This window comes from Enterobacter sp. K16B (genome assembly GCF_020216105.1).
Taxonomy (GTDB): Bacteria; Pseudomonadota; Gammaproteobacteria; order Enterobacterales; family Enterobacteriaceae; genus Enterobacter; species Enterobacter sichuanensis.
In genome coordinates this window covers 1-55,933 of record NZ_JAIWJZ010000052.1, presented here as the reverse complement: position 1 = coordinate 55,933, position 55,933 = coordinate 1, and the positions used below count along the sequence as shown (strand labels likewise).

Here is a 55,933-nt window from a genome sequence, read left to right as displayed (position 1 = left end):
CCGGCACCTGCCGCTGCACCGGCTCAGGCTGCTAAACCTGCCGCTGCCCCTGCTGCTAAAGCTGAAAAATCTGAGTTCGCTGAAAATGATGCTTACGTCCACGCGACCCCGCTGATTCGTCGCCTGGCGCGCGAGTTCGGTGTGAACCTGGCGAAAGTGAAAGGGACCGGCCGTAAAGGTCGTATCCTGCGTGAAGACGTTCAGGCCTACGTGAAAGACGCGGTGAAACGCGCCGAAGCTGCACCTGCTGCAGCCGCTGGCGGCGGTATCCCGGGCATGCTGCCATGGCCGAAAGTGGACTTCAGCAAGTTCGGTGAAATCGAAGAAGTGGAACTGGGCCGTATCCAGAAAATCTCTGGTGCGAACCTGAGCCGTAACTGGGTGATGATCCCGCACGTTACGCACTTCGACAAAACCGATATCACCGATCTGGAAGCGTTCCGTAAACAGCAGAACGCTGAAGCTGAGAAGCGTAAACTGGACGTGAAATTCACCCCAGTGGTCTTCATCATGAAAGCCGTTGCCGCTGCCCTTGAGCAGATGCCACGCTTCAACAGCTCTCTGTCCGAAGACGGCCAGAAGCTGACGCTGAAGAAATACATCAACATCGGTGTTGCGGTTGATACGCCAAATGGTCTGGTTGTTCCGGTCTTCAAAGACGTGAACAAGAAGAGCATTACTGAGCTGTCCCGTGAACTGACCACCATCTCCAAAAAAGCGCGTGATGGTAAGCTGACTGCCGGCGAAATGCAGGGCGGCTGCTTCACTATCTCCAGCATCGGCGGCCTGGGTACGACCCACTTCGCACCGATTGTTAACGCGCCGGAAGTGGCGATCCTCGGTGTGTCCAAGTCCGCGATGGAGCCGGTGTGGAATGGCAAAGAGTTCGTGCCGCGTCTGATGATGCCAATCTCTCTGTCCTTCGACCACCGCGTGATCGACGGTGCTGATGGTGCGCGTTTCATCACCATCATCAACAACATGCTGAGCGACATTCGCCGCCTGGTGATGTAATCGAAAAGCCGGCCGGTCGGCCGGCTTTTTTCTGATAATCTCATGGGGTTTATGAGGTTATTGGTGTAAGCGATAATTCGTGAGCCGTTTGTTGTTTCAAAATTGTTAACAATTTTGTAAAATACGGGCGGATAGAACGACCCGGTGGACGACGGGTATAAATTAAGAGGTCATGATGAGCACAGAAATCAAAACTCAGGTCGTAGTACTTGGGGCAGGCCCAGCAGGTTACTCCGCAGCATTCCGCGCAGCGGATTTAGGTCTGGAAACCGTCATCGTAGAACGTTACAGCACCCTCGGCGGTGTTTGTCTGAACGTCGGCTGTATCCCTTCTAAAGCGCTGCTGCACGTAGCGAAAGTTATCGAAGAAGCCAAAGCACTGGCTGAACACGGTATCGTCTTCGGCGAGCCGAAAACCGATATCGACAAGATTCGTACCTGGAAAGAGAAAGTTATCACTCAGCTGACCGGCGGTCTGGCGGGTATGGCCAAAGGCCGTAAAGTGAAAGTGGTTAACGGTCTGGGTAAATTCACCGGTGCGAACACCCTGGAAGTTGAAGGCGAAAACGGCAAAACCGTGATCAACTTCGACAACGCGATCATCGCGGCAGGCTCTCGCCCAATCGAACTGCCATTCATTCCACATGAAGATCCACGCGTGTGGGATTCCACCGATGCACTGGAACTGAAAACCGTTCCAAAACGCCTGCTGGTTATGGGCGGCGGTATCATCGGTCTGGAAATGGGTACCGTATACCATGCGCTGGGTTCAGAGATCGACGTGGTTGAAATGTTCGACCAGGTTATCCCGGCTGCAGACAAAGACATCGTTAAAGTCTTCACCAAACGCATCAGCAAGAAATTCAACCTGATGCTGGAAACCAAAGTGACTGCCGTTGAAGCGAAAGAAGACGGTATTTACGTTTCCATGGAAGGCAAAAAAGCCCCTTCCGAACCACAGCGTTACGACGCCGTGCTGGTGGCTATCGGCCGTGTGCCGAACGGTAAAAACCTCGACGCGGGCAAAGCTGGCGTGGAAGTGGACGACCGTGGCTTCATCCGCGTTGACAAACAGCTGCGCACTAACGTGCCGCACATCTTTGCTATCGGCGATATCGTCGGTCAGCCAATGCTGGCGCACAAAGGTGTTCACGAAGGTCACGTTGCCGCTGAAGTTATCGCAGGCATGAAACACTACTTCGATCCGAAAGTGATCCCATCTATCGCTTACACCGAGCCAGAAGTTGCATGGGTTGGTCTGACTGAGAAAGAAGCGAAAGAGAAAGGCATCAGCTACGAAACGGCTACCTTCCCGTGGGCAGCTTCTGGCCGTGCTATCGCGTCCGACTGCGCAGACGGTATGACCAAACTGATCTTCGACAAAGAGACTCACCGCGTTATCGGTGGTGCGATTGTCGGTACCAACGGCGGCGAGCTGCTGGGTGAAATCGGTCTGGCTATTGAAATGGGCTGTGACGCGGAAGACATCGCGCTGACCATCCACGCTCACCCGACTCTGCACGAGTCCGTTGGCCTGGCGGCAGAAGTGTTCGAAGGCAGCATTACCGACCTGCCAAACGCAAAAGCGAAGAAGAAGTAAGTTTCTTCCGTGATTGCCTGACGCCTCCTCTGGAGGCGTTTTTTTTGCCTGAAAACTACCCGTTATGGTAGGTAACTTATTGTTATTTCCCCTAAAAATTTGCGTCTGTCTGCCGATACTTTTTTCACCATTGTGTAGCTACTGGCCGCACGGTTAACGATCTGGATTTTTGATTACACGCAAAAAGGAAATAACATGTCTTTGAAGAAAGTGATGGGGATTGGCTTATTAGCGGCAGTGATGACGCTGACCGGGTGCGGCGCGATGACGACGGCGGTGAAGAAGCGCAACCTGGAAGTAAAAACGCAGATGAGTGAAACCATCTGGCTTGAGCCATCCAGTGAGAAGACGGTCTACATTCAGGTCAAAAATACCTCTGATAAAGACATGAGCAACCTGCAGACGCTGCTGGCAAACGATCTGAGCGCCAAAGGGTACAAAGTCACGTCCTCGCCTGACAGCGCCTACTACTGGGTGCAGGCTAACGTCCTTAAAGCGGACAAAATGGACCTGCGCGAAGCCCAGGGCTATTTGAAAACCGGTTATGAAGGTGCCGCCGTTGGCGCTGCACTGGGTGCCGGTATCACTGCCTATAACAGTAATTCTTCGGGGGCGGCGCTGGGCGTAGGCCTGGCGGCTGGTCTGATCGGCATGGCTGCCGATGCGATGGTGGAAGATGTGAACTACACCATGGTAACCGACCTGCAGATCTCTGAGCGTAGCAAAGCGAAAGTTACTACCGATAACATCGCGGCGCTGCGTCAGGGGACGTCTGGCGTGAAACTGCAAACCAGCAGCGAGCAGGGCGATCGCGCGAAGTATCAGACCCGCGTGGTATCGAACGCTAACAAAGTCAATCTGAAGTTCGAGGAAGCGAAACCGGTTCTCGAAGCGCAGCTGGCGAAATCGGTCGCCAATATTCTGTAAGTTAAAAAGCCGGGTGGCAGCGCTGCCATACCCGGCTTATAACACTCAGCCCGTTGGCGGCATTCAGGGCGCGACGGGCTGCCAGGTTTTATCCGGGTTATATGAGGTGATCGCCTGGGCTCTCTGCGCCGAATCGCTACCGAGATCGGCCTGGTAAACCTTGTCGTCCTGGTTTATCACAAAGCTCATTACGCCCGTCTGGCCATAGCTGACCGGCCAGGCCACCATCGCGAAACCGTTGCTCTCCGGCAGGATCCGGAAACGGTAGCCGTGATAGCCGGTACCCGGTTCTTTCGGGCTAAATGCCGGGCCGAGCGGGCTAGGGGCTTCCCCGGGTGACGCGGGCCAGTACAAACCGTCTTTTTTCCCTTCCGAACTCACAATTTTCTGCGCGTAGGTTTGGTTCATCGCAAAGTAGCTTTGCTGCGCATCAACGTAGGCATGTAACGCTTCAATGGCGGCGAGCTCGTTACGTCCGATTTCGCGGGTCAGAATCTCTTCAGCACCTTCTTTGATATCGAATTGCCAGCCAGCGCTGGTTTTAATCACCGGAATAGGAAGCTGCCAGCCGCTGTCGCCAACGACAAGATGCGCCGTATCCCCTTCGACAACGGTGTTATGACGCACTTTCCAGTCGCGCAGGAAACGATCGACGGCATCCGGGTCAACGCCTTCCGGGGGCAGAAAATCGCGCCAGTTCTCGCCAAGCAGATTGCTCATCGCGCGCTCGTTATGCTCGCTAATGGCTTTTGCCAGCGCATCGGTCGCCTGGTCGGGCGTGATGAAGGCTTGCTGCGCCATCGCCGAAGCGGAAAGCATGAACAGCACCAGTCCACTGAGAAGTTTACTTTTCATGTCGGTTCCCTTAGCGATGTCGAATTTCACGGCGTTCAGCGCGTCCAGCAGATGCCTGACGCGTCTGCTGCTGGCGGGCGGCGAGTTGTCTGCTTTGCGCACCACGTTGCTGCTGCGCCTGCCAGTTCGCGGAGCGGCTGTCGTTTCCGCTCAGCGCGTTGGCCCGGGGCTGGCTGTTTCGCTGCTGAAGCGTGCGCTGCTGCGCAGGTTGTGAGACTCGTTTCTCTTGTCTCTGGGTTGCAGCCTGACGGTTTTCTCGCTGCTGCGTGGTGGCGCGCTTCACCGTCTGCGGGTTGGTGTCGTAGCCACGGTAGTTATTGCGTTGCGAAATCTGCTTCAGCTGTTCGCTTGAGGCCTGACGTTGCATATCTTTCGTGGCGGGACGCGCCGTTTGGGGGAAGGTTTTACCCGTTGATTTCTCCATCTGGCTCAGGGCCGCCTGACGCTGGCTGTCGCGGTTAACCGGTTTTTGCTGTGTTGAACTTAACCCGGTTGCCGTGCTGGTGGAGTGGAATCGCGAGTTGAGCTGATTCGTGGGGTAGGGCACCCCTTCCCGATAAGCCGGGTTATGCTGCCAGGTACGGTTGGCGTCCGTCAGGCGCTGTCCGCTGATTTTATTGAAGTTCTCAACGTTAATATTGATGTTGTTATCACCGTTGCGGTTATAGCCGCCGTGATTATCCCAGTCGTCATGGTGATGATCCCAGTCATCGTCATCATCCCAGTCAATGCTGCTGAAAATGGCATAGGTTGTGGCGACACCCAGGCTGAAACCTAAGCCGTTGACGAAGCTGTTACCAAACTGCTCCCCGGGTGACGGAGGGAGATACGTTGGTGGATAGGCGGTGTTTGGCCAGGTCCCGTAAACCGTATTGGGGTTGTAGGTGGGAACGTAAACGACCTGCGGGTCGGCGGATTCAATTTTGATCACCGTTGGGGCGGGTGCTGACGCGGTGGTTGTGGTTGATTCGGCGGTGCTGGTTTTCGCCGGTGCCGGTTTTGTGACGGTGGTGACCGTCTGCTGAGGCGTCGATTGCAGGGCGCCGGTCTTCTGTGCCAGCGCGCGCAGGCGCTGAACGGAATCCATCACATCTTTCGGTTGCGCGAGGAACGCATCACCTAAATTTTGAACCCACGGCGGGTTTTCTCCCATCAGCGACATAAGCTGAGGGAAGGCGACCAGCGATTTTACGCTGGGATCCCAGGGCTGGCTGGCGACGGCCTGAATCGCGGCGTCCCCTTCCATTTTAGGGTTATCTTTTGACCACTGGGCCGCCTGGATCACGTTGGCCGGGTAAGTCGAGGCCATTAAAATTTGTGACAGCAGGGCGTCCGGGTAGAGCGCGATGGGAGCAACCCACTGATCGATCTGCGCGGCAGAATACGTTGGCGCGACGACAGGGGCGGGTTGTGCTGCGGCAGGCGTAGCCGGTGCAGCCGGTTGTTGTGCGACGGGGGCTGGCACAACGGGTTCCGTTGCACGGCTTTTGACAAACATGACGCCTGAGGCGGCAAGCAGCCCGGCACTGCAGAGAAGGACAAGCAGATGTGGTTTAAAGGGCAACTTCATAAAATGACTCCAACGAGACCAGCGCTGTGCCGTGAGGCGTTACGGTTGGCGTGAGTATTATTCACCCGTCTTTTACAGTTTTGACTTTTATTGGGAAGCGTCCGGTACGTCCGGATAAAGAGTGTGAGTATTTATTACACAATTATATGCGATGCGGGAAAAAACGCAGGGAATTCAGAAGGCCGCTCTTGCGAGCGGCCAGCAGCTAGTTGCCGAGGTTAACGACAAACAGCACCGTGATGTCGGATATATTCCAGCCACCGTGGAGTGCGGTAAGCAGTAAACCGAGCGCAACGATCAGCGCAGTGATTCGCATCTCCATTGCGTGCGTTCCTGTAAAGGCTACGCGGGTTCATTCCCCTCCGGGAAAGGCAGAACCAGGCAAATAAGTGTATTGCCGCGTAGGTTACGGAACTGCTCCCGGGCCCGGTGACTGGTTGCTACACCAGCGAAGCAGGCCGGGTGCAACAGTATTACAGTAGGTAAGCGCTGAGAAGCGGGGAAATGCAGTTGCATCCTTTTTCATCCGAAACTGGATGGCGGCTCGTAAACGCCAGGAAGGGACTTGCAGATTTTCTTACTGAAGAGCAATATTAGTGTCGAGTGTATTGCCGCAAATCTGCCAGCCCGGTGTGCTATCACCGCAAGGCAACAAATTAACCGCTGTGAGGCGGTTTTTTTGTACCCAAAATTCGCCTCATCTCTCCGCTACACCATGCTTAACGATTCAGCAAACTTTTTAATGTTGCTTTTTTGTAAACGGATTAACACTGTGCAGAAATCCTGCTATGCTGCCCGACGCGGTATCGGGCATTTACCCTACAAACTGCTGTCTCACAGGAGCGTGAAGAGAACGCCCGCCGCATATGACAATGAGAGCGAGGAGAACCGTCGTGCTAGAAGAATACCGTAAGCACGTAGCAGAACGTGCCGCCGAGGGAATTGTACCCAAACCGTTAGATGCAACCCAAATGGCCGCGCTCGTCGAGCTGCTGAAGAACCCGCCTAAGGGCGAAGAAGAATTCCTGTTAGATCTGCTGATCAACCGCGTACCGCCTGGCGTAGATGAAGCTGCCTACGTAAAAGCCGGATTCCTTGCTGCTATCGCCAAAGGCGAAGCCACCTCCCCACTGGTTACTCCTGAAAAAGCCATTGAACTGCTCGGCACCATGCAGGGTGGTTACAACATTCATCCGCTGATTGACGCGCTGGATAACGACAAGCTGGCGCCGATTGCCGCTAAAGCGCTCTCTTCCACGCTGCTGATGTTCGATAACTTCTACGATGTGGAAGAAAAAGCCAAAGCAGGCAACGTCTATGCGAAGCAGGTCATGCAGTCCTGGGCTGATGCCGAATGGTTCCTGAACCGTCCTGCTCTGGCTGAAAAAATTACCGTCACTGTTTTCAAAGTGACCGGTGAAACCAACACCGATGACCTCTCTCCGGCGCCGGATGCGTGGTCTCGCCCGGATATCCCTCTGCACGCCCTGGCGATGCTGAAAAACGCCCGTGAAGGTATCGAACCGGATCAGCCAGGCGTTGTCGGTCCGATCAAACAGATCGAAGCCTTACAGAAAAAAGGTTTCCCGCTGGCCTACGTGGGTGACGTTGTGGGGACCGGCTCTTCCCGTAAATCTGCGACCAACTCCGTGCTGTGGTTCATGGGTGACGATATTCCGCATGTGCCGAACAAACGCGGTGGCGGCCTGTGCCTCGGCGGTAAAATTGCACCCATCTTCTTCAACACCATGGAAGATGCAGGCGCACTGCCGATCGAAGTGGATGTTTCTAACCTGAATATGGGCGACGTGATTGACGTTTACCCGTACAAAGGGGAAGTGCGTAACCACGAAACTAACGAACTGCTGGCGAGCTTTGAGCTGAAAACCGACGTGCTGATCGATGAAGTGCGCGCCGGTGGCCGTATTCCACTGATCATCGGCCGTGGCCTGACGACCAAAGCGCGTGAAGCGCTGGGTCTGCCGCACTCAGACGTTTTCCGTCGCGCGAAAGACGTCGCGGAAAGCAATCGCGGTTACTCGCTGGCGCAGAAAATGGTGGGCCGCGCGTGCGGCGTCGCCGGCATTCGTCCGGGCGCTTACTGCGAACCTAAGATGACCTCCGTCGGTTCTCAGGATACCACTGGCCCAATGACCCGTGACGAGCTGAAAGACCTGGCGTGCCTGGGCTTCTCGTCTGACCTGGTGATGCAGTCCTTCTGTCACACGGCGGCATATCCAAAACCGGTTGACGTGACCACGCACCACACGCTGCCAGACTTCATCATGAACCGTGGCGGCGTTTCCCTGCGTCCGGGCGACGGCGTGATCCACTCCTGGCTGAACCGTATGCTGCTGCCGGATACTGTGGGTACCGGCGGTGACTCCCATACCCGTTTCCCAATTGGTATCTCCTTCCCGGCGGGCTCTGGTCTGGTGGCGTTCGCGGCGGCGACCGGCGTGATGCCGCTGGATATGCCTGAATCCGTACTCGTGCGTTTCAAAGGCAAAATGCAGCCGGGTATCACCCTGCGCGACCTGGTTCACGCGATCCCGCTGTATGCGATTAAACAGGGCCTGCTGACCGTTGAGAAGAAAGGGAAGAAAAACATCTTCTCTGGCCGCATTCTGGAGATTGAAGGTCTGCCGGATCTGAAAGTTGAGCAGGCATTCGAGCTGACCGATGCGTCCGCGGAGCGTTCCGCTGCGGGTTGTACCATCAAGCTGAACAAAGAGCCGATTATCGAGTATCTGAACTCGAACATCGTGCTGCTGAAGTGGATGATTGCAGAAGGCTACGGCGACCGTCGTACGCTGGAGCGTCGTATCCAGGGCATGGAAAAATGGCTGGCCGATCCGCAGCTGCTGGAAGCCGATGCTGACGCTGAGTACGCGGCGGTGATCGACATCGATCTGGCGGATATCAAAGAGCCTATCCTGTGTGCGCCAAACGATCCGGACGACGCGCGTCCGCTCTCTGAAGTTCAGGGGGAGAAGATCGACGAAGTGTTCATCGGATCCTGTATGACCAACATCGGTCACTTCCGTGCTGCCGGTAAACTGCTGGATACCCATAAAGGCCAGTTGCCAACCCGTCTGTGGGTGGCGCCGCCAACCCGTATGGACGCGGCTCAGCTGACCGAAGAGGGTTACTACAGCGTGTTTGGTAAGAGCGGTGCGCGCATTGAAATTCCTGGCTGTTCCCTGTGTATGGGTAACCAGGCGCGCGTAGCCGACGGTGCGACGGTGGTCTCCACCTCGACCCGTAACTTCCCGAACCGTTTAGGCACCGGTGCGAACGTTTACCTGGCGTCTGCAGAGCTGGCGGCGGTTGCGGCGCTGATTGGCAAACTGCCAACGCCGGAAGAGTACCAGACCTTCGTGGCTCAGGTGGATAAGACTGCGGTGGATACCTATCGCTATCTGAACTTCGACCAGCTCTCTCAATACACCGAGAAGGCTGACGGGGTTATCTTCCAGACGGCGGTATAAACAGCAAAACCGTCTCTGCGAGACGGTTTTTAGTATTTGCACCCTCTCCCGTGGGAGAGGGACGGGGTGAGGGCATCAGGCCGCAGGGCCTTGCTCTCACCTTTTTATTTTCATTCCTCCCACCTCTCACGCTTTTTTTCTTCCTCTCTGCTGCGATAATTAACGTAATGGCTTTGCAGAGGAAAACACTATGGATTACGAATTTCTGCGCGACATCACTGGGGTGGTGAAAGTGCGTATGTCGATGGGCCACGAAGCCGTAGGACACTGGTTTAACGAAGAGGTGAAAGAGAATCTCGCCCTGCTTGATGAAGTTGAACAGGCGGCAAATACGGTGAAAGGCAGTGAACGTTCCTGGCAACGTGCCGGACATGAATACACGCTGTGGATGGATGGCGAAGAGGTGATGGTGCGCGCCAACCAGCTTGAATTTTCGGGTGATGAGATGGAAGAGGGGATGAGCTACTACGACGAAGAGAGCCTGTCGCTGTGCGGCGTAGAGGACTTTCTGCAGGTTGTGGCGGCGTACCGGGCGTTCATGAAACAGAAATAGCTTACCGGAGCGTCCTTGCTCCTCGTGCGTTTTACACGGCCGGAATATTGCGGCCGTAGTAGATTTCGCGCATCTCTTTCCAGAGCAGGTCTGTGATGACCTTGCGCTCCTCTTCGCTCAAGTCTTCTGGCCGGGTATGGAACATGTAATGCTTCAGGTCGAACTCCTTCAGCAACATCTTGGTGTGGAAGATGTTTTCCTGATAGACGTTCACATCCACCATGTCGTACAGCGATTTCATGTCGTCGGACATAAAGTTCTGAATGGAGTTAATTTCATGGTCGATGAAATGCTTCATCCCGTTGATATCACGGGTAAAACCACGCACGCGATAATCAATCGTGACGATATCCGATTCCAGCTGGTGGATTAAATAGTTCAGCGCGTTTAGCGGGGAAATCACGCCGCAGGTCGACACTTCGATATCGGCGCGGAACGTGCACAGCCCACCTTCCGGATGACTTTCCGGGTAGGTATGTACGCAGATGTGGCTTTTATCAAGGTGGGCCACAACCACTTCCGGCAGCGGGCCCGGATGTTCAGTTTTGTCGATGAGCTTCGGATCGACCGGCTCTTCACTGACCAGTATGGTCACGCTGGCGCCCTGGGGTTCATAATCCTGTCGGGCGATATTCAGGATGTTTGCGCCGATGATCGAACAGGTTTCTGTCAGGATCTCTGTCAGACGGTTGGCGTTGTAGAGTTCATCGATATAGGCGATGTAACCATCGCGCTCTTCCGCTGTTTTGGCATAGCAGATATCGTAAATACAAAAACTCAGGCTTTTGGTCAGGTTGTTAAAGCCATGCAGTTTAAGCTTTTTCAATTAGTTCACCCCCTGGGAGGACAGTGCATCTTGCAGGTACTGCGGCAAGGCAAAGGCTGCGGTATGGACCGCCGGATTGTAATAACGGCACGTGAGCGCCGCCTGATGGAAGCGTGCCTGGATAATTTCGGTGGAGAGATGGCGCAGGACATCGTTATCCGTGGCCCAGGCAAAGGTCATGATCCCACCGTAGTAGGTTGGAATAGCGGCCTGATAGAAGCTGACATCGCCGAAATATGTGCTCAGCTTACGATGGCTGTCGAGCGCTTCATCCTGCTGCAGGAAGCAGACGCCATTTTGCGCCACGAAGATCCCGCCTGGGTTCAGGCAACGCTTGCAGCCTTCGTAGAAGGAGGAGGTAAACAGCGACGCGCCAGGACCGATCGGGTCGGTACAGTCGGAGATAATGACGTCAAAGGTCTGGGTTGTCTGGTTAACGAAGTTGACACCATCGTCAATCACCAGCCTGAAACGCGGATCGTCGTAGCTACCGGCATTGTGGTTGGGCAGATACTGACGGCAGAAAGAGACCACGCCCGCATCGATCTCCACCATGGTGATGGTTTCAATGGACTGATGACGGGAAACTTCGCGCAGCATTGCGCCGTCGCCACCGCCGATAATCAGCACGTGTTTTGCGTGCCCGTGCGCCAGAAGCGGGACGTGGGTCATCATCTCATGATAGATAAACTCATCGCGTTCGGTGGTTTGCACCACGCCGTCCAGCGCCATGACGCGGCCAAAGGCGGCATTCTCGAAGATGATTAGATCCTGATGCTCGGTTTTTTCATGATAAAGCACGTTATCAACGGCAAAGTACTGACCAAACTGGTCATGCAGTGTTTCATGCCACAACGTGTGGTCGGCCATACGCGGACTCCTCCTTTGTTAACATCCGTTACACTCACAAAAAATGAGCGAAACATGATAGCTAACTATAACCGCGGTTGCACGGCTATAGGTTCAACAAGGGGCGTCGGAAAGGTTATTTCACGTAGGCGAGCAGGCTGAGTGAATCGCGAGCCAGCGCTTTGCATTTTTTTGCAGTGGGGATGCCAATACCGCTTAAGTCACGGTAGCTGTCTTCACCGAGCGCCTTCATGTCGAAGCTGTCGTAGTTGCTGAGATCCCACTGGTTCTGTTGGGCAAAAAAGACCAGCGCGCGGCGAATCTGGCCGTTGGGTAAATTCTGGTAGCCACAATCATTTTTCAGGAATACAAAAACCGCCGTTAAGTCGGCCATATCTTCCGCTTCATTTTCACTTAGCGCATAGCTGTTCGCACACATTGCCATCAGGCTACTGAACAAAATTGTCCTGAAAAACGTCTTCATTGCTTCTACCACTGCTTCACGGAAAATTAACGTTAGCATACTTGATGCCAGTGCGACGATCTTTATTATTGCCGCTTTACTTGACCTTCCGGTAAGGGGAGGGTTTATGCTCAAAAGATCGCCTGCTGGAAATAAGGAAATGAACATGCAACGCCGTGATTTTTTGAAATATTCCATCGCGCTGGGAGCGGCCAGCGCCTTACCTCTCTGGAGTCGCGCGGTTTTTGCGGCTGACAGACCTGCCTTGCCCATTCCCGACTTACTGACCGCTGACGCCCGTAGCCGTATCCAGCTTGTTGTTCAGTCCGGTAAAACGACGTTCGGCGCACACAGCGCCACCACGTGGGGTTATAACGGCAATCTGCTCGGTCCGGCGCTTCGGTTACGCAAAGGGCAGGCGGTGACGGTAGATATCCACAACACGCTCGCCGAAGAGACGACGCTGCACTGGCACGGTCTGGAAGTGCCGGGCGAGGTGGACGGCGGGCCGCAGGGAGTCATCAAGGCGGGCGGCAAGCGCAGCGTTACCTTTACGCCGCAACAGCGCGCCGCAACCTGTTGGTTCCACCCGCACCAGCATGGCAAAACCGGCCATCAGGTAGCGATGGGGCTGGCGGGGCTGGTGCTGATTGAAGACGACGAAAGCCGTCTGCTGCGCCTGCCTGAACAGTGGGGCATCGACGACGTGCCAGTGATTGTGCAGGACAAGAAGTTCACTGCTGACGGGGAAATTGACTACAGGCTTGACGTCATGAGCGCGGCTGTCGGCTGGTTTGGCGATACGCTGCTGACCAACGGTGCGATTTACCCTCAGCACGCCGCACCGAAAGGCTGGCTGCGCCTGCGCCTGCTCAACGGGTGTAACGCACGCTCACTCAATTTCGCCACCAGCGATAAACGTCCTTTGTACGTGGTGGCCAGCGACGGGGGACTGCTGCCAGAGCCGGTGAAGGTGAATGAATTACCGATGCTGATGGGGGAACGTTTTGAAGTGCTGGTGGATATCAGCGACGGCAAAGCGTTTGACCTGGTGACGCTGCCGGTTAGCCAGATGGGGATGGCGGTTGCGCCCTTTGATAAGGCGCATCCGGTGCTGCGTATTCAGCCGCTGCAGGTGACCGCTTCCGGTACGCTGCCAGATATCCTGACTACGCTCCCGGCACTACCGTCCCTCGAAGGGTTAACCCAGCGGAAGCTCCAGCTCGCCATGGACCCGATGCTCGACATGATGGGTATGCAGGCCCTGATGAAGAAATACGGTAATCAGGCGATGGCGGGAATGCATCACGGACAGATGATGGGCCACATGAATATGGACCACGGCAAAATGGGCGGTATGGGGAACATGAACCACGGTGACCATGGCTTTGATTTCCACAACGCTAATATGATCAACGGCAAAGCATTCGACATGAACACGCCGATGTTTGCTGCCGCAAAAGGGGCGTTTGAGCGCTGGGTGATTTCAGGTGAAGGGGACATGATGCTGCATCCGTTCCATATCCACGGCACCCAGTTCCGTATTCTCTCTGAGAACGGCAAAGCGCCGGATGCGCATCGCGCTGGCTGGAAGGATACGGTGCGAGTGGAAGGCGGCGTCAGTGAGGTGCTGGTGAAGTTTGACCACGATGCACCGAAAGAGTTTGCCTATATGGCGCACTGCCATCTACTCGAGCATGAGGATACGGGGATGATGCTGGGGTTCACCGTATAAAGCGGTGCGGCCAGATGCCCTCATCCTGACCCTCTCCCACGGGGAGAGGGAACAAACACTAAAAACGGCAACTTTCGTTGCCGTTTTGCATTTATTTGGCATCGTCCGGCAACGCATACGCGACAATATAGTCGCCCATCTTCGTGCCAAACGAACCGTGACCTCCCGCGGAGATGACAACGTACTGCTTGCCATTCACTTCATAGGTCATCGGCGTCGCTTGTCCACCGGCTGGCAGACGGCCTTGCCACAGTTTCTCACCGTTGGTCATGTTGTACGCGCGCAGGTAGTTATCTGCGGTTGCCGCGATGAACAGCACGTTACCGGCGGTAGAGATTGGGCCACCCAGCATTGGCATACCCATATTGAACGGCACCGGAACCGGCATCGGGAACGGCATGCTGTCCTGCGGGGTACCAATACGTTTTTTCCACACGATCTCGTTGGTTTTCAGATCCAGACCGGAGATATAACCCCAGGCAGGCTGTTTACACGGCAGACCAAACGGAGACAGGAACGGATTCAGCGTCACGCCAAACGGCACGCCGTACTGCGGCTGAATACCGGCTTCGGTACCGCTGCCTTTCGCGTCTTTCGGCTGTTCCATCGGGTTACCAGGACCGCGCGGGATCAGCTTAGAGACAAACGGCAGCGCCATTGGGTTGGCAATTGCCACCTGACGGTTCGGGTCAACGGAGATCCCGCCCCATTCGAACATCCCCAGGTTACCCGGGAAGACCAGCGTGCCCTGCTCAGACGGCGGTGTGAAGATACCTTCATAGCGCAGCTGATGGAACATCACGCGGCACACCAGCTGGTCAAACATGGTGGCGCCCCACATGTCTGCTCCGCTGAGGTCTTTCTTCGGACGGAAGCTCAGGTCAGAGAACGGCTGCGTCTTGGTGACGTAGTCGCCTTTTGCTGCACCCTGCGGAACCGGTTTTTCCGGCGCAGGGACGACCAGCTCGCCGTTACGACGGTCCAGCACGAAGATGTTACCGGTTTTCGCCGGAGCATAAATCACCGGCACGGTTTTACCGTTAACGGTAATGTCCGCCAGCGTCGGCTGGGACGGCATGTCCATGTCCCACAGGTCGTGGTGAACGGTCTGATAGCTCCAGGCCAGTTTACCGGTGGTCGCGTTCAGCGCCACGATAGAGCTGGCATAACGCTCCTGCTCCGGTGTGCGATTTCCGCCCCAGATATCCGGCGTGGTCACACCCATAGGCAGGTAGACCAGATCCAGCTTCGCGTCATACGCGGCCGGTGCCCAGGAGTTCGGCGAGTTAAAGGTAAAGGTGTGTTCATCCGACGGGATCGCGTTTGGATCTTTCGCGCCCGGATCGAAGGCCCACAGCAGTTTACCGGTGTTCACGTCGAAACCACGAATAACGCCAGAGGTTTCGCGGGTGGAGAAGTTATCCGTAACCGAACCCGCAATCACGATGGTTTTATCGGTGATGATGGGCGGTGAAGTCGGTTCATACAGACCCGGCGTGGTGTCCGGCATATTGGTCTGCAGATTGAGGATACCTTTGTTGGCAAAAGTTTCGCACAGCTTGCCCGTTTCGGCGTTAATCGCGAACAGGCGACCATCGTTCACCGGCAGCATAATGCGGCGAGGACAGTCGGCAATAACCTCTGGGCTCGCATTATCCGCACGCGCTTCATGGTAAGAAACGCCACGGCAGGTGACGTGCTGGAAGGATGGATTAGAGTTCAGCTGCGGATCGAAGTGCCATTTCTCTTTACCGGTGGCCGCGTCGAGCGCGAACAGACGCTGGTGCGCCGTACACAGATAAAGCATGTTGCCCACTTTAATCGGCGTGACTTCGTTGGTCAGTTCACCCGGATCGTTCGGCATCTTCAGATCGCCGGTACGGAATACCCAGGCTTCTTTCAGGTTTTTAACGTTGTCAGCGTTGATCTGCTTCAGCGGGGAGTAACGCTGGCCTTCCTGATTACGCCCGTAGGCTGGCCAGTCACCGTCAGCGACCTGCGAGATCGCCGCCGCAGGCGTGGATTCTGCATTCAGCGTCCCGTTGATCTCCTGCGGGTCGTTAAAGCCGGCCCAGGTCAGGATGCCGCCGCTGATTAACAGGGCCACCACCAGCGCCGCAACGGCACCACTGGACGGCACAATCAGGCGACGCCAGACGAACGGCAGGATCAGCCAGATACCGAAGAACACCAGAATGTCGCTGCGCGGCGTCAGTGCCCAGAAGTCGAAGCCGACTTCCCAGACGCCCCAGATCATGGTTGCGAGGAGTAATGCGGCGTAAAGCCACAGTGCGGATTGTTTTCTACGCCAGAGCAGGACGGTTACGCCAAGCATAACCAGGCCCGCAATCGGGTAGTACCAGGAGCCGCCGATCGCGACCAGCCAGACGCCACCGATTAACAGGTACAGGCCGCAGAAGGCGGCGAATAGCGCTGTTAGTGTCACCAGTAGACGCGGCTGTTTAGAGTTTGTTTCAGCCATAGAAAGTGTACTCGTCAGTTTTTGTTAATAATTTGCTAGCAACTAATTATAGGTATTAACAAGTGTGATCGGAATCACAATATTTGCTTTTTATAACTCATGCGCCAGGCGTAGCCATTTACTGGTATAATGGCTGGCTTGCGTATCGATGCCGGAATACCCTGTATTCGCATTGAGAGATTTTCATCAAAATCATGTGGTTAGTAATATGAAACATACTGTTGAAGTGATGATCCCGGAAGCCGAGATCAAAGCGCGTATCGCCGAACTGGGTCGTCAAATCACCGAACATTACAAGGACAGCGGCAGCGAAATGGTGCTGGTCGGTCTGTTGCGTGGCTCTTTCATGTTCATGGCAGACCTGTGCCGTGAAGTGCAGGTGCCGCACGAAGTCGATTTTATGACCGCCTCCAGCTACGGCAGCGGCATGTCCACAACCCGTGATGTGAAAATCCTGAAAGATCTGGATGAAGATATTCGTGGCAAAGATGTGTTGATCGTCGAAGACATCATCGACTCCGGCAATACGCTCTCAAAAGTGCGCGAGATCCTCGGCCTGCGTGAGCCAAAATCGCTGGCTATCTGCACCCTGCTGGATAAACCAGACCGCCGTGAAGTGCAGGTGCCGGTCGAGTTTGTGGGTTTCTCTATTCCAGATGAGTTCGTTGTCGGTTACGGCATCGACTATGCGCAGCGTTATCGTCATCTGCCGTATGTTGGGAAAGTGGTATTGCTGGACGAGTAATTGCGGCCCCGGCCCTCTCCCTGTGGGAGAGGGAGAAAATCCCCGGCTTTATTTATGGTTCACATGCTTAAGCTTGAGGTTGGCAATTCCTGAACGGTAACGCTGCTCCAGCGTTTCCCGGTTGGTGGCGGTGACTTCCAGGTTACGCAGCAGACCATCGTGAATGCCGTACGCCCAGCCGTGGATAGAGACCTTCTGCCCGCGCTTCCATGCTGATTGCATGATCGTCGAGTGGCCCAGGTTATACACCTGCTCCATCACGTTGAGTTCGCAAAGGGTATCCATACGACGTTCCTGCGGCATTTCACCCAGCAGTGAGCTATGTTTGAACCAGATATCACGGATGTGAAGCAGCCAGTTATCAATGAGCCCCAGTTCCGGGTTTTCAACCGCCGCCTGCACGCCGCCGCAGCCGTAGTGGCCGCAAATGATGATGTGCTCAACTTCCAGAACATCAACGGCATACTGCACAACAGAAAGACAGTTGAGATCGGTATGAATCACCAGGTTGGCGACGTTGCGGTGAACAAACAGTTCGCCGGGCTCAAGACCTGTCAGGCGCTCTGCCGGCACCCGGCTGTCGGAACATCCAATCCAGAGAAAGCGTGGGTTCTGCGCTTGCGCGAGCTTTCCAAAAAATCCGGGGTCTTCCTCCACTAGCATTTTTGACCATAGTGCATTGTTGCTGATGAGTGTATCTATGTTGTTCATGGAGGTTAGCGACCTGTAACCGAGTAATTGCGTTGCGCTACTATAGGGTAACCCGACTTTTAATGAAACCACACAACGTGTGTCAGAACCTAAGGTAAGTTTATTTCATGGCGATTGCACTGGAGCTTGAGCAGCTAAAAAAAACCTATCCGGGCGGCGTTCAGGCGCTACGCGGGATAGATCTGAAAGTAGAGGCGGGAGATTTCTACGCGCTTCTGGGGCCGAACGGGGCGGGGAAATCGACCACCATTGGTATCATTAGCTCGCTGGTGAATAAAACGTCCGGCAGGGTGAGCGTCTTTGGCTACGATCTGCAAAAAGATGTGGTGAACGCCAAGCGCCAGCTCGGGCTGGTCCCGCAGGAGTTCAACTTCAACCCGTTTGAGACGGTGCAGCAAATCGTCGTCAACCAGGCGGGTTATTACGGCGTTGAGCGAAAAGAGGCGTTAGCACGCAGTGAAAAATACCTCAAACAGCTCGATCTGTGGGAAAAGCGTAACGAACGTGCGCGTATGCTGTCCGGCGGGATGAAGCGCCGCCTGATGATTGCCCGTGCGCTGATGCATGAGCCAAAACTGCTCATTCTCGATGAACCGACTGCGGGCGTGGATATCGAACTGCGTCGTTCCATGTGGGGCTTTCTGAAAGACCTCAACGACAAAGGCACCACCATTATTTTGACCACCCACTATCTTGAAGAGGCGGAAATGCTGTGCCGCAACATCGGCATCATTCAGCACGGCGAGCTGGTGGAAAATACCTCGATGAAGAATCTGCTCTCCAAGCTCAAATCAGAGACCTTCATTCTCGATCTGGCGGCAAAAAGCCCGCTACCGAAGCTTGAAGGGTACCAGTATCGTCTGGTGGATACCTCGACGCTGGAAGTGGAAGTCTTGCGCGAGCAGGGAATTAACAGCGTGTTCTCGCAACTGAGCGCGCAGGGCATTCAGGTTTTAAGTATGCGTAACAAAGCGAACCGACTGGAAGAGCTGTTTGTCTCTCTGGTGCAGGATAAACAAGGAGACAAGGCATGACGCATCTTTACTGGGTCGCGCTGAAAAGTATCTGGGCGAAAGAGATTAACCGCTTTATGCGCATCTGGGTGCAAACCCTGGTGCCGCCGGTGATCACCATGACCCTCTATTTCATCATCTTCGGTAACCTGATTGGTTCCCGTATTGGTGAAATGCACGGCTTTACCTATATGCAGTTTATCGTGCCGGGCCTGATCATGATGGCGGTGATCACCAACGCCTATGCTAACGTGGCGTCGTCGTTCTTTAGCGCCAAGTTCCAGCGTAATATTGAAGAGCTGCTGGTGGCACCGGTGCCAACGCATGTGATCATTGCGGGTTACGTCGGTGGCGGCGTGGCGCGCGGTTTGTGTGTCGGGATCCTGGTGACGGCCATTTCGCTGTTCTTCGTGCCGTTCCAGGTGCACTCCTGGCTGTTTGTGGCCCTGACGCTGCTGCTGACGGCGATCCTCTTCTCGCTGGCCGGTCTGCTGAACGCGGTGTTTGCCAAAACGTTTGACGATATCAGCCTGATCCCGACCTTTGTGCTGACGCCGCTGACCTATCTGGGCGGGGTGTTCTATTCCCTGACGCTGCTGCCGCCATTCTGGCAGGCGTTGTCGCACCTGAACCCGATTGTCTACATGATCAGCGGTTTCCGCTTTGGCTTCCTCGGGATCACCGATGTGCCGCTGTTTACCACGGTGGCGGTGCTGGTGGTGTTCATCATCGCCTTCTACCTGCTGTGCTGGTATCTGATCCAGCGCGGGCGTGGTCTGCGCAGCTAATCTTCCGCCCGGCGACATTCTTTTTGCCGGGCGCTTTTCTTTGACAGTTATCACCGAAAGCTAACCTTCACTCCGCTAAACTACTTGCCTGCTAAGGAGAGAGTTATGCTGGGATGGGTTATCACCTGCCACGATGAACAGGCGCAGGATATGCTGGACAAGCTTGAAGCCAGGTTTGGTCCGCTGGTGCAATGTCGGGCAGTCAATTACTGGCGCGGTTTGAGCACCAACATGCTCAGCCGAATGATGTGCGATGCCCTGCATGAAACGGACACCGGTGACGGCGTTATTTTTCTTACCGATAAATCAGGCGCGGCGCCATACCGCGCAGCGGCTCTGTTGAGCCACAAACACGACTGCTGTGAGGTCATCTCGGGAATTAATCTCGCTTTACTCGAGTTAATGTATCCCTGGCGTGAGTCATTGAGCAGCGCAGAATTTCGTGATGCCATCGTGGCGCAGGGCGAACCCGGCGTGACCAGTTTATGGCATCAGCAGCAAAAAAATCCGCCCTTTGTCCTGTTTCACGAACGCGACAACCACTGAGCTTTTTTCTATTCATAATCCATCAAAAAGGTGGCTGCTGCATTGAAATCGCCCGCTTTAATCGCCCCGCCATCGGCTAACAGTTGGGCTGAAAAGTGAAGATTCTCCAGTGATGACCAGTCACTGCTGCGATCAATATCGGTACTGGTTTCACTGTTTGGGATCATCACGCTGGAAGTATCCGTGTTAATGATCCTGACGGCGACCCCTGCCGCGCTCCCGCTACTCAGCCCTAACATGCTGTGATCCGGAGAAACAAAGGCCGATGTCATCTTCACCTTGAGCTTGGGGGTATAACAGCTTGCAAGCGAGATTGAGAAGGGAATAACCGGCGTGTTGTTGTTTTTAATATCATCTATCCAGTAATCACCCAGCGCAACGTTATTACCCGAGACGGTATCACCCTGGGCGACACCAAATGAGCAACTGCTTGCCGGGACCGTAAATTTCAGCGTGCTGGTTGTGGCACTGAAGATAATTTTGGGCTGACTGCTCGTTCCAATTTGAAAATAGGCAATCGTACCGGCGAGTGAGTTTCCGGTATTGATACCTTTCTGCGGTTTAAATTGTGGCGTGATCCAGAGCGTAAATTTGAGCTTCCATTGGCTGTCGGCATCGGCATAGGGAGCACCACTGCTTTGTGATGGCACCGTATTATCCGTGCCATTTCCTCCCTTCAGATAGAGATCAACCGTTGGATGCGATGAACCGCAACCATCTGATACGTAACACATTAACTCGACAGTGTAGTCAATGCCCGGCACCGTGGTTTTAAGCAGGGCGTTGCCCTCTGGCGTGGTGTATTGCGTATCGAGCAAATTCCCTGCGGCATTCGTAAAGTGGACGGTATTGTCGTAGGGGTTCCAGTTTTTACAGCCTATTGGGTTGCTGGTAATAAACTGGATCACATATGTGGATGTCACATCCAGGCTCGTTGGCGTGGAAACTTTATTTGTCGAGAGGTTAAGAAGCGATGAGCTTCCGGTGGTATATGTGCCCGCGTTATTGCTTTCGATATAACAGCTTTGATCGGCCAATGCCGGGCGGCACAGCATTCCAAAGGCGGCAAATACCAGAAGCATCAACAGGGCATTGAAAGCACTCTTTTTTATCATAAGTTGAAATCTACGCAGAAAAAGAAAGGAACTGCCGGCATCCGTCCGGACAATTCCTCTCTGGTTTCACTGATAGGTCACCATGAACGTTACCAGGGATGTCACCGCACCAGGCGTAACATCGGCAATGGTTTTTCCATCGGCAATAACAATACGCGCATTCATATCCAGCGAACCGGAACCCGAACTGATCGTCACGTTTTGGGTGGGTTGGGTGGTGCAATTGAGAACGGTGCCGGTGTCGGCAAGACCTTTCCAGACTTCGAAAGCCGTTCCGTGTGTTGAACCAAATTTGTCGCTGGATCCGGTAGAACAGGTTGTGCCTGCGCCCGGGGTGGCCTGCACGGTGGCGCTTTTCACCCCCGAACAGTTGCTGAAATTCAGTTTAAAGGCTTCGATACGGCTTTTCGCCGTCAGATCGGACTTGAACACATCGCCAAAATTAATTTCTGTCGATGCATTGCCTGTGGAATCCTGAATTTCTGCGGTACAGGTGCCTGGCACAACATTGGTTTCAAATGTTGCCGTCAGACTGGATGTACCGCTGATCTGTGCCTGTGAGGCGAAGGACAACAGTCCACCGCAAATCGCCATTGTTAAAGCCGTCAGATGTTTACGCATTACTCGCTCCTTTCCCTGTCCCGTTATTCGTAACTGAAGTTAAACGTCGCAATGGCTCTGAATGAGCCCGTTGTGGCCTGATTGGCTACGGTTTCTACCATCGTGGCCACCAGCCCAACTTCTTTTGCGCTGATTTCTGCTGGTGTCCATACCAGCCGTTTACTGTCATCTGTCGAGTTGATGACAAAAGGGGCATCCGGAGCAGAGACACGCGCAATAGACAGCCCCGTATTGGCGGCTCCTCCTGCTGATGAGTCGATGCCGTTCGCGATAGCGGTGTTGACGCTACCTGAAGCGGTACCTGCCACTTCCGTCTTTAATGAAACCAGACTGGAAGGGCACTCGGTGATCACCAGTTTGAAGTTTTCTTTTGCTTCTCCCGTTGCAATCGTATCTACACGGGTATTCCCGTTAGCGCCAATCGTAATGGTATTATTTGTGCCATCACCTGTTCCCCCATCAATTTTAATATCACAGGTTGTTTCCCGGATATTTGCGCTGAAGGTCAGGTCGAGGTTCTCTGCTGCTCTGACGCCGCACGTCGCCGAAAATAAAACGGCAACCAGCGCGGTATGGACGAGAAATCGCTTTTTATCAAAAGCAGTTACGTTATTTTCCATATTTAATGTTTCCTTTGCATAATGCATGTTTGGTTATGGAGGATGGTGGTTAAAACCACCTTCTGTTCATCAGTACCAAAATGATAATTTACTGAGCAGGTTTCATCCGTTCCTGCTCCCCATACTACGGTTAATTTACCTGTTTCATTTACCCCCCTGACATATGCTTGCCCTGCCTGGCCTACGCTTCCAATGATGTCTCCTTTTTCATTCATGACGTCTGCGCCCAGCGGAATAAACCCGCTATCTGAACGCGTTAATTCGAGCACCGCCGAGCGACCCTCATTCGTTTTAAAATCAACCATCACCACCGCGCCATTACGCGGTACCTCCACGGTGCTGTTATTTTCAACGGCGACATCCTCCGTTAAGGTACTGGTATCCAGGGTGATCCGATTTTCGCGGTACGCAGAGAGATAAGGCATGACGACATACCCTGAGTCACTGATTTCGCCACGGCTGTTGCTCACATGGGCTCCCTTTGCGCCACTGGCCTTAATGAGCGCCAGCGCGTCATTTTCACCAATGCTGCCGGGCGTGAAGGTGATTCCGCCACCGTGAATAATCGCTCCGCCACTGTAGCTGGCAGAGTACTGTTGGCTGTTTTGTGAATCTGACGACGCGGAAAGGCTAAGAGGGCCATAGTCGCTGTTATAGCTGCCATAGGCGCTCACCTGACTTAAATTTTCAGCGGTGCTTTGGCTGTAACTCGTCGTCACACTGTAGTTATAGCGACTGTCTTGCGAAGCACCGTTAGCCGTCATATTGAGGTTATGTGAATGTCTCAGGTCTGAGCTCATTCCCATATTCACGTTGTTAAAACCGGCGAGACTGTTTTTATTTTTTAAGAACGAGTCAAACGGTATGCTGAAATTTAAATAGAGACTGTTATCTGCTTCGCCAAATGCATCATAGGTCCGTTGCAGAGACACGTTATAACTGCCATAACGAAAATTGTTGCTGTAGCCCATCGCATAACTGGCCGTCTGGTTATTCCCGTTCCACCAGCTTTGCCAGCTGCCGTTAATATAAAGAGAACCATAGTTCTGTTTATTTATGTCCAGCGGCTGGTTCAGGTTTATTTGTAACTGGTTCTTCATTTGCTGAAGGTTTTGTTTTGCTTCGTCCGCACTCTGGCCATCATACTGAATGTGATCCTGCAACTGGGCGGCGTCATCCAGGCTGAGATAGTCCTGCGTTGAAAAGCGCAGCGCTGCGACATTCAGAGACGTATCCGTCTGGTCAACGGTCTTGTTCCAGGAGAGTCGGTAGCTCTGGCCTTTCATTGCCGGAATCGTATCAATCTGTGCTGAAGAACGGGTCACATCAAAGGCAAACGCCCCGAGAGGCGTGTTCATGGCGATGCCAGCCAGAACTGCAGAAAAACCCATATCGGTATCTTGCAGCCCGGTATAACCGGTAAAAAGGTTATTGAGGCCATAGTAGAGTGTGCCAAACGCCAGTCTGGGTGAACGATGTAAAGCCTCATCCTGCAACTCTCCCACCCCAGCCTCCCAGCGGGCATAGCCTGGCCGTAACATCTGTGTGACCGAGGAGAAGGGAACGGTAAAAGCGTGTTGGCTACCGTCAGCCTCTTCTATGGTCACGGTGAGGTCTTGTCCATAACCGGTGGCATTCAGATCGTTAATCTCAAATGCCCCTGGGGGAACGGTGGTTTCGTAGATTTTATTCCCGCTCTGGGTGACGGTGATTTTGGCATTGGTGTTAGCCGTACCGCGGATCACAGGAGCGTAGCTGGACATTCCGCCAGGTAGCATTCGGTCATCGTTAAACAGACGGCCACCCCGAAGATGGAGGGCATCGAAGGCATCCCCACGTGTCCAGGAATCGCCCATCACCATCTGCGCCTTGAGCGGCGTAATATCCCTTTGCAGATAAATATCCTGGTTATCGTAGCGGGTACCGCTCTGCTGATCCCAGTTCAGGCTTCCGTTTGAGCGCAACCGCCACGGCCCGTAGTTAACACCATAGTGAAGCCCGGCATAGGCGCTGTCGCGCTGCGACTGCTGGCCCTGGTTATGCCAGGCATTCATATCGTAAGACAGCAACCCCGCGGGAATACCCTCGTCCCAAAGTGACGGGTCGATATAGCCCGCCGCGTGTTTCAGCAGAAACAGTTGCGGCAGGCTGACGTTCAGCGCCTGGCTTGTGGTGTCAAAATCAACCGTCGAACCTGGATATAAGGTGGCGATATCCAGGCACGTATCGTCGTTATCGTCGATTTTGAGATGAGAAATATCTACATCCATCTGCTTTAGTATTTTGAGGGGAATACAGGGTGTGGCACGGGCGGTACCGTTATCGGTAAATTCAACATCCGTCACCGCTTTTGTTATGCCGTTAACAACAAGCGTTACGCGATGAATACCGGGCGTAACGGGGTTACCTCGGGAAAAACGATGGACATCAATATTCCCGTCAGTAGTAAATAAAAACTGATCGTTAAACTCAATATCATTATTTTCGCCTCCGGTAACAGACGATGCAGCATGTTCTTCTGCGTGTGCATTCAGGGCGGCACACAGCAGAAGAGAGAATAATGCGTATCGGAATGACATATTTCACGGTGAGGCTTATCTGTAATATGTATTGATTAACGCGTAATGGCGATTTGATGATTTTCAGAACCGCCAAAATCATTAATGGATACAAAATTAAGCATGCCGGAGGTCCCGTTCAGGAGCCCTTTGATTTTCATATTTTCACTGGAGAACGGTTTAACCGAATGGCTCTCAATAGAATACCTTTTCCCCCCGGCGCTCAGTTCTGCACTGGCAATCGAAATATTAAAAGGTGAGTCATTTTTTGCTGTCACGACGCTGCTACCTGCAGCAGCGTTCAGAGACCACTTAAGATTTTTTACGGCTTCTGCCGCTGTACCTTTTAATCCCTCCGGGCGGAAAAATAATTTAATGCGGGTGCGGAAAGCCACCTGCAAAAGGTTTTTCTTATCCGCCCCTTGCGCTTTGGGTGGGACTTCCAGAACGTTAAACCAGTACAATGACTCTCGGTCCTGAGGCATATTTTGGCCCAGCCAGGTAATGCGAATCGCCTGGCCTTTATGTGCATCCACACGCGTGACGGGAGGAGTAACAATAAAAGGGAGTTTTAGCTGCTGGGGATTAACGTTATCGCGTCCGTCATCCAGCCACGACTGAACCAGTAAAGGTTTATTGCCTTTGTTCTGCAGGTTGACGGTCACGTCTTTTGCCGTGGAAGGATAAACGATACGCGTCCCGGAAATGATAATGTCGGCACAAGCATGAAAGGAAATAAGTCCAGCCAATAAGAGTGCTGACGCCTTTGCAACGTTAAGTTTGATACCTGACATAAAATCCCGCCTCAGTTCTACCTATTTATTACATCAATTGTTTTGCTGCTAATTATACTAATGGCAGGTGTTTTGTTATTGGATTTCGTTTTTTTTAGGTGTCTGTTAAGTTTAACTAAATGATTTGCGAGTATCTGTTTTTTGCGTGTAAATACAGCGGGTTGTTATTGTATGCGTTACCGGGGAAATGAAATAAAAGTGATTTAGAGGTTTTTTTTATTCTCGTTTTAAGAAAGAACTTAGTCAGAGGGACATTAAAGCAGAGTTATGAGAATCATTATGTTACAATGGTGAAAGATGAATGTTGAAGGCTTATAGGGTTCATGTTTATTCGATTTGTCCTGGTCCTGATGATGTTTTCCTGTAGCGCGTCCGCCAGCCTGCTCAGCGACCAAAAGGCAGTAGCACAATACATGCAAACTACGGAAGACGCGGCGATCTGGGCACAGGTTGGAAACGCGGTCGTTAACGTTGGCAACGTGCGTGCGGGACAGATACTGGGCGTGGTTCCTGCCGCTGCAGATTACTACGAATTTCGCTTCGGTTTTGGGACTGGCTTTATCGACAAGGGGCACCTTGAGCCGGTTCAGGGAAAACAGCGCGTCGAGGATAGCCTCGGCGATCTGAATAAACCCCTGAGCAACCAGAACCTTATCACCTGGAAAGACACGCCGGTGTTTAATGCGCCTTCCAGCGGGAGTGCGCCGTTCGGCACATTAAGCGCCAACCTTCGCTATCCGATACTGAACAAGCTGAAAGACCGTCTGAATCAGACCTGGTATCAGATCCGCATCGGCAACCGCCTGGCGTGGGTCAGTAGCCTGGATGCACAGGAAGATAATGGGATCCCGGTTCTGACCTACCATCATATTCTACATGATGAAGAGAACACCCGTTTTCGACATACCTCTACCACGACCAGCGTACGTGCCTTTAACAACCAGATGGCCTGGCTGCGCGATCAGGGATACGCCACCCTGACGATGTATCAGCTGGAAGGGTATGTGCGTAACAAACTGAATCTGCCTGCCAAATCGGTGGTGATCACCTTTGACGACGGGCTGAAATCGGTGAGCCGCTATGCGTATCCGGTTCTGAAAGAGTACGGCTTTAACGCCACGGCGTTTATTATTTCGTCACGCATTAAGCGCCATCCGCAGAAGTGGGATCCTAAATCTCTGCAGTTTATGAGCGTTCAGGAGCTGAAGGATATCCAGGACGTGTTTGATATTCAGTCCCATACGCACTTCCTGCACCGCGTCGATGGTAACAAACATCCGATTCTACTCAGCCGTAGCTATCACGTGATCCTCTTCGATTTTGAACGCTCGCGCCGGGGGCTGGCGCAGTTCAATCCGCGAGTGTTGTATCTCTCCTATCCGTTTGGGAGTTACGACACGAAAGCGATTAAAGCAGCAAATGACGCCGGTTTTCACCTGGCGGTGACAACGATGAAAGGGAAGGTCAAGCCGGGGGATAATCCGTTCTTACTGAAACGCCTCTATATCTTAAGAACGGATTCGCTGGAGACGATGTCGCGGCTGATCAGCAATCAGCCGCAGGGGTAAATCAGGCAACCTGAACCGGGATCGCTTTCGCGGTGCGTTTCATCTCGTTGTCGCCTTCGAAGTAGGCCACTTTCGGCTGCCAGCGGCGCGCTTCTTCGTCAGACATCATCACGAAGCTGGCGATGATCACAATGTCGCCCACGTCCGCGCAGTGCGCAGCCGCGCCGTTCACGGAGATGATCTTTGACCCGCGCTCGGCGGCAATGGCATAGGTAGAGAAACGCTTGCCGTTGTTCACGTTCCAGATATCAATGGCTTCGTTTTCGAGAATACCCGCCGCGTCGAGAAAATCCTGATCGATCGCGCAGGAGCCTTCATAGTGCAGGTCGGCCTGGGTGACTTTCACACGGTGAAGCTTACCTTGCAGCATTTTGCGAATCATTACGTTTACCTTTCATTTTCCGGGTAGAAAAACTACGCCAGTTCAACCACTTTGTTGTCGATGAGACGGGCCTGGCCAAGCCATGCCGCCACCAGAATGACCGCGCGTTTGCTGGTCTCTGCAAGCGCCAGAAGCGTGTCGGCATCGCGGATTTGAATATCGTCAGCGCGGAAGCCTTTGTCGTTCAGCGCCTGTTCAGCCAGAGCAATAATCTCTTCGGCGGTTAACTCTTTCGCCAGAAGCTGCTCCGCCATGGTGTTCATGACTTTGCTTAATCCCGGGGCGATCTTACGCTGCTCTGCGGTCAGGTAGCCGTTACGGGAGCTGAGCGCCAGACCGTCTTTAGCACGCACAATCGGCACGCCCACGATCTCGATATCATAGCCCATGTCGGCCACCATCTTGCGAATGAGCGCCAGCTGCTGGAAATCTTTCTCACCAAAGCAGGCAACGTCAGGCTGCACCAGGTTGAACAGCTTGCTGACGATGGTCGATACGCCACGGAAATGGCCCGGGCGGCTTGCGCCTTCGAGCATGGTGGAGATACCCGGTACGTCAACGTAGGTTGCCTCTTCCGTACCCTGTGGATATACATCCGCCGGTGCCGGCGCGAAGACGATGTCCGCATGGCGTTTTTTCAGCTTCTCGCAGTCTTCCTGCAGGGTGCGCGGATAGCGTGCCAGGTCGTCGGCCCGGTCAAACTGCATTGGGTTAACGAAGATACTGACCACCACGATATCTGCACGGGCTCTCGCTTCGTCGACCAGCTTCATATGGCCGTCATGCAGGTTGCCCATGGTCGGGACCAGTGCAATACGTTTACCTTCCTGACGCGCGCGACGGATATGCTGGCGAAGCAGCGGCAGGGTTTCAATGATTAGCACAACGAGACTCCTTAATGGAAACTGTGTTCTTCACCCGGGTAAACACCGGATTCAACGTCGGCAATATACTGCCTGACCGCGGCGCGCATGTCGCCCGCTTCCGCGAGGAAATTTTTGGCAAATTTCGGGATATGCCCACCGGTGATGCCAAAGGCGTCATGCATCACCAGGATCTGACCATCGGTCACGTTGCCCGCGCCAATACCAATCACCGGAATCGACAGCGCGTCGGTGATGCGTTTCGCCAGTTCAACCGGCACGCACTCCAGAACCAACAACTGCGCGCCTGCAGCTTCCAGCGCCAGGGCATCCTCAAACAGCGTCTGGGCCGCATCGCCACGGCCTTGTACCTTATACCCGCCAAAGATATTCACGGATTGCGGCGTCAGGCCGAGATGACCGCACACCGGCACGGCGCGCTCGGTGAGCATTTTCACCGTCTCCACCAGCCAGGCGCCGCCTTCAATTTTGACCATATTCGCCCCGGCACGCATGACCGTTGCCGCATTGTCGAATGCCTGCTCTGGTGTGGCGTAGGCCATAAACGGCAGGTCGGAAAGCAGCAGGCAGGCCGGTGCGCCACGACGCACGGCGCGGGTATGGTAAGCAATATCCTCAACCGTCACCGGAAGGGTGGAATCATGTCCTTGTACCGTCATCCCTAACGAATCTCCGACCAGCATGACGTTGATACCTTCTTCGGCAAACAGTTTGGCGAAGCTGTAGTCATACGCGGTGATGGTGGCGAAGCGTTTTTTTTCCTGTTTGCATTTCTGCAGTAAGGAGATGGTGGTTGGTTTCATACTGTTTCCTGATAGCCCAAAGCGAATCTTTGCGCATTCTAACAGTAACATTCGGGGGAACAATGATTTTAGGTCGTCGATTAGCCACATTTATTTTGTGGCTAACAGGCTTACCAGCGAGCGGGTCTTTCCGCGTGGAGGTTGTCCAGAATGTCCCTGAGCGGGATGCCGTCGGGGAAGGTGAGATCGGGCGCGACTTCAAACAGCGGCCAGAGCATAAACCCGCGATTTTTCATATCGTAATGCGGAACGGTGAGGCGGTCGGTATTAATGACGTCATGACCAAACAGCATAATGTCGAGATCCAGCGTGCGCGGTCCCCAGCGTTCGGCTTTGCGTACACGACCCTGCTGCAGCTCGATACGCTGAGTGTTATCCAGCAACGTTTCGGCGTCCAGAGCGGTTTCCAGTACCACGGCGGCGTTCAGGTAATCCGGCTGATCCTGCGGTCCCAGCGGTGGCGTGCGGTAGAAAGAGGAGACCGCCACGATCCTGCTTTGCGGGATCTCCCCCAGCGCCTGAACGGCAGCATTCACCTGCTCCAGCGGAGAGGCTAAATTGCTGCCGATAGCGATATACGCGAGGGTCATGCTGTGCCTTCGCGACGCGGGGCGCGTTTGCGTGGACGACGGTGGCGGCGACGCGGGGCCGGCTCTTCATCAAGGCCGGTGAGCATATCTTTCTGCTCCGGCGGCGCGGAGACCTGGAACTCGGCCCACCACTGTGCCAGACGCTGCAGCTCCTGATTGCGTTCCACTTCAGCACGCAGTGACAGCAGATCAAACGCCGCGCGGAACTTAGGATGCTCCATCAGCTTCCAGGCGCGTTTGCCCTGACGACGGGACATACGCAGCTGAAGCTGCCAGATATCGCGCACCAGGGTGGTAATACGTTTCGGAATAGCCAGCGTACGGCAGCCCTCGTCCAGCACGTCGTTTGCGGCCAGCGCGAAAGCATCGTAATAGGCGAGACCGCTCTCCTGGGTAATACGCTGGGCCGTTTCCAGCAGCGGATACCAGAACATCGCCGCGAACAGGAACGCCGGGTTCACGCGCATGTCGTTGCGGATACGGGTGTCGGTGTTCTTCAGCACCTGGGCAATCATCCGCTCCATTGGGCTATCACCGTTTTCGGTGAAGTAGCGGGTAATGGTCGGGAACAGCGGCTGGAACAGGTTGTATTCACGCAGCAGATTATAGGTTTCAAAGCCGTAACCGGCCTGCAGCAGCTTCAGCGCCTCTTCAAACAGGCGGGCTGGCGGCACGTCGTTGATCAGCGTCGCCAGACGCGGAATAGGCTCGGCCGTTTCCGGGCTAATGCGCATATTCAGCTTGGCGGCGAAGCGCACGGCGCGCAGCATACGCACGGGGTCTTCACGATAGCGCGTTTCCGGCGTGCCAATCAGACGGATCAGACCTTCTTGCAGGTCCTGCATGCCGCCGACGTAATCGCGCACGGTGAAATCTGCCACGCTGTAATAAAGGCTGTTGATGGTGAAGTCGCGACGCTGGGCATCTTCTTCGATAGAGCCAAAGATATTATCGCGCAGCAGCATGCCATTCTGGCCACGCTGTGACGTGGTGCGATCGGACGCGCCCGCTTCATGGTGCCCGCGGAAGGTCGCCACTTCGATGATCTCGGGCCCAAACATCACGTGAGCCAGACGGAAACGGCGACCGACAAGACGGCAGTTACGGAATAATTTGCGCACCTGCTCAGGCGTGGCGCTGGTCGTCACGTCGAAATCTTTCGGTTTTTTGCCCAGCAGTAAATCACGTACTCCACCGCCGACGAGATAGGCCTCGTAGCCCGCTTTATTCAGACGATAGAGCACCTTGAGGGCATTTTCACTGATATCTTTGCGGGAAATAGTGTGCTGCTCACGCGGAATAACCGACATGTGTGGCTGCGCAATAGCATCGTTCGCCATGCTCTCTTCGCGGCTTAGCACTTTACGGCAAAAATTAGCGACTCGGGTAAAAATGGTACACCTCGTAGTGTGTTTTGTTATGAAAAAAGCGGCTAATCATAGCTCAGCGCAACGCATTTGAGAATGCTGGATTTTTGGCACATCCCTGAGCGTCCAGTTGGTGATGGCCATTTTCAGCAGTTCGTCAATACGCAGATCCTGCCATTCGTTGGTTACATTCTGGTTGAGAAATCGCAGCGCGTCGATCAAAACAGGCCGCGGATCGCCGTCTGGCAGGGCAGGGGCGTGATTCTGCTTTGACAGCTTACAGCCCTGCTCGTTGACCGCCAGCGGCAGATGAATGTAATCCGGTGCCGTCCAGCCAAACTGGTGATAAAGCGAGATTTGTCGCACGGTAGGCTCGACCAGGTCCGCCCCGCGCACAATTTCCGTTACGCCCTGAAAATGATCGTCCACCACCACGGCCAGGTTATAGGCGAACAGACCATCACGACGGTGAATAATAAAATCCTCGGCGGCAAGACGCGCATCGGCGAAGATCTCACCGGAGAGTAAATCGTTAAACCGCGTCACCGGGGCGCGTTGCCTGATGCGCACGGCGGCATTTTCCGGCGGAAGGTTACGCGTGCGGCAGTGGCCGTCATAGACGCCTCCCACGCTCTGGATACGCGCGCGGGTGCAGGTGCAGTTATAGGAAAGCCCCTGAGCGCTCAGCCAGGCCAGGCGTTCGCGATAAGCGTCGTGACGTGTTGACTGCCAGAGAACTTCGTCATCCCAGTGAAGACCGTAATGTTCCAGCTGACGCAGAATGGTTTCTGCTGCACCGGGAACTTCACGCGGAGGGTCAATATCTTCAATGCGAACGAGCCATTTGCCCTGGCTGGCGCGAGCCTGCAGGTAGCTGCCGAGCGCGGCAATTAATGAGCCGAAGTGTAATTCACCGGAGGGAGATGGCGCGAAGCGCCCAATATAGTGTGATTCAGACATATCAACAGTAACAAGGCGGGAGAGACTCCCGCCTTTGGAGTGTGTAAACAGCGCTGGTATTAACCGGCCATCTGTTTTTCGCGGATTTCGGCCAGCGTTTTACAGTCGATGCACAGATCGGCGGTTGGACGCGCTTCCAGGCGACGAATACCAATTTCAACACCGCAGGATTCGCAGTAGCCAAAATCTTCGTCTTCGACTTTTTTCAGCGTTTTCTCGATCTTTTTGATCAGTTTGCGTTCGCGGTCACGGTTACGCAGTTCGAGGCTGAACTCTTCTTCCTGAGCGGCACGGTCTACCGGATCCGGGAAGTTAGCAGCTTCATCCTGCATATGAGTAACGGTGCGATCGACTTCATCCCTGAGTTGATTACGCCATGCTTCAAGAATACGCTTGAAGTGCGACAGCTGGGCTTCGTTCATATACTCTTCGCCCGGCTTCTCTTGATACGGCTCCACCCCAGCGATGGCGAGAATACTCAGGGACGATGTTTTACGGTTTTGCCCTTCTTGCATGTTGCTTCTCCTTAACACGCACTATCGATCCCCGTGTTGGGGGAAAAATCAGGTCGCTATAAATAGCAGATGCTTTTCCGTATGGCAATTATCTAAACGTAACACTTGACAAGCCTGTGAGGAAAAGCGTATTTGCGCACGCGGCCAGAACACTTAATCATCAATCGCCTAATCCCTTATAAGACAATGGGAAGAGAGGATCTCAGAGTCATATTATCGGCAGAAAGTTCCGCTTTATAAGCTAAAACCTCTACCCCCTGCTTTTGTGCCTCATTCAACAATTGCGCGTATTTAGGATCAATATGGCGGGCAGGGGAGAACCGTTCAATGGCTGAATGCAATACCGCAAACAGCAACACGGCGCGTTTGCCCGCCGCCGCAACACTCATTAGCTCTCGCAGATGCTTCTGGCCACGTAGCGTTACCGCATCCGGGAAGTAGCCATTTTCCTGTTCCGCTAACGTCACTGATTTTACTTCAATATAGCACTCAGGCCTGTCTTCCGCCTGTAACATGAAGTCAATTCTGCTGCTTTCATCGCCATACTTCACTTCGCTTTTATGCGTGCCATAACCCACCAGTTCGGGAAGGGTTCCCAGGGTCAGCGCTTCCTTTACCAGTTGATTGGCGCGAAGGGTATTCACACAAATAAATGCCCCATTTTGCGTTTCAGTCATTTCCCAGGTATGGGCATATTTGCGTTTCGTATTTTCTGACGTGGAATACCAGACCGTGTCACCCGGCGTCGCGCACCCCGTCATGGCACCCGTATTGGGGCAATGCAGGGTGAGCGCTACGCCTTCAGGCGTGATCACGTCGGCAAGGAAGCGTTTGTAGCGCTGGACTAGCGTGGCATGCTGCAGGGGAGGACTAAACTTCATCAGAATTCCTTTCGGTGTTGCCCAGCGTCCAGCGCTGGAGCGGCGTATAGCGGGTGCGTCCCTGTGAAAAGACGGATTCGTAAAGCGCGAATTCATTGACCGGAAAAGCCCAGTGAAAACCCGGCGGCGGGATGGCAACGGCCTGGCCGGCATCGCGCAGCAAGGTGATATGCGGATGAAACGGCTGCGGACTCTGATAACAGCCGCTCCGCGCCGCCTGTGCGCGCAGCATATTCGCCAGTTGCAATAACCCGCGCGGCGGCTGGCGCGTCCCCAGCCAGAGCACGCGCGAACGCAGCCACTGACCCGCGTCGTCGAGGTGCAGCGTAAATGCCGGCTGGGTGATACGCCCGGCCATGGCGGCTAATGCCCGCTGTTTTTCGGCGCTGACGTCCCCCAGAAAGGCCAGCGTCAGGTGCAGGTTAGCCGCTGCGACAGGGCGGCCGGCTTCCGGCGGGAAGTGTTCAGCGCGCCAGCGTACAATTTGACGCTGAAGGGGGGCGGGCAATTCAATGGCAAAAAACAGCCGTTTCGACTCAGGCATAAGGGGGACTCGGTAATGATATGCGCCGATGCTACAATGTACGCCGACTAATGTTAACCCTCTGGAGCTGTTCGTGTCCTCATTGCCGGTCGCCGTCGTCCTTCCTGAGCTTCTCGCTGCCTTACACCATGCCCCTCAGGTTTTGCTTAACGCGCCTACGGGCGCCGGTAAGTCGACCTGGCTGCCGCTACAGATCCTGAAAGACGGGAACATCAGCGGGAAAATTATCCTGCTGGAGCCGCGCAGGCTGGCCGCACGCAACGTGGCGCAGCGTCTGGCGGAACTGCTGGACGAAAAACCGGGGGAGACGGTGGGGTACCGCATGCGCGCCGAAACCTGCGTGGGGCCGTGCACGCGGCTTGAGGTGGTGACCGAAGGGATCCTCACCCGCATGCTGCAAAACGATCCGGAGCTGACCGGCGTCGGGCTGGTGATCCTGGATGAATTCCACGAGCGCAGCCTGCAGGCGGATCTGGCCCTGGCGCTGTTGCTGGACGTGCAGCAGGGGCTGCGCGACGATCTTCGGCTGCTTATCATGTCGGCGACGCTGGATAATGAGCGGCTGCAGCAGGCGTTGCCGCACGCGCCGGTCATTAGCTCGGAGGGACGCGCATTCCCGGTCGAGCGGCGCTACCAGCCGCTGCCAGCGCATCAGCGTTTTGATGAGGCCGTGGCCATCGCAACCGCAGAACTGCTGCGTCAGGAACCCGGCTCGCTGCTGTTGTTCTTACCCGGCGTGGGCGAGATCCAGCGCGTGCAGGAACAGCTGACCTCCCGCGTAAGCAGCGATGTCCTGCTGTGCCCGCTCTACGGTGCGCTGTCGCTGGCCGAACAGCGTAAAGCGATCCTGCCCGCGCCTGCGGGACAGCGTAAGGTGGTGCTGGCGACCAATATTGCTGAAACCAGTTTGACCATTGAAGGGATTCGCCTGGTGGTGGACAGCGCCCAGGAGAGAGTGGCCAGTTTTGACCCGCGTACCGGGCTGACTAAGCTTCTGACGCAGCGTATTAGCCAGGCGTCGATGGTGCAGCGCGCGGGCCGTGCGGGACGTCTTGAGCCGGGTATCTGCCTGCATTTGACCAGCGCGGAGCAGGCTGAACGCGCGGCACAACAAAGTACGCCGGAAATTTTACAAAGCGATCTGTCCGGACTGGTGATGGAACTGCTGCAATGGGGCTGCCCGGACCCCGCCCAGCTGACCTGGCTTAATCCTCTGCCAGCCGTCAACCTTGCCGCTGCGCGGGCTTTACTGACTCAGCTTGGCGCCCTGGACGGTGAGCGGTTGTCCTCCCGCGGGCAAAAAATGGCCGCACTGGGGAACGAGCCCAGGCTGGCCGCCATGCTGGTGGCGGCAAAGGGGGATGATAAAATCGCTACGGCTGCGAAACTGTCCGCTATCCTTGAGGAGCCGCCACGCGGAGGCAGCAGCGATCTGGCCCAGGCCTTTTCGCGCAATCAGGGAAACTGGCAGCAACGGGCGCAGCAGCTGTGTAAGCGGCTTAACAGCCGCGGCGGCGTGCCAGACAGTGAGAGTATCCCACGGCTTCTGGCGCAGGCGTTTCCGGACCGGATTGCCCGTCGGCGCGGGCTGGATGGTCGCTACCAGCTGGCAAACGGTATGGGCGCGATGCTGGACAGCGATGACGCCCTGACGCGCCATGAGTGGCTGATCGCACCGCTGTTGCTGCAGGGAAGCCACTCTCCGGATGCGCGGATTTTGCAGGCCATTGCCGTGGATATCGACACCCTGACCCGCGCGTGCCCGCAGCTGCTCCAGCAGTCCGACATCGTCGAGTGGGATGATGCGCAGGGTACGCTGAAGGCATTTCGTCGCAGTCAGATAGGTAAACTGACCCTCGGGACGAAGCCGCTGGCGAAGCCGTCGGAAGAGGAACTGCATCTGGCGATGCTGAACGGCATTCGGGAAAAAGGATTAGGTGTTCTGAACTGGACACCGGAGGCCGAACAGTACCGTATTCGTCTGCACTGCGCCGCGCGCTGGCTGCCAGAATATGCCTGGCCGGCGGTGGATGATGACACGTTACTTGCATCGCTGGAAACCTGGCTACTGCCGCAAATGAGCGGTGTACACTCGCTTCGGGCGCTGAAAGCGCTTGATGTTAAGGTCGCGTTACAGAATTTACTCGACTGGTCGTTACGTCAACGTCTGGATAGTGAACTGCCAGGGCATTACACTGTGCCGACCGGCAGCCGGATTGCCATTCGTTATCACGAGGATAATCCGCCGGCGCTGGCGGTACGGATGCAGGAGATGTTTGGGGAGGCGTCCACGCCGTCCATCGCCGAAGGACGTGTTCCGGTGGTGCTTGAACTGTTGTCGCCCGCGCATCGTCCGCTGCAGATCACCCGCGATCTGGGGGCGTTCTGGGCGGGGAGCTACCGTGAAGTGCAAAAAGAGATGAAGGGGCGTTACCCTAAACACGTCTGGCCTGACGATCCAGCGAATACGGCGCCGACGCGGCGGACGAAGAAGTATTCGTGATGCAGGGGAAAGAGGGGAGTGCGGCCTGGACAGTGCGGCCTGATGCCCTCACCCCGGCCCTCTCCCACGGGGAGAGGGAGAAAACAAATTTTGAGAGATTTCTTCTTTCACAGACCGGTGGAAGAAAAGAGAATCGGGCCTTTGCGCCTGAAAGTTGCGGAGAAAAAGCATGGCGGGGAATGACCGCGAGCCAATAGGACGTAAGGGAAGACCAACGCGTCCGGCGAAAGAAAAGGTAAGCCGTCGTCGCCTCAGAGATGAGGACTATGACGATGACTATGAAGACGATTATGAGGATGAAGAACCGATGCCGCGCAAAGGAAAAGGCAAAGGGCGTAAGCCTCGGGGCAAACGCGGCTGGTTCTGGCTGCTGCTGAAGCTGTTTATTGTTTTTGTTGTGCTGATGGCGATCTACGGCGTGTATCTGGATCAGAAGATCCGCAGCCGTATCGACGGTAAAGTCTGGCAGTTACCTGCGGCGGTGTATGGCCGTATGGTGAACCTTGAGCCGGATATGTCCATCAGTAAGAACGAGATGGTCAAACTGCTGGAAGCCACGCAGTATCGCCAGGTATCGAAAATGACGCGGCCTGGCGAATTTACCGTGCAGGCAAACAGCATTGAGATGATCCGCCGTCCGTTTGACTTCCCGGACAGCAAAGAGGGGCAGGTGCGCGCGCGTCTGACCTTTGACGGCGATCGTCTGGATACCATTGAGAACATGGATAACAACCGTCAGTTCGGTTTCTTCCGACTCGATCCCCGTCTGATCACCATGCTCTCATCAGCAAACGGCGAACAGCGTCTGTTTGTGGCGCGTAACGGCTTCCCGGATCTGCTGGTGGACACCCTGCTGGCAACCGAAGACCGTCACTTCTACGAGCACGATGGCATCAGCCTCTACTCGATTGGCCGTGCGGTTCTGGCTAACCTTACTGCGGGGCGTACCGTGCAGGGGGCAAGTACGCTTACTCAGCAGCTGGTGAAGAACCTGTTCCTCTCCAGCGAACGCTCTTACTGGCGTAAAGCTAACGAAGCGTACATGGCCGTGCTGATGGATGCGCGCTACAGCAAGGATCGTATCCTTGAGCTGTACATGAACGAGGTGTACCTCGGTCAGAGCGGCGATAACGAAATCCGCGGCTTCCCGCTGGCGAGTCTGTATTACTTTGGTCGTCCGGTCGAAGAGCTAAGTCTGGACCAGCAGGCGCTGCTGGTGGGCATGGTGAAAGGGGCGTCCATCTACAACCCATGGCGTAACCCGAAACTGGCGCTGGAACGTCGTAACCTGGTACTGCGTCTGCTGCAACAACAGCAGGTGATTGACCAGGAGCTGTACGACATGCTGAGCGCGCGTCCGCTGGGCGTTCAGCCGCGCGGTGGGGTGATCTCGCCTCAGCCGGCGTTTATGCAGCTGGTGCGTCAGGAGCTGCAGAGCAAGCTGGGTGATAAAGTGAAAGATCTTTCCGGCGTGAAGATCTTCACTACCTTCGACTCCGTGGCGCAGGATGCGGCAGAAAAAGCGGCGGTGGAAGGCATTCCGGCACTGAAGAAACAGCGTAAGCTCTCCGATCTTGAAACCGCGATGGTGGTGGTTGACCGTAACAGCGGTGAAGTTCGCGCGATGGTGGGCGGGGCTGAGCCGCAGTTTGCGGGTTACAACCGTGCCATGCAGGCGCGTCGTTCGATCGGTTCTCTGGCAAAACCGGCGACCTATCTCACTGCCCTGAGTCAGCCAAATCAGTATCGCCTGAATACCTGGATTGCGGATGCGCCGATCTCCCTGCGTCAGCCTAACGGCCAGGTCTGGTCACCGCAGAACGATGATAAACAGTTCAGCGGCCAGGTGATGCTGGTGGATGCGTTAACGCGCTCCATGAACGTGCCAACGGTCAATCTGGGGATGTCGCTGGGCCTGCCGGCCATTGTCGACACCTGGCAGAAACTCGGCGTGTCGAAAGATCAGCTGCACCCGGTGCCTGCGATGATCCTCGGTGCGCTTAACCTGACGCCGATCGAAGTGGCGCAGGCGTTCCAGACCATTGCCAGCGGCGGTAACCGTGCACCGCTGTCAGCGCTGCGTTCGGTGATTGCCGAGGATGGCTCCGTACTGTATCAGAGCTTCCCGCAGGCGGAGCGTGCCGTTCCTGCTCAGGCTGCCTATATGACGCTGTGGACGATGCAGCAGGTTGTGCAGCGCGGCACCGGGCGTCAGCTGGGGGCGAAGTATCCGGGTCTGCATCTGGCGGGTAAAACCGGGACCACCAACAACAACGTTGATACCTGGTTCGCCGGTATTGACGGGCGTGAAGTGGTGATCACCTGGGTAGGCCGCGATAATAACCAGCCGACCAAGCTGTACGGTGCGAGCGGGGCGATGTCGATTTACCAGCGTTATCTGGCTAATCAGTCTCCGGTTCCGCTGAACCTGGTTGCGCCGGAAGACATCGTTGATATGGGCGTGGACAGCTCCGGTAACTTCGTCTGCGGCGGCGGGATGCGTACCCTGCCAGTCTGGACCACAAACCCGGACTCGCTGTGCCAGCAAAGCCAGCCAGAACAGCCAACCGGTAACCCGTTTGAGCAGTCTTCTCAGCCACAGCAGCCGCAGCAGCAACAGCCGCAGCAGCAGAATGAGAAGAAAGACAGCGACGGTGTAGCAGGCTGGATTAAGATATGTTCGGCGGTAACTAATCGCCTCAGGTCCCCCCGCAAGGGGGGATTTTTTTACCCATTCCCCCCATTTTTTTAACCCTCTTTTTAATACTGATTAACCCTTCGTTTTCTCCTGGTTATTTCTTAAACCCTTAATTCTCGTAGGGCCGCGTACTGCTTGCTTTGCAGCCAACGTTTCGCCTATTATGCTGCGGTCATAATAATAATTCTCGTTTACGTTATCATTCACTTTTCCATCAGAGATACACCATGGCGCTTTCCAATACTGCTCAGCCAATTAACACGTCGCTGCGTAAAATCGCGGTCGTTGTAGCCACAGCGGTTGCCGGCATGTCGGCTTATACACATGCTGCCGAAACCCCAAAAAAAGAAGAAACCATTACGGTAACCGCAGCACCAGCGGCACAGGAGAGTGCCTGGGGGCCGGCTGCAACCATCGCAGCGAGACAATCCGCGACCGGGACCAAAACGGATACCCCCATCCAAAAGGTACCGCAGTCAATTTCTGTAGTAACAGCTGAAGAGATGGCGCTGCATCAGCCGCGCTCGGTTAAAGAAGCTCTGAGTTACACGCCAGGCGTTGCGGTAGGCACCCGTGGTGCATCCAACACCTATGACTATTTGATTATCCGTGGCTTTGCGGCCGATGGTCAGACACAAAATAACTACCTCGATGGCATGAAAATGCAGGGGAACTTCTATAACGACGCGGTGATCGATCCTTATATGCTGGAGCGCGCCGAGATCATGCGCGGTCCGGTTTCCGTTCTGTATGGCAAAAGCAGCCCTGGTGGCTTGCTGAATATGGTAAGTAAGCGCCCAACCACCGAGCCGCTGAAAGAGATCCAGTTCAAAGTAGGTACGGATAGCCTGTTCCAGACCGGGTTTGATTTTAGTGATGCCATCGACGACGACGGCGTTTACTCTTATCGCTTAACGGGTGTAGCGCGCTCTAATAACGCTCAGCAGGAGCGTGCAGAAGAGCAGCGTTATGCCATCGCGCCATCTTTCTCCTGGCGTCCTGATGAGAAGACGACCTTTACGTTCCTCTCTTATTTCCAGAACGAGCCTGAAACAGGTTACTACGGCTGGTTACCGAAAGAGGGGACGGTCGATCCGTTGCCAAACGGCGATCGTCTGCCGACTGACTTCAACGAAGGCGCGAAGAACAATACCTATTCCCGTAACCAGAAAATGGTGGGATATAGCTTCGACCACGAATTCAACGATACCTTTACCGTGCGCCAGAACCTGCGCTTTGCCGAGAATAAAACCTCGCAAAACAGTGTTTACGGTTATGGCGTCTGCACCGATCCGGCGAATGCAGGCAACAAACAGTGTGCGGCGCTGTCCCCTGCTGATAAAGGGCATTATCTGGCGCGTAAATACGTTGTCGATAATGAAAAACTGCAGAACTTCACCGTTGATACTCAGCTGCAAAGCAAATTCGCTACTGGCGAGGTGGATCACATTCTGCTGACCGGCGTTGACTTTATGCGCATGCGGAATGACATCAACTCCTGGTTCGGTTATGACGACTCGGTTCCGCTGCTGGATCTTTATCATCCTGTGAACAGCGATTTTGATTTCGGTGCAAAAGATCCGGCTAACTCAGGTCCTTACCAGGTCCTGAACCGCCAGAAGCAGACTGGTCTTTATGTTCAGGATCAGGCGCAGTGGGATAAAGTGCTGGTCACGTTGGGCGGCCGTTATGACTGGGCCGATCAGGAGTCCTATAACCGTGTGTTCAATACCACGTCCAAACGTGATGACACCCAGTTTACCTGGCGTGGCGGTGTTAACTACCTGTTTGATAACGGTGTAACCCCGTACTTTAGCTACAGCGAATCGTTTGAACCGGCTTCGCAGACTGATGCTCAGGGTAAACTGTTCTCTCCGTCTAAAGGCAAGCAGTACGAAGCGGGCGTGAAATACGTTCCGGACGATCGTCCGATTGTCGTCACCGGTGCGTTGTACCAGTTAACCAAAACCAACAACCTGATGGCGGACCCGGCGGGCTCCATCTTCTCGGTTGAGGGCGGTGAAATCCGTGCCCGTGGCGTAGAGCTGGAAGCGAAAGCGGCACTGTCTGCGAGCGTTAACGTTGTCGGCTCCTATACCTACACCGATGCGGAATACACCACCGATACCAATTACAAAGGCAACACGCCTGCACAGGTTCCGAAACATATGGCATCGTTGTGGGGTGATTACACCCTCTTTGATGGCGCGCTTTCCGGCCTGACGTTGGGTACCGGCGTGCGTTATACCGGTTCAAGCTATGGCGATGCGGCGAACTCCTTCAAAGTGGGCAGCTATACCGTCGTCGATGCGCTGGTCCGATACGATCTGGCTCGCGTTGGTATGGCCGGTTCGAACGTGGCGCTGCACGTGAATAACCTGTTCGATCGTGAGTACGTTGCCAGCTGCTTCAACACCTACGGTTGCTTCTGGGGTGCTGAACGTCAGGTTGTTGCCACCGCGACCTTCCGCTTCTAACCGCTCTTTGGGCACGGTTCGCCGTGCCCTTTTTATTTAAGTTGGCTGATATGCAGGATAATCAAACGCAACCCGACACCACCTTTACGCTCAACCATCTCTCCTTTCGCGTACCCGGACGCACGCTGCTGCATCCGCTCTCTCTGACGTTTCCGGCTGGTAAAGTCACGGGCCTGATTGGTCACAACGGCTCCGGTAAATCCACGCTGCTCAAAATGCTGGGCCGTCATCAGCCGCCTTCAGAAGGCGACATTCTGCTGGACAACCAACCGCTGGAGAGCTGGAGCAGTAAAGCCTTCGCGCGTAAAGTGGCCTATCTGCCGCAGCAGCTGCCGCAGGCGGAAGGGATGACGGTACGCGAGCTGGTGGCCATTGGGCGTTATCCCTGGCATGGCGCGCTGGGGCGCTTCGGCGTCGCCGACAGGGAGAAAGTGGAAGAGGCGATTGCGCTGGTGGGACTAAAACCGCTGGCGCACCGGCTGGTGGATAGCCTCTCCGGCGGAGAGCGTCAGCGCGCGTGGATTGCGATGCTGGTGGCGCAGGACAGCCGCTGCCTGCTGCTCGACGAGCCGACCTCCGCGCTGGATATTGCCCACCAGGTCGACGTGCTGGCGCTGGTGCATCGCTTAAGTCAGCAGCGGGGTCTGACGGTGATTGCGGTCCTGCATGATATCAATATGGCCGCGCGTTATTGTGACTACCTTGTCGCGCTACGTGGTGGCGAGATGATTGCACAGGGCTCGCCGTCCGAGCTGATGCGCAGTGAAACGCTGGAACGTATTTACGGTATTCCGATGGGGATTCTGCCTCACCCGGCCGGGGCTGCGCCGGTGAGCTTTGTATACTGATGCTGAATAACATACTTATCAGCCGCCGCCGCCTGCTGACGGCGATGGCGCTCTCACCGCTGCTGTTAAAAATGACGCCGGCGCGCGCTGCCGCCGTCGATCCACACCGTATTGTGGCCCTGGAGTGGCTGCCGGTCGAGCTGATGATGGCGCTCGGCGTTACGCCCTATGGCGTGGCGGATATTCCCAATTACACCCTGTGGGTGAATGAGCCGAAACTGCCGGACTCGGTGATCGACGTCGGCCTGCGTACCGAACCAAACCTCGAGCTGCTCACCCAGATGAAACCGTCATTCCTGTTCTGGTCGGCGGGCTACGGTCCATCTGAAGAGGTCATGGCACGCATTGCGCCAGGACGCGGATTCGCATTCAGCGACGGTAAAAAACCGCTGAGCGTGGCGAAAAACTCGATTAACGAGATGGCGCATTTCCTCAATCGCGAGGCCGAGGCCAAACAGCATCTTCAGGAATTTGATGACCTGATAGCTACGTTAAAACCGCGTTTTGCGCACCGGGGCGATCGCCCGCTGCTGATGGTGACGCTGCTGGATGCCCGCCATATGCTGGTCTTCGGTAAAAACTGCCTGTTCCAGGAAGTGCTCGACAGTTTTGGCATCCGTAATGCCTGGGAAGGGGAGATGACGTTCTGGGGCAGCACCGCCGTGGGTATCGACCGCCTGGCGGCGTTTCGTGATGTGGATGTGCTCTGTTTTGACCACGGGAACGAACGTGACATGCAGACGCTGATGGCGACACCGCTGTGGCAGGCGATGCCGTTTGTGCGTGAGCAGCGCTTCCAGCGCGCTCCGGCGGTCTGGTTCTACGGCGCGACGCTGTCAGCCATGCACTTTGCCCGGGTGCTGGATAACGCGCTGGGAGGTAAGGCATGAGCAAGCGTATCGCCCGCTTCCCGGTGTTGCTTTTGGCCGTACTTTTCCTCGCCGCGCTGGGATTAACCTGGTTCAACCTCTCGGCAGCGCTGCCGCGTGGACAGTGGGGCGGCGCGCTGGCCGCACCGGATATCGATAACATTCAGCAGATGCTGTTCCACTACAGTCTGCTGCCGCGTCTGGCGATCTCGCTCCTGGTGGGGGCCGGTTTGGGGCTGGTGGGTGTTCTGTTCCAGCAGGTTTTACGTAATCCACTGGCGGAGCCCACGACGCTCGGCGTCGCGACCGGCGCGCAGCTTGGGATCACGGTCATCACGCTGTGGTCCCTGCCGGGGGCGCTGGCCTCGCAGTTTGCCGCACTCGCGGGCGCGTGCGTGGTGGGGGCGCTGGTCTTTGGCGTGGCCTGGGGCAAACGTCTTTCTCCCGTGACGCTGATTCTCGCCGGGCTGGTGGTGAGCCTCTATTGCGGGGCGATCAACCAACTGCTGGTGTTGTTCCATCACGATCGGCTGCAAAGCATGTTCCTGTGGAGTACCGGCACGCTCACCCAGACCGACTGGAGCGTCGTGCAGCGTCTGTGGCCACAGCTGGCCGGCGGCACCGTACTGACGCTGTTGCTCCTGCGTCCACTCACGCTGATGGGACTGGATGATGGTGTGGCGCGTAATCTGGGGCTGGCGCTGTCGCTGGCACGCCTGGCCGCATTGACACTGGCGATTGTATTGAGTGCCCTGCTGGTGAACGCGGTTGGCATCATCGGGTTTATCGGCCTGTTTGCCCCGCTGCTGGCGAAAATGCTCGGAGCGCGTCGTTTGCTGGCGCGTCTGCTGCTGGCCGCGCTGATTGGGGCGCTGATCCTCTGGCTTTCCGATCAGCTGATTCTCTGGCTGGCGCGGGTGTGGCGGGAAGTCTCTACCGGGTCGGTCACGGCGCTTATCGGTGCGCCGCTTCTGCTCTGGCTGCTGCCGCGTCTGCGCAGCATGAGCGCGCCGGCGATGGATGCGGGCGATAAAGTCTCTGCTGAACGTCAGTCGGTGCTGTGGTTTAGCCTTGCCGGTCTGGCGGTGCTGGTTATCGCCTCGTTTACTGCGCTCGCTTTCGGGCGCGATGCGGCGGGCTGGCACTGGGCAACGGGCGAGTTGCTTAACGAATTGCTGCAGTGGCGCTGGCCGCGTATCTTCGCTGCGCTGATCGCCGGCGTGATGCTGGCGGTAGCGGGGTGCATCATTCAGCGTCTGACCGGCAACCCGATGGCGAGCCCGGAAGTGCTCGGGATCAGCTCTGGCGCCGCCTTTGGCGTGGTGTTGATGCTGTTCTTTGTACCGGGCAATGCGTTTGCCTGGCTGATGCCTGCCGGTAGTCTCGGTGCGGCGGCCACGCTGATGATTATCCTCATCGCTGCCGGTCGCGGCGGATTTTCTCCGCACCGAATGCTGCTGGCCGGGATGGCGCTCAGCACCGCGTTTACGATGCTGCTGATGATGCTGCAGGCGAGCGGTGACCCGCGTATGGCGAAGATCCTGACCTGGATTTCCGGCTCAACGTACGGTGCTACCGGCAGCCAGGTTGTCTGGTCCGGGATCGTGATGATCGTGCTGCTGGCGATGGTCCCGCTGTGCCGTCGCTGGATGACCATTCTGCCGCTCGGCGGTGAAACCGCGCGTGCGGTGGGCATGGCGCTGACGCCAGCGCGTGTGGCTCTGCTGCTGCTGGCGGCGTGCCTGACGGCGACGGCCACCATGACGATCGGACCGCTGAGTTTTGTGGGATTAATGGCGCCGCATATTGCGAGAATGATGGGATTCCGCCGGACGATGCCGCATATTGTGATGTCTGCCCTCACGGGCGGGGTCATGCTGGTGTTTGCGGACTGGTGCGGAAGAATGGTGCTGTTCCCGTATCAGATCCCGGCGGGTCTGCTGTCGACCTTCATTGGTGCGCCGTATTTTATTTATCTGTTGAGAAAGCAGAGTCGGTAATAAAAGTAAACGGCAATCCTTAGATTGCCGTTTTAGTGTTTGCTCCCTCTCCCTGTGGGAGAGGGTTGGGGTGAGGGCATCAAGCCGCTCATCTTAGAGCTTCGCAAACACCTTACGCGCCGCGTCGATGGTGTTATTGATATCTTCTTCGCTGTGCGCCACGGACATAAAGCCTGCTTCGAACGCTGACGGCGCCAGGTAGACGCCTTCTTCCAGCATCAGGTGGAAGAAGCGCTTGAAGCGTTCGACGTCACATTTCACCACGTCCTGATAGCAGGTCACGGTTTTCGCATCGGTGAAGAAAATCCCGAACATGCCGCCCACGTGGTTCACAACCAGCGGAATACCGGCTTCTTCTGCCGCGTCAAGCAGTCCGTTTGCCAGCTGCGTGGTCAGCTCAGTCAGGGTTTCATGAATACCCGGTTGAGCCACTTCGCTCAGACAGGCAAAACCTGCCGCCATCGCAATCGGGTTACCGGAGAGCGTGCCTGCCTGGTAGACCGGGCCGGTTGGTGCCAGGGCTTCCATAACGTCCTTACGCCCACCAAATGCCCCGACCGGCATGCCGCCGCCGATGATTTTGCCAAGACAGGTCAGGTCTGGCTCAACGCCATAATAAGACTGGGCACCCGCCAGCGCCACGCGGAAGCCGGTCATCACTTCGTCGATGATCAGCAGGGCGCCAAATTCATCGCACAGGGCACGCAGGCCAGGCAGGAAATCAGGCTGCGGTGGGATGCAGTTCATGTTACCCGCAACAGGCTCAACGATAATGCAGGCGATCTCCTGCGGATACTGCTCGAACGCCGCGCGAACGGTAGCCAGATCGTTGTAGGTGCAGGTCAGAGTATGTTTGGCGAAATCTGCCGGTACGCCAGGGGAGTTTGGCTGGCCGAGGGTCAGCGCGCCGGAGCCCGCTTTCACCAGCAGGCAGTCCGCATGACCATGGTAACAGCCTTCAAATTTGACGATCTTATCGCGGCCAGTGAAGCCACGCGCCAGGCGGATGGCGCTCATGGTCGCTTCGGTACCGGAGTTCACCATACGCACCATGTCCATGGTGGGCACCAGCTCGGTGACCAGCTCCGCCATTTTCACTTCCATCTCGGTTGGCGCACCGAAGCTCAGGCCGCGCTGTGCGGCTTCGATCACCGCGTTACGGATAGCCGGGTGGTTGTGGCCCAGCACCATCGGGCCCCAGGAGCCGACATAATCGATATAGGCTTTGCCATCGACATCATACAGATACGCGCCGTCAGCACGTTCGATAAACAGCGGCGTACCGCCCACGCCGGTAAAGGCGCGCACAGGTGAGTTCACGCCACCCGGAATAAGCTCGCGGGCTGCACTGTAGAGGTTTTCAGACTTGCTCATGGCGTCGTTCCTGGTTCGTATAAAATGATTAAGCACATTATTCTAAGTGATCCGCGAAAGGTAATGAAATTTTTGCCCGTTTTCACGGCTAAACAATTGTTAAGTATTTTTCACGGGAAGATGCGACGCACTCTGGTAAAATCCCTGCGGCTATTTGTATGACGAAAAGAAACGGTAATGAAAGCAGACCTCCCCACTTTCGAAGAACAGCAGTTCAGACGTGCCCAACACCGTATCAGCATCCGGCGGCTGATTAATCGCGATAAAACGCCGCTGGCAATCCTGCTCGCCGCTGCCGTGGTGGGTACCCTCGCGGGTCTGGTTGGTGTGGCGTTTGAAAAAGCGGTGAATGCCGTCCTCAACTGGCGAGTGGGAACCGTAGCCGGTTTCGCCGATAACCCCTGGCTGGTCTGGGCTGGGGCATTCTGGCTCTCTGCGCTGTTTGCCATGGTGGGCTATTTTCTGGTGCGCAAATTTGCGCAGGAGGCGGGGGGCTCGGGCATCCCGGAAATTGAAGGTGCGCTGGAGGAGTTACGCCCGGTGCGCTGGTGGCGGGTGATCCCGGTGAAATTTATCGGTGGTATGGGCACCCTCGGTGCGGGGATGGTGCTGGGACGTGAGGGGCCGACCGTACAGCTGGGCGGGAACGTCGGGCGTATGGTAGGGGACCTGTTTCGGATGCGCAGCGCGGAAGCGCGCCATACGCTGCTGGCCACCGGTGCGGCAGCGGGGCTTTCAGCCGCGTTCAACGCGCCGCTGGCGGGGATTTTGTTCATCATCGAAGAGATGCGCGCCCAGTTCCGCTACAACCTTATCTCCATAAAAGCGGTCTTTACCGGCGTCATTATGTCGAGCATTGTTTATCGCATTTTTAATGGCGAAAGCCCGGTGATAGAAGTGGGGAAACTGACCAATGCGCCGGTGAATACGCTGTGGCTTTACCTGATCCTCGGCATGATTTTTGGCGTGGTGGGCCCGCTGTTTAATACCTTTATTTTACGCGCTCAGGATATGTTCCAGCGTATTCACGGTGGGAATACAACCAAATGGGTACTTATGGGCGGCCTGCTGGGGGGGATGTGTGGGGTGCTCGGCTTTATTGAACCGAACGCCGCCGGCGGCGGGTTCGGGCTGATCCCGATTGCGGCTGCGGGGAACTTCAGCGTGGGCCTGCTGCTGTTTATGTTTATCTCCCGTGTCATCACCACGGTGCTCTGTTTTTCCTCCGGTGCGCCCGGCGGGATATTCGCCCCGATGCTGGCGCTGGGAACGCTGCTCGGCCCTGCCTTTGGCATGGCGGCCGAGGCCGGTTTTCCGGCATACCATCTGGAAGCTGGCACCTTTGCGATTGCCGGAATGGGGGCGCTGCTGGCGGCGTCCCTGCGTGCGCCGTTGACCGGGATCGTGCTGGTGCTGGAGATGACGGACAATTACCAGCTCATTTTGCCAATGATCATTACCTGCCTCGGCGCGACACTATTAGCCCAATTCCTGGGTGGAAAACCGCTATACTCCACCCTCCTTGCGCGTACTCTGGCAAAACAAGAGGCTGAACGGGCCGCAACGCAGAATACTTGAATGAATTACCAGGGTATTAGATAATGACATAAAGAATTGGGTGAATTTTACCCAATAGCAGTAGCAGTATTCATGGGAGCATAAGATGAGTGATGATGTAGCTGTGCCGCTGGAATTTACCGAAGCAGCAGCCAACAAAGTGAAAACCCTGATTGCCGACGAAGACAATCCGGATCTGAAACTGCGTGTCTATATTACCGGTGGCGGCTGCAGCGGCTTCCAGTATGGTTTTACCTTTGACGATCAGGTCAATGATGGCGATATGACAATCGAGAAGCAGGGTGTCGCACTGGTGGTTGACCCGATGAGCCTGCAATATCTGGTGGGCGGTTCGGTGGATTATACCGAAGGCCTGGAAGGTTCGCGCTTTGTGGTGACCAACCCGAATGCGACAAGCACCTGCGGGTGTGGTTCTTCGTTCAGTATTTAAGAGGGTGCGGGCTGATGCCCTCACCCCGGCCTCTCCCACAGGGAGAGGGAGAAAAGACTAAAAACGGTAACCTTGCGGTTACCGTTTTGCGTTTACCTGTCATCCAGCGCAAACGTCGGCAGCTTCAGATGCCAGCGTATCGCCGCTAAACGTATCAACAGCGTCACGACCATTCCCAGCATCGCTGCATTTTCCAGTGGGATCGCAAAGGTGTAATACGCGGTCGCGTGAACAATGCCGCCTGCAATGCAGGCCGTTGCGTATATTTCAGTACGCAGGATCATCGGCACTTCACGCGCCAGAATGTCGCGTATGATCCCGCCGCCCACGCCGGTTAAAACGCCCATGCAGATCGCCACCATCGGGCCGGTACCCGCATTAAACGCCTTGTTTACGCCGATCCCGACAAACACAGCCAGGCCCACCGCATCCAGTACCGGCAGTATCCATTTCGGTAATCGGCGAGGCTGGCGAACCAGCACAATGGTTAACAGGCAGGTGACCATCGCCACCACCAGATCGGTCGGATCTTTTACCCAAAATACCGGGCCATTTGCCAGCGCCATATCACGGATAGTCCCACCTCCCACGGCGGTGACTACGCCCAGCACCAGCACGCCAAACGGATCCATGCGTAGTTTTCCGGCGAGCAGGACGCCGGAGATAGCAAAAACGGCTGTGCCAAGAATATCCAGCCAATAAACGAGCATCGTTAAATCCTCGAACGAATGTTAGTGACTCTCTGCCAGCGCGGCACAGAGCTGTTTTGCGGCGAGGATAATACGCGGGCTGGCGCGTTCAAACCAGTCGCTGTTGAGCGGGATCACCGGAATTTTTAGCTGCCTTTGCCAGAATTGTTCAATTTTAGGAATCTCGCTCGCATTTCCGACCACGACAATAGCCTGTGGCTGGCGCGCCAGAACCTGTTCACGGCTTACCTGGGGCCACGGTACGCGGCTGGCCGCAAAAATATTCTCACCACCACAGACTTCCAGTACCTGGTTCTGAATCGATCCCTTTCCGGTGGTGAACAGCGGCTGGCTGCCAAACTGCAGGAAGATGCGCTTTTTCACGGGCGTGTCGTAGCGGGTTTTTAGCGCGGCATAGTCGCTGAGCATCTGTCTGGCGGCATCTTCCGCCTTTTTGGGGGTTGGGCTATAGGGAGCCAGGGCGCGTAGCGCCTGCGCGACTTGTTCAATGCTCACCGCGTCAACCCACATCACCCTGATGCCAAGCGAGGTCAGCTGGTTGACCTGCCGCTCGGCGTTGCCGCCGCGCCAGGCCAGCACGAGATCCGGTTTAAGCGCCACGATGCGCTCAAGGTTCATCCCTTGCCAGGTTGCCACCTGTTCAATGCCTGCGGCTTGCGGGGGATAATCGGAAAAGCTGCTCACGCCAACGGGGGTAATGCCGGCGGCAAACGCCAGTTCCGTGTTCGCGGGGGAGAGCGTAATCACACGCGGTACCGCATAGAGCCACAGCGGTGCGAAAAGAAGCAGGGCGGCCAGCGCCCTGATGCTATGTTTAGCCACGTGCCAGAGTCTGCACCAGGCGTTCCACCATCACGGTGGACTGTTTTGCCGCAACGGTCAGGAACTCGTCGAAGCTGATGTGGGACTGCTGGTCAGCCACGTCAGAGATGGCGCGAACCACCACGAACGGCACGCTGAAGTTATGGCAAACGTGAGCGATCGCGGTCGCTTCCATCTCAACGGCCACTGCCTGCGGGAAGTTATGGCGGATTTTCGCCAGACCCACGGAGCCATTGATAAACGCATCGCCGCTGACAATCAGGCCGCGTACCGCGTTGAGATTGAGCTCCGCAATGCAGGTTTCTGCCGCGGCAATCAGTTTGTCGTCAGCCTTGAATCCTGCCGGACACCCCGGGAGCTGGCCGTACTCGTAGCCGAAGGCGGTCACGTCAGCATCGTGGTAGCGCGCTTCGTCGGAGACCACGATATCACCCACTTTCAGCGTCGGCGCCAGGCCACCTGCAGAGCCGGTATTAACGATCACGTCCGGCTTGCAGCGCTCAAGCAGCAGGGTTGCACCCAGCGCAGCAGCCACTTTACCGATGCCTGATTTCAGCAGAGCCACGTCAACACCGTTCAGCTGACCGGTGTAGATCTCACACCCCCCCAGAGAGAGTGTCTGACGGTTCTCAATTTTGTCACGCAGCAGCGTAACTTCTTCTTCCATTGCACCAATAATGCCGATTTTCATAGATTTACTCGCGATGTGCCTTGTTAAGATGCATAGTCTATCATGCGGTTAAGGGGAAACGCATTCTCAGGCGGGGGAGCACATGTCACCAATCGATTTTCGCACCAAAATTAACTGGCACCGACGTTTCCGTTCGCCGCAGGGCGACAAGAGCGAACATGAGATCCTGCGTATCTTCGAAAGCGATCGCGGACGGATCATCAATTCGCCCGCCATCCGTCGTTTGCAGCAAAAGACCCAGGTGTTTCCACTTGAGCGTAATGCCGCGGTGCGCACGCGCCTGACCCACTCCATGGAAGTGCAGCAGGTGGGGCGCTATATTGCCAAAGAGGTGTTGAGCCGCCTGAAAGAACAGCGTTTGCTGGAAACCTATGGTCTGGACGAACTGACGGGACCCTTCGAGAGCATCGTTGAGATGGCCTGCCTGATGCATGACATCGGCAATCCGCCTTTCGGTCACTTTGGTGAGGCGGCAATTAATGACTGGTTTAAACAACGGCTATACCCCTCGGATGCGGTCAGTCAGCCTCTCAGCGATGACCGCTGCATCGTACGCGATCTCCGCCTGCGTGAAGGTGAAGAGGGGTTGAACGATCTGCGGCGTAAAGTGCGCCAGGATCTCTGTCATTTCGAGGGTAACGCCCAGGGCATCCGGCTGGTCCATTCACTGATGCGTATGAACCTGACCTGGGCCCAGGTCGGCTGCATCCTGAAATATACCCGCCCCGCATGGTGGATGGGGGAGCCGCCTGCGTCTCACAGTTATTTAATGAAAAAACCGGGCTATTACCTTTCTGAAGAGGCCTATATTGAACGGCTGCGTAAAGAACTCTCTTTGACGCCAAACGGCCGCTTTCCATTGACCTGGATTATGGAAGCCGCGGATGATATTTCCTATTGCGTGGCCGATCTGGAAGACGCCGTTGAGAAAAGAATCTTCAGCGTCGAGGAACTTTATCAGCATCTTTATGCGGCCTGGGGGCCACATGAAAAAGGGTCGCTGTTTGCGCAGGTTGTCGAAAATGCCTGGGAAAAATCACGCTCAAATACATTAAGCCGCAGTACGGAAGATCAATTCTTTATGTATTTGCGGGTCAATACATTAAATAAACTGGTGCCGTATGCGGCGTCGCGCTTTATTGATAATTTACCGCTGATTTTCGACGGGGAATTCAATCATGCGCTGCTGGAAGATGACAGTAGTTTCAGTCAACTGCTCGAACTTTATAAACATGTGGCGATGCGGCATGTGTTCAGCCATCCGGATGTTGAACAGTTAGAGCTGCAGGGCTACCGGGTAATCAGTGGGTTACTGGAAATTTATTCCCCGTTGCTTCAGCTGTCGGTCGACGAGTTCAGTGAGCTGGTGGAACACGAGCGCGTGCGCCGAATACCTATTGAATCGCGACTTTATCAGAAACTCTCTACCCGTCATCGTCTGGCGTATGTCGAAGCAATGAGCAAGCTGGATCGCCATTCTCCTCAATGGCCGGTGATGGAATATTATTATCGCTGCCGTCTTATCCAGGACTATATCAGCGGCATGACCGACCTGTATGCCTGGGATGAATACCGCAAGCTCATGGCGGTGGAATAACCCCGGAGTTTTGTAAAGACGACCAATAAATTTTTACCTTTTCCATAAACTTATCGCCGGAACTAAGCGGTATAAAATGAATCTGAGTTACACAGCAATTTTGCGTTATCTGTAAATCGAGATTGAGAAACATGAAAAAAACCACATTAGCAATGAGTGCACTGGCTCTGAGTTTAGGTTTAGCGCTGTCTCCTCTGACTGCTACTGCAGCCGAGACCGCGTCGTCGGCAGCAACCGCGCAGCAGATGCCAAGCCTGGCACCGATGCTCGAAAAAGTGATGCCATCAGTGGTGAGTATTAACGTTGAGGGTAGCACGACCGTCAATACGCCGCGCATGCCGCGTAACTTCCAGCAGTTCTTCGGCGACAACTCGCCATTCTGCCAGGACGGTTCACCTTTCCAGAGCTCTCCGTTCTGTCAGGGCGGTGGTGCAGGGGATGACAGCCAGGGCGGCAGCCAGCAACAGAAATTCATGGCGCTTGGCTCGGGGGTCATTATTGATGCAGCGAAAGGCTACGTCGTGACCAACAACCACGTTGTTGATAACGCTAACAGCATTAAAGTTCAGCTCAGCGATGGCCGTAAATTCGACGCTAAAGTGGTCGGTAAAGATCCGCGCTCTGATATCGCGCTGATCCAGATTCAGGATCCGAAAAACCTGACGGCGATTAAGATTGCCGACTCCGACGCGCTGCGCGTGGGTGACTATACCGTCGCAATCGGTAACCCGTTCGGTCTGGGCGAAACGGTGACCTCCGGTATCGTCTCTGCCCTGGGACGCAGTGGCCTTAATGCCGAAAACTATGAAAACTTCATCCAGACGGATGCGGCGATCAACCGCGGTAACTCCGGCGGCGCGCTGGTCAACCTGAATGGTGAACTGATCGGTATCAACACCGCGATCCTGGCCCCGGACGGCGGCAACATCGGTATCGGCTTTGCGATCCCAAGTAACATGGTGAAAAACCTGACCGCGCAGATGGTGCAGTATGGCCAGGTGAAACGCGGTGAGCTGGGTATCCTCGGTACGGAGTTGAACTCCGAACTGGCGAAGGCGATGAAGGTTGACGCCCAGCGCGGGGCATTCGTCAGCCAGGTGATGCCGAACTCCTCTGCCGCAAAAGCGGGCATTAAAGCGGGGGATGTGATCACCTCCCTGAACGGTAAACCGATCAGCAGCTTTGCCGCCCTGCGTGCGGAAGTGGGTTCCATGCCGATTGGCAGTAAAGTCACCCTCGGCCTGTTGCGCGACGGCAAGGCGGTTAACGTCAGCCTGGAACTGCAGCAGAGCAGCCAGAATCAGGTTGATTCCAGCACCATCTTCAGCGGGATTGAAGGTGCCGAGATGAGCAACAAAGGGGCAGACAAAGGCGTGGTGGTGAACAACGTGAAGGCGAATTCACCAGCAGCCCGTATCGGCCTCAAGAAAGGCGATGTGATCATGGGCGCTAACCAGCAGCCGGTGAAAAACATCGCGGAACTGCGCAAAATTCTCGACAGCAAGCCTTCCGTGCTGGCGCTCAATATCCAGCGTGGTGATACCTCTATTTACCTGCTGATGCAGTAATCCTCTTAAGCCCCTGTACGCAGGGGCTTTCTCTTTTCTGTGACCCTTTCCACAAGTCCATACTTCTCACCCCGGCTTTGTGCATCTGCACAATGCGACCCTAATGGAACTCCCCTATGCTTGAGCTCTGCTCACAGGAGGGTTACATGGCTGGCTGGCATCTTGATACCAAAATGGCGCAGGATATTGTGGCGCGCACCATGCGCATCATCGATACCAATATCAACGTAATGGATGCCCGTGGGCGCATTATAGGTAGCGGCGATCGTGAACGGATTGGGGAATTGCACGAAGGTGCGCTGCTGGTGCTTTCCCAGGGGCGGGTCGTGGATATCGACGATGCGGTAGCGAAACATCTTCACGGTGTTCGTCAGGGTATTAATTTACCGCTGCGCCTGGAAGGGGAAATTGTTGGCGTTATTGGCCTGACCGGGGAACCGGAGTCTCTGCGAAAATATGGCGAGCTGGTCTGTATGACGGCTGAAATGATGCTGGAGCAGTCGCGCCTGATGCACCTGCTGGCGCAGGACAGCCGTCTGCGCGAAGAGCTGGTGATGAATCTTATTCAGGCGGAAGAGCATACGCCTGCACTCAGTGAGTGGGCGCAGCGTCTGGGGATCGATCTGAACCAGCCGCGCGTGGTGGCGGTGATTGAGGTGGATAGCGGCCAGCTTGGCGTGGATAGCGCGATGGCGGAGCTGCAGCAACTGCAAAATGCGCTGGCGACGCCGGAACGCAATAATCTGGTGGCGATTGTTTCTCTGACGGAAATGGTGGTGCTCAAACCGGCGCTTAATCAGTTTGGTCGCTGGGATGCGGAAGATCATCGCCGTCGTGTGGAGCAGCTGATTGCGCGTATGCAGGAGAATGGTCACCTGCGTTTTCGCGTTGCACTGGGAAATTACTTTACCGGGCCGGGCAGTATCGCCCGCTCGTGGCGGACTGCACGTACCACCATGATGGTGGGCAAACAGCGGATGCCGGAAAGCCGTAGTTACTTTTATCAGGATCTGATGTTGCCGGTGTTGCTCGACAGCCTGCGTGGCGGCTGGCAGGCCAACGAGCTGGCGCGCCCGTTGGCACGCCTGAAAGCGATGGACAATAACGGTCTGCTGCGCCGGACGTTACAGGCGTGGTTCCGTCATAACGTGCAGCCGCTGGCAACGTCGAAGGCGCTGTTTATTCACCGCAATACCCTGGAGTATCGGCTCAACCGGATTTCGGAACTGACGGGGTTAGATCTGGGGAATTTCGACGACAGGTTGCTGCTGTATGTGGCGTTGCAGCTGGATGAACAGCGATGATGCTTTTTGCCGGGTGGCGGCTTCGCCTTACCCGGCCTACATGATGGTTTTCTCCCTCTCCCTGTGGGAGAGGGCCGGGGTGAGGGCATCAGGC

46 protein-coding genes and 1 pseudogene are annotated in these 55,933 nt (G+C 55.5%); 22 read left to right on the top strand and 25 right to left on the bottom strand.

The features are described from left to right. The 3 genes from aceF to traT all read left to right on the top strand — a co-directional run. Positions 1 to 1,014: dihydrolipoyllysine-residue acetyltransferase (gene aceF / locus LDK53_RS11980; RefSeq protein WP_225287286.1), on the top strand; the 1,014-nt coding region annotated here is incomplete at its 5' end. A gap of 175 nt (positions 1,015 to 1,189) precedes the next feature. Beyond that, complete coding sequence (gene lpdA / locus LDK53_RS11975; RefSeq protein WP_003856313.1) at positions 1,190 to 2,614, top strand: dihydrolipoyl dehydrogenase; 1,425 nt, start codon at positions 1,190 to 1,192, stop codon at positions 2,612 to 2,614. 195 nt (positions 2,615 to 2,809) lie between these two features. After that, positions 2,810 to 3,541: a conjugal transfer complement resistance protein TraT gene (gene traT / locus LDK53_RS11970; protein ID WP_025756777.1), complete on the top strand. Its 732-nt coding sequence runs from the start codon at positions 2,810 to 2,812 to the stop codon at positions 3,539 to 3,541. Between the two features lie 63 nt (positions 3,542 to 3,604). Here the strand turns inward: traT and LDK53_RS11965 are convergent, their stop codons facing one another. Beyond that, positions 3,605 to 4,396 (bottom strand): DUF2950 family protein, encoded by a 792-nt coding sequence (locus tag LDK53_RS11965; RefSeq protein WP_225287285.1) that lies wholly within the window; start codon positions 4,394 to 4,396, stop codon positions 3,605 to 3,607. Between the two features lie 10 nt (positions 4,397 to 4,406). Further along, on the bottom strand, positions 4,407 to 5,966 hold the full coding sequence (locus tag LDK53_RS11960; RefSeq protein WP_225287284.1) for a DUF3300 domain-containing protein: 1,560 nt from the start codon (positions 5,964 to 5,966) through the stop codon (positions 4,407 to 4,409). A gap of 893 nt (positions 5,967 to 6,859) precedes the next feature. Here LDK53_RS11960 and acnB point away from each other — a divergent pair. Beyond that, positions 6,860 to 9,457 carry a bifunctional aconitate hydratase 2/2-methylisocitrate dehydratase gene (gene acnB / locus LDK53_RS11955; protein ID WP_032672437.1) on the top strand — a complete coding sequence of 866 codons (2,598 nt, stop codon included), beginning with the start codon at positions 6,860 to 6,862 and terminating at the stop codon, positions 9,455 to 9,457. 190 nt (positions 9,458 to 9,647) lie between these two features. Then, positions 9,648 to 10,010 carry a protein YacL gene (gene yacL / locus LDK53_RS11950; protein WP_014830673.1) on the top strand — a complete coding sequence of 121 codons (363 nt, stop codon included), beginning with the start codon at positions 9,648 to 9,650 and terminating at the stop codon, positions 10,008 to 10,010. Positions 10,011 to 10,041: 31 nt separating this feature from the next. Here yacL and speD read toward each other — a convergent pair whose 3' ends face one another. From speD to LDK53_RS11935, 3 genes are all read right to left on the bottom strand, one after another. Next, a complete protein-coding gene (speD, locus tag LDK53_RS11945; protein ID WP_025756782.1) occupies positions 10,042 to 10,836 on the bottom strand; it encodes an adenosylmethionine decarboxylase in 795 nt (264 codons plus the stop codon). Continuing rightward, positions 10,837 to 11,706, bottom strand: coding sequence for a polyamine aminopropyltransferase (gene speE / locus LDK53_RS11940; RefSeq protein ID WP_225287283.1), 870 nt, complete (start codon positions 11,704 to 11,706; stop codon positions 10,837 to 10,839). It lies immediately after the preceding gene. Between the two features lie 115 nt (positions 11,707 to 11,821). Next, a complete protein-coding gene (locus tag LDK53_RS11935) occupies positions 11,822 to 12,169 on the bottom strand; it encodes a YacC family pilotin-like protein (protein ID WP_025756784.1) in 348 nt (115 codons plus the stop codon). A 145-nt stretch (positions 12,170 to 12,314) separates the two neighbouring features. Between LDK53_RS11935 and cueO the strand changes: the two genes are divergently transcribed. Then, a complete protein-coding gene (gene cueO, locus LDK53_RS11930; RefSeq protein ID WP_225287282.1) occupies positions 12,315 to 13,883 on the top strand; it encodes a multicopper oxidase CueO in 1,569 nt (522 codons plus the stop codon). Between the two features lie 91 nt (positions 13,884 to 13,974). Here the strand turns inward: cueO and LDK53_RS11925 are convergent, their stop codons facing one another. Continuing rightward, positions 13,975 to 16,365, bottom strand: coding sequence for a glucose/quinate/shikimate family membrane-bound PQQ-dependent dehydrogenase (locus tag LDK53_RS11925; protein ID WP_094917957.1), 2,391 nt, complete (start codon positions 16,363 to 16,365; stop codon positions 13,975 to 13,977). Positions 16,366 to 16,573: 208 nt separating this feature from the next. On the opposite strand from LDK53_RS11925, the gene hpt reads away from it, so the two are divergent. After that, positions 16,574 to 17,110, top strand: coding sequence for a hypoxanthine phosphoribosyltransferase (gene hpt, locus LDK53_RS11920; protein WP_025756787.1), 537 nt, complete (start codon positions 16,574 to 16,576; stop codon positions 17,108 to 17,110). Between the two features lie 48 nt (positions 17,111 to 17,158). On the opposite strand, the gene can is transcribed toward hpt, so the two are convergent. Further along, positions 17,159 to 17,821 (bottom strand): carbonate dehydratase, encoded by a 663-nt coding sequence (can, locus tag LDK53_RS11915; protein ID WP_013095615.1) that lies wholly within the window; start codon positions 17,819 to 17,821, stop codon positions 17,159 to 17,161. 107 nt (positions 17,822 to 17,928) lie between these two features. On the opposite strand from can, the gene LDK53_RS11910 reads away from it, so the two are divergent. The 3 genes from LDK53_RS11910 to LDK53_RS11900 all read left to right on the top strand — a co-directional run bounded on the left by LDK53_RS11910 (position 17,929) and on the right by LDK53_RS11900 (position 20,168). Further along, positions 17,929 to 18,855 carry an ABC transporter ATP-binding protein gene (locus LDK53_RS11910; protein WP_045285856.1) on the top strand — a complete coding sequence of 309 codons (927 nt, stop codon included), beginning with the start codon at positions 17,929 to 17,931 and terminating at the stop codon, positions 18,853 to 18,855. After that, on the top strand, positions 18,852 to 19,622 hold the full coding sequence (locus LDK53_RS11905; RefSeq protein ID WP_023334536.1) for an ABC transporter permease: 771 nt from the start codon (positions 18,852 to 18,854) through the stop codon (positions 19,620 to 19,622). Before LDK53_RS11910 ends, LDK53_RS11905 begins: the two co-directional genes overlap by 4 nt. 105 nt (positions 19,623 to 19,727) lie before the next feature. Then, entirely contained in the window at positions 19,728 to 20,168 is a 441-nt protein-coding gene (locus LDK53_RS11900) for a PTS sugar transporter subunit IIA (RefSeq protein ID WP_225287281.1), read from the top strand. Between the two features lie 8 nt (positions 20,169 to 20,176). On the opposite strand, the gene LDK53_RS11895 is transcribed toward LDK53_RS11900, so the two are convergent. The 5 genes from LDK53_RS11895 to LDK53_RS11875 all read right to left on the bottom strand — a co-directional run bounded on the left by LDK53_RS11895 (position 20,177) and on the right by LDK53_RS11875 (position 25,876). Further along, positions 20,177 to 21,283 carry a fimbrial protein gene (locus LDK53_RS11895; protein WP_225287280.1) on the bottom strand — a complete coding sequence of 369 codons (1,107 nt, stop codon included), beginning with the start codon at positions 21,281 to 21,283 and terminating at the stop codon, positions 20,177 to 20,179. 66 nt (positions 21,284 to 21,349) lie between these two features. Then, positions 21,350 to 21,904 carry a fimbrial protein gene (locus tag LDK53_RS11890; protein ID WP_059385837.1) on the bottom strand — a complete coding sequence of 185 codons (555 nt, stop codon included), beginning with the start codon at positions 21,902 to 21,904 and terminating at the stop codon, positions 21,350 to 21,352. A gap of 23 nt (positions 21,905 to 21,927) precedes the next feature. After that, positions 21,928 to 22,524, bottom strand: a complete 597-nt coding sequence (locus LDK53_RS11885; RefSeq protein WP_045285858.1) for a fimbrial protein — start codon at positions 22,522 to 22,524, stop codon at positions 21,928 to 21,930. 2 nt (positions 22,525 to 22,526) lie between these two features. Then, a complete protein-coding gene (locus LDK53_RS11880; protein WP_225287279.1) occupies positions 22,527 to 25,103 on the bottom strand; it encodes an outer membrane usher protein in 2,577 nt (858 codons plus the stop codon). A 35-nt stretch (positions 25,104 to 25,138) separates the two neighbouring features. Further along, positions 25,139 to 25,876 carry a fimbrial chaperone gene (locus LDK53_RS11875; protein ID WP_225287278.1) on the bottom strand — a complete coding sequence of 246 codons (738 nt, stop codon included), beginning with the start codon at positions 25,874 to 25,876 and terminating at the stop codon, positions 25,139 to 25,141. 323 nt (positions 25,877 to 26,199) lie between these two features. Between LDK53_RS11875 and LDK53_RS11870 the strand changes: the two genes are divergently transcribed. Then, positions 26,200 to 27,444 carry a polysaccharide deacetylase family protein gene (locus LDK53_RS11870; protein WP_225287277.1) on the top strand — a complete coding sequence of 415 codons (1,245 nt, stop codon included), beginning with the start codon at positions 26,200 to 26,202 and terminating at the stop codon, positions 27,442 to 27,444. Position 27,445: 1 nt separating this feature from the next. On the opposite strand, the gene panD is transcribed toward LDK53_RS11870, so the two are convergent. The 9 genes from panD to thpR all read right to left on the bottom strand — a co-directional run bounded on the left by panD (position 27,446) and on the right by thpR (position 34,370). Continuing rightward, a complete protein-coding gene (panD, locus tag LDK53_RS11865) occupies positions 27,446 to 27,826 on the bottom strand; it encodes an aspartate 1-decarboxylase (RefSeq protein WP_003856284.1) in 381 nt (126 codons plus the stop codon). 32 nt (positions 27,827 to 27,858) lie between these two features. After that, the gene (panC, locus tag LDK53_RS11860) at positions 27,859 to 28,710 is read right to left on the bottom strand and encodes a pantoate--beta-alanine ligase (protein WP_025756795.1); all 852 of its coding nucleotides are present in this window, start codon (positions 28,708 to 28,710) and stop codon (positions 27,859 to 27,861) included. 11 nt (positions 28,711 to 28,721) lie between these two features. Continuing rightward, positions 28,722 to 29,513: a 3-methyl-2-oxobutanoate hydroxymethyltransferase gene (gene panB / locus LDK53_RS11855; RefSeq protein WP_025756796.1), complete on the bottom strand. Its 792-nt coding sequence runs from the start codon at positions 29,511 to 29,513 to the stop codon at positions 28,722 to 28,724. 110 nt (positions 29,514 to 29,623) lie between these two features. After that, positions 29,624 to 30,103, bottom strand: coding sequence for a 2-amino-4-hydroxy-6-hydroxymethyldihydropteridine diphosphokinase (gene folK, locus LDK53_RS11850; RefSeq protein ID WP_025756797.1), 480 nt, complete (start codon positions 30,101 to 30,103; stop codon positions 29,624 to 29,626). After that, a complete protein-coding gene (gene pcnB, locus LDK53_RS11845; protein ID WP_195759419.1) occupies positions 30,100 to 31,497 on the bottom strand; it encodes a polynucleotide adenylyltransferase PcnB in 1,398 nt (465 codons plus the stop codon). The genes folK and pcnB overlap by 4 nt, the downstream gene beginning before the upstream one ends. Before the next feature lie 42 nt (positions 31,498 to 31,539). Next, on the bottom strand, positions 31,540 to 32,430 hold the full coding sequence (gluQRS, locus tag LDK53_RS11840; protein ID WP_225287276.1) for a tRNA glutamyl-Q(34) synthetase GluQRS: 891 nt from the start codon (positions 32,428 to 32,430) through the stop codon (positions 31,540 to 31,542). 59 nt (positions 32,431 to 32,489) lie between these two features. After that, positions 32,490 to 32,945 (bottom strand): RNA polymerase-binding protein DksA, encoded by a 456-nt coding sequence (gene dksA, locus LDK53_RS11835; RefSeq protein WP_001155232.1) that lies wholly within the window; start codon positions 32,943 to 32,945, stop codon positions 32,490 to 32,492. A 176-nt stretch (positions 32,946 to 33,121) separates the two neighbouring features. Next, positions 33,122 to 33,826, bottom strand: coding sequence for a DNA/RNA nuclease SfsA (gene sfsA, locus LDK53_RS11830; protein WP_025756800.1), 705 nt, complete (start codon positions 33,824 to 33,826; stop codon positions 33,122 to 33,124). Then, positions 33,816 to 34,370 (bottom strand): RNA 2',3'-cyclic phosphodiesterase, encoded by a 555-nt coding sequence (gene thpR, locus LDK53_RS11825; protein WP_225287275.1) that lies wholly within the window; start codon positions 34,368 to 34,370, stop codon positions 33,816 to 33,818. Before thpR ends, sfsA begins: the two co-directional genes overlap by 11 nt. 73 nt (positions 34,371 to 34,443) lie before the next feature. On the opposite strand from thpR, the gene hrpB reads away from it, so the two are divergent. The 6 genes and pseudogenes from hrpB to fhuB all read left to right on the top strand — a co-directional run bounded on the left by hrpB (position 34,444) and on the right by fhuB (position 45,765). Continuing rightward, positions 34,444 to 36,873: an ATP-dependent helicase HrpB gene (gene hrpB, locus LDK53_RS11820; protein ID WP_225287274.1), complete on the top strand. Its 2,430-nt coding sequence runs from the start codon at positions 34,444 to 34,446 to the stop codon at positions 36,871 to 36,873. Positions 36,874 to 37,042: 169 nt separating this feature from the next. After that, positions 37,043 to 39,567, top strand: a pseudogene (gene mrcB / locus LDK53_RS11815) (bifunctional glycosyl transferase/transpeptidase). 231 nt (positions 39,568 to 39,798) lie between these two features. Then, entirely contained in the window at positions 39,799 to 42,048 is a 2,250-nt protein-coding gene (gene fhuA, locus LDK53_RS11810; protein WP_025756803.1) for a ferrichrome porin FhuA, read from the top strand. A 50-nt stretch (positions 42,049 to 42,098) separates the two neighbouring features. Then, positions 42,099 to 42,896, top strand: coding sequence for a Fe3+-hydroxamate ABC transporter ATP-binding protein FhuC (gene fhuC / locus LDK53_RS11805; RefSeq protein ID WP_045285869.1), 798 nt, complete (start codon positions 42,099 to 42,101; stop codon positions 42,894 to 42,896). Next, positions 42,896 to 43,786 (top strand): Fe(3+)-hydroxamate ABC transporter substrate-binding protein FhuD, encoded by an 891-nt coding sequence (gene fhuD / locus LDK53_RS11800; protein WP_045285870.1) that lies wholly within the window; start codon positions 42,896 to 42,898, stop codon positions 43,784 to 43,786. Before fhuC ends, fhuD begins: the two co-directional genes overlap by 1 nt. Continuing rightward, complete coding sequence (gene fhuB / locus LDK53_RS11795) at positions 43,783 to 45,765, top strand: Fe(3+)-hydroxamate ABC transporter permease FhuB (protein ID WP_225287273.1); 1,983 nt, start codon at positions 43,783 to 43,785, stop codon at positions 45,763 to 45,765. Before fhuD ends, fhuB begins: the two co-directional genes overlap by 4 nt. A 93-nt stretch (positions 45,766 to 45,858) precedes the next feature. Here the strand turns inward: fhuB and hemL are convergent, their stop codons facing one another. Continuing rightward, entirely contained in the window at positions 45,859 to 47,139 is a 1,281-nt protein-coding gene (gene hemL, locus LDK53_RS11790; protein ID WP_225287272.1) for a glutamate-1-semialdehyde 2,1-aminomutase, read from the bottom strand. Positions 47,140 to 47,316: 177 nt separating this feature from the next. Here hemL and clcA point away from each other — a divergent pair, with 177 nt between their 5' ends. Further along, complete coding sequence (gene clcA / locus LDK53_RS11785) at positions 47,317 to 48,717, top strand: H(+)/Cl(-) exchange transporter ClcA (RefSeq protein WP_225287271.1); 1,401 nt, start codon at positions 47,317 to 47,319, stop codon at positions 48,715 to 48,717. Positions 48,718 to 48,802: 85 nt separating this feature from the next. Continuing rightward, positions 48,803 to 49,147 carry an iron-sulfur cluster insertion protein ErpA gene (gene erpA / locus LDK53_RS11780; RefSeq protein ID WP_008501923.1) on the top strand — a complete coding sequence of 115 codons (345 nt, stop codon included), beginning with the start codon at positions 48,803 to 48,805 and terminating at the stop codon, positions 49,145 to 49,147. A gap of 92 nt (positions 49,148 to 49,239) precedes the next feature. On the opposite strand, the gene LDK53_RS11775 is transcribed toward erpA, so the two are convergent. The 3 genes from LDK53_RS11775 to mtnN are packed head-to-tail and all read right to left on the bottom strand — an operon-like array spanning position 49,240 to position 51,370. Next, on the bottom strand, positions 49,240 to 49,857 hold the full coding sequence (locus LDK53_RS11775) for a TRIC cation channel family protein (RefSeq protein WP_128339258.1): 618 nt from the start codon (positions 49,855 to 49,857) through the stop codon (positions 49,240 to 49,242). Positions 49,858 to 49,878: 21 nt separating this feature from the next. Continuing rightward, the gene (btuF, locus tag LDK53_RS11770) at positions 49,879 to 50,679 is read right to left on the bottom strand and encodes a vitamin B12 ABC transporter substrate-binding protein BtuF (protein ID WP_225287270.1); all 801 of its coding nucleotides are present in this window, start codon (positions 50,677 to 50,679) and stop codon (positions 49,879 to 49,881) included. Beyond that, complete coding sequence (gene mtnN, locus LDK53_RS11765; protein WP_025756811.1) at positions 50,672 to 51,370, bottom strand: 5'-methylthioadenosine/S-adenosylhomocysteine nucleosidase; 699 nt, start codon at positions 51,368 to 51,370, stop codon at positions 50,672 to 50,674. The genes btuF and mtnN overlap by 8 nt, the downstream gene beginning before the upstream one ends. A gap of 82 nt (positions 51,371 to 51,452) precedes the next feature. Here mtnN and dgt point away from each other — a divergent pair, with 82 nt between their 5' ends. The 3 genes from dgt (at position 51,453) to cdaR (ending at position 55,839) form a co-directional block, all read left to right on the top strand. Next, positions 51,453 to 52,967, top strand: coding sequence for a dGTPase (dgt, locus tag LDK53_RS11760; protein ID WP_225287269.1), 1,515 nt, complete (start codon positions 51,453 to 51,455; stop codon positions 52,965 to 52,967). Positions 52,968 to 53,098: 131 nt separating this feature from the next. Further along, positions 53,099 to 54,535 (top strand): serine endoprotease DegP, encoded by a 1,437-nt coding sequence (gene degP / locus LDK53_RS11755; protein WP_225287268.1) that lies wholly within the window; start codon positions 53,099 to 53,101, stop codon positions 54,533 to 54,535. Between the two features lie 146 nt (positions 54,536 to 54,681). Continuing rightward, positions 54,682 to 55,839, top strand: coding sequence for a DNA-binding transcriptional regulator CdaR (gene cdaR, locus LDK53_RS11750; protein WP_025756814.1), 1,158 nt, complete (start codon positions 54,682 to 54,684; stop codon positions 55,837 to 55,839). The last annotated feature ends 94 nt before the right edge of the window (positions 55,840 to 55,933 follow it).

What these genes read in the sequence shown, in the direction of transcription:
- speE (WP_225287283.1), bottom strand. Translation starts at nt 11,706, where the DNA reads ATGGCCGACCACACGTTGTGGCATGAAACACTGCATGACCAGTTTGGT.
- lpdA (WP_003856313.1), top strand. Translation starts at nt 1,190, where the DNA reads ATGAGCACAGAAATCAAAACTCAGGTCGTAGTACTTGGGGCAGGCCCA.
- cdaR (WP_025756814.1), top strand. Translation starts at nt 54,682, where the DNA reads ATGGCTGGCTGGCATCTTGATACCAAAATGGCGCAGGATATTGTGGCG.
- thpR (WP_225287275.1), bottom strand. Translation starts at nt 34,370, where the DNA reads ATGCCTGAGTCGAAACGGCTGTTTTTTGCCATTGAATTGCCCGCCCCC.
- LDK53_RS11960 (WP_225287284.1), bottom strand. Translation starts at nt 5,966, where the DNA reads ATGAAGTTGCCCTTTAAACCACATCTGCTTGTCCTTCTCTGCAGTGCC.
- folK (WP_025756797.1), bottom strand. Translation starts at nt 30,103, where the DNA reads ATGACCCTCGCGTATATCGCTATCGGCAGCAATTTAGCCTCTCCGCTG.
- LDK53_RS11900 (WP_225287281.1), top strand. Translation starts at nt 19,728, where the DNA reads ATGCTGGGATGGGTTATCACCTGCCACGATGAACAGGCGCAGGATATG.
- clcA (WP_225287271.1), top strand. Translation starts at nt 47,317, where the DNA reads ATGAAAGCAGACCTCCCCACTTTCGAAGAACAGCAGTTCAGACGTGCC.
- LDK53_RS11910 (WP_045285856.1), top strand. Translation starts at nt 17,929, where the DNA reads ATGGCGATTGCACTGGAGCTTGAGCAGCTAAAAAAAACCTATCCGGGC.
- cueO (WP_225287282.1), top strand. Translation starts at nt 12,315, where the DNA reads ATGCAACGCCGTGATTTTTTGAAATATTCCATCGCGCTGGGAGCGGCC.
- hemL (WP_225287272.1), bottom strand. Translation starts at nt 47,139, where the DNA reads ATGAGCAAGTCTGAAAACCTCTACAGTGCAGCCCGCGAGCTTATTCCG.
- can (WP_013095615.1), bottom strand. Translation starts at nt 17,821, where the DNA reads ATGAACAACATAGATACACTCATCAGCAACAATGCACTATGGTCAAAA.
- panB (WP_025756796.1), bottom strand. Translation starts at nt 29,513, where the DNA reads ATGAAACCAACCACCATCTCCTTACTGCAGAAATGCAAACAGGAAAAA.
- degP (WP_225287268.1), top strand. Translation starts at nt 53,099, where the DNA reads ATGAAAAAAACCACATTAGCAATGAGTGCACTGGCTCTGAGTTTAGGT.
- dgt (WP_225287269.1), top strand. Translation starts at nt 51,453, where the DNA reads ATGTCACCAATCGATTTTCGCACCAAAATTAACTGGCACCGACGTTTC.
- LDK53_RS11870 (WP_225287277.1), top strand. Translation starts at nt 26,200, where the DNA reads ATGTTTATTCGATTTGTCCTGGTCCTGATGATGTTTTCCTGTAGCGCG.
- mtnN (WP_025756811.1), bottom strand. Translation starts at nt 51,370, where the DNA reads ATGAAAATCGGCATTATTGGTGCAATGGAAGAAGAAGTTACGCTGCTG.
- fhuA (WP_025756803.1), top strand. Translation starts at nt 39,799, where the DNA reads ATGGCGCTTTCCAATACTGCTCAGCCAATTAACACGTCGCTGCGTAAA.
- LDK53_RS11880 (WP_225287279.1), bottom strand. Translation starts at nt 25,103, where the DNA reads ATGTCATTCCGATACGCATTATTCTCTCTTCTGCTGTGTGCCGCCCTG.
- LDK53_RS11935 (WP_025756784.1), bottom strand. Translation starts at nt 12,169, where the DNA reads ATGAAGACGTTTTTCAGGACAATTTTGTTCAGTAGCCTGATGGCAATG.
- LDK53_RS11775 (WP_128339258.1), bottom strand. Translation starts at nt 49,857, where the DNA reads ATGCTCGTTTATTGGCTGGATATTCTTGGCACAGCCGTTTTTGCTATC.
- LDK53_RS11925 (WP_094917957.1), bottom strand. Translation starts at nt 16,365, where the DNA reads ATGGCTGAAACAAACTCTAAACAGCCGCGTCTACTGGTGACACTAACA.
- erpA (WP_008501923.1), top strand. Translation starts at nt 48,803, where the DNA reads ATGAGTGATGATGTAGCTGTGCCGCTGGAATTTACCGAAGCAGCAGCC.
- LDK53_RS11875 (WP_225287278.1), bottom strand. Translation starts at nt 25,876, where the DNA reads ATGTCAGGTATCAAACTTAACGTTGCAAAGGCGTCAGCACTCTTATTG.
- fhuD (WP_045285870.1), top strand. Translation starts at nt 42,896, where the DNA reads ATGCTGAATAACATACTTATCAGCCGCCGCCGCCTGCTGACGGCGATG.
- LDK53_RS11895 (WP_225287280.1), bottom strand. Translation starts at nt 21,283, where the DNA reads ATGATAAAAAAGAGTGCTTTCAATGCCCTGTTGATGCTTCTGGTATTT.
- LDK53_RS11890 (WP_059385837.1), bottom strand. Translation starts at nt 21,904, where the DNA reads ATGCGTAAACATCTGACGGCTTTAACAATGGCGATTTGCGGTGGACTG.
- sfsA (WP_025756800.1), bottom strand. Translation starts at nt 33,826, where the DNA reads ATGAAGTTTAGTCCTCCCCTGCAGCATGCCACGCTAGTCCAGCGCTAC.
- fhuB (WP_225287273.1), top strand. Translation starts at nt 43,783, where the DNA reads ATGAGCAAGCGTATCGCCCGCTTCCCGGTGTTGCTTTTGGCCGTACTT.
- hpt (WP_025756787.1), top strand. Translation starts at nt 16,574, where the DNA reads ATGAAACATACTGTTGAAGTGATGATCCCGGAAGCCGAGATCAAAGCG.
- traT (WP_025756777.1), top strand. Translation starts at nt 2,810, where the DNA reads ATGTCTTTGAAGAAAGTGATGGGGATTGGCTTATTAGCGGCAGTGATG.
- gluQRS (WP_225287276.1), bottom strand. Translation starts at nt 32,430, where the DNA reads ATGTCTGAATCACACTATATTGGGCGCTTCGCGCCATCTCCCTCCGGT.
- panD (WP_003856284.1), bottom strand. Translation starts at nt 27,826, where the DNA reads ATGATTCGCAAAATGCTGCAAGGTAAGCTTCACCGTGTGAAAGTCACC.
- LDK53_RS11905 (WP_023334536.1), top strand. Translation starts at nt 18,852, where the DNA reads ATGACGCATCTTTACTGGGTCGCGCTGAAAAGTATCTGGGCGAAAGAG.
- LDK53_RS11965 (WP_225287285.1), bottom strand. Translation starts at nt 4,396, where the DNA reads ATGAAAAGTAAACTTCTCAGTGGACTGGTGCTGTTCATGCTTTCCGCT.
- yacL (WP_014830673.1), top strand. Translation starts at nt 9,648, where the DNA reads ATGGATTACGAATTTCTGCGCGACATCACTGGGGTGGTGAAAGTGCGT.
- dksA (WP_001155232.1), bottom strand. Translation starts at nt 32,945, where the DNA reads ATGCAAGAAGGGCAAAACCGTAAAACATCGTCCCTGAGTATTCTCGCC.
- LDK53_RS11885 (WP_045285858.1), bottom strand. Translation starts at nt 22,524, where the DNA reads ATGGAAAATAACGTAACTGCTTTTGATAAAAAGCGATTTCTCGTCCAT.
- fhuC (WP_045285869.1), top strand. Translation starts at nt 42,099, where the DNA reads ATGCAGGATAATCAAACGCAACCCGACACCACCTTTACGCTCAACCAT.